The sequence below is a fragment of the Frankia sp. RB5 genome (assembly GCF_059816245.1).
On sequence record NZ_JCBATA010000063.1, the window covers coordinates 1 to 47,745 of the forward strand.

At 72.4% G+C, this 47,745-nt stretch carries 37 protein-coding genes, 2 tRNA genes, 1 rRNA gene and 2 pseudogenes; 33 read left to right on the plus strand and 9 right to left on the minus strand.

Annotation, left to right across the window (positions count from 1 at the left end; translation table 11 throughout):
* Positions 1-5 precede the first annotated feature (5 nt).
* The 7 genes from rrf to AC6EXY_RS26220 all read left to right on the plus strand — a co-directional run bounded on the left by rrf (position 6) and on the right by AC6EXY_RS26220 (position 9,045).
* Positions 6-122, plus strand: a 5S ribosomal RNA gene (rrf, locus tag AC6EXY_RS26190).
* Between the two features lie 153 nt (positions 123-275).
* The gene (gene icmF / locus AC6EXY_RS26195; RefSeq protein WP_499818981.1) at positions 276-3,527 is read left to right on the plus strand and encodes a fused isobutyryl-CoA mutase/GTPase IcmF; all 3,252 of its coding nucleotides are present in this window, start codon (positions 276-278) and stop codon (positions 3,525-3,527) included.
* A 189-nt stretch (positions 3,528-3,716) separates the two neighbouring features.
* Entirely contained in the window at positions 3,717-4,223 is a 507-nt protein-coding gene (locus AC6EXY_RS26200; protein ID WP_101829826.1) for a MarR family winged helix-turn-helix transcriptional regulator, read from the plus strand.
* 8 nt (positions 4,224-4,231) lie between these two features.
* Entirely contained in the window at positions 4,232-5,722 is a 1,491-nt protein-coding gene (gene mftF / locus AC6EXY_RS26205; RefSeq protein WP_101829827.1) for a mycofactocin biosynthesis glycosyltransferase MftF, read from the plus strand.
* A complete protein-coding gene (locus AC6EXY_RS26210; RefSeq protein WP_101829828.1) occupies positions 5,719-6,927 on the plus strand; it encodes a cysteine desulfurase family protein in 1,209 nt (402 codons plus the stop codon). The genes mftF and AC6EXY_RS26210 overlap by 4 nt, the downstream gene beginning before the upstream one ends.
* Complete coding sequence (mnmA, locus tag AC6EXY_RS26215; RefSeq protein ID WP_499818455.1) at positions 6,927-7,982, plus strand: tRNA 2-thiouridine(34) synthase MnmA; 1,056 nt, start codon at positions 6,927-6,929, stop codon at positions 7,980-7,982. Before AC6EXY_RS26210 ends, mnmA begins: the two co-directional genes overlap by 1 nt.
* A gap of 25 nt (positions 7,983-8,007) precedes the next feature.
* Complete coding sequence (locus tag AC6EXY_RS26220; RefSeq protein ID WP_207770113.1) at positions 8,008-9,045, plus strand: methionine synthase; 1,038 nt, start codon at positions 8,008-8,010, stop codon at positions 9,043-9,045.
* Between the two features lie 41 nt (positions 9,046-9,086).
* Here AC6EXY_RS26220 and AC6EXY_RS26225 read toward each other — a convergent pair whose 3' ends face one another.
* Positions 9,087-10,274 carry an RNA-guided endonuclease InsQ/TnpB family protein gene (locus AC6EXY_RS26225; protein WP_101829831.1) on the minus strand — a complete coding sequence of 396 codons (1,188 nt, stop codon included), beginning with the start codon at positions 10,272-10,274 and terminating at the stop codon, positions 9,087-9,089.
* Between the two features lie 96 nt (positions 10,275-10,370).
* On the opposite strand from AC6EXY_RS26225, the gene ligA reads away from it, so the two are divergent.
* A complete protein-coding gene (ligA, locus tag AC6EXY_RS26230) occupies positions 10,371-12,488 on the plus strand; it encodes an NAD-dependent DNA ligase LigA (RefSeq protein WP_499818454.1) in 2,118 nt (705 codons plus the stop codon).
* Positions 12,489-12,555: 67 nt separating this feature from the next.
* On the opposite strand, the gene AC6EXY_RS26235 is transcribed toward ligA, so the two are convergent.
* Positions 12,556-13,263, minus strand: a complete 708-nt coding sequence (locus AC6EXY_RS26235; protein WP_101829873.1) for an ACT domain-containing protein — start codon at positions 13,261-13,263, stop codon at positions 12,556-12,558.
* Between the two features lie 147 nt (positions 13,264-13,410).
* Here AC6EXY_RS26235 and gatC point away from each other — a divergent pair, with 147 nt between their 5' ends.
* The 11 genes and pseudogenes from gatC to leuA all read left to right on the plus strand — a co-directional run bounded on the left by gatC (position 13,411) and on the right by leuA (position 26,756).
* Entirely contained in the window at positions 13,411-13,707 is a 297-nt protein-coding gene (gene gatC, locus AC6EXY_RS26240; protein ID WP_101829833.1) for an Asp-tRNA(Asn)/Glu-tRNA(Gln) amidotransferase subunit GatC, read from the plus strand.
* Between the two features lie 13 nt (positions 13,708-13,720).
* The gene (gene gatA / locus AC6EXY_RS26245; protein WP_101829834.1) at positions 13,721-15,226 is read left to right on the plus strand and encodes an Asp-tRNA(Asn)/Glu-tRNA(Gln) amidotransferase subunit GatA; all 1,506 of its coding nucleotides are present in this window, start codon (positions 13,721-13,723) and stop codon (positions 15,224-15,226) included.
* A gap of 13 nt (positions 15,227-15,239) precedes the next feature.
* Complete coding sequence (locus AC6EXY_RS26250) at positions 15,240-15,449, plus strand: hypothetical protein (protein ID WP_101829835.1); 210 nt, start codon at positions 15,240-15,242, stop codon at positions 15,447-15,449.
* Positions 15,446-16,960 (plus strand): Asp-tRNA(Asn)/Glu-tRNA(Gln) amidotransferase subunit GatB, encoded by a 1,515-nt coding sequence (gatB, locus tag AC6EXY_RS26255; protein ID WP_101829836.1) that lies wholly within the window; start codon positions 15,446-15,448, stop codon positions 16,958-16,960. Before AC6EXY_RS26250 ends, gatB begins: the two co-directional genes overlap by 4 nt.
* 254 nt (positions 16,961-17,214) lie before the next feature.
* Positions 17,215-18,906: a penicillin-binding transpeptidase domain-containing protein gene (locus tag AC6EXY_RS26260; RefSeq protein WP_101829837.1), complete on the plus strand. Its 1,692-nt coding sequence runs from the start codon at positions 17,215-17,217 to the stop codon at positions 18,904-18,906.
* Between the two features lie 166 nt (positions 18,907-19,072).
* Positions 19,073-20,863 (plus strand): annotated as a pseudogene (locus AC6EXY_RS26265) (acetolactate synthase large subunit); the annotation flags it as partial.
* Positions 20,863-21,387 (plus strand): acetolactate synthase small subunit, encoded by a 525-nt coding sequence (gene ilvN, locus AC6EXY_RS26270; RefSeq protein ID WP_101829839.1) that lies wholly within the window; start codon positions 20,863-20,865, stop codon positions 21,385-21,387. The pseudogene AC6EXY_RS26265 and the gene ilvN, both read left to right, overlap by 1 nt.
* 26 nt (positions 21,388-21,413) lie before the next feature.
* On the plus strand, positions 21,414-22,406 hold the full coding sequence (ilvC, locus tag AC6EXY_RS26275; RefSeq protein WP_101829840.1) for a ketol-acid reductoisomerase: 993 nt from the start codon (positions 21,414-21,416) through the stop codon (positions 22,404-22,406).
* A gap of 99 nt (positions 22,407-22,505) precedes the next feature.
* Entirely contained in the window at positions 22,506-24,095 is a 1,590-nt protein-coding gene (gene serA / locus AC6EXY_RS26280) for a phosphoglycerate dehydrogenase (protein WP_101829841.1), read from the plus strand.
* A gap of 36 nt (positions 24,096-24,131) precedes the next feature.
* A complete protein-coding gene (locus AC6EXY_RS26285; RefSeq protein WP_101829842.1) occupies positions 24,132-24,920 on the plus strand; it encodes a septum formation family protein in 789 nt (262 codons plus the stop codon).
* 144 nt (positions 24,921-25,064) lie between these two features.
* Positions 25,065-26,756, plus strand: coding sequence for a 2-isopropylmalate synthase (gene leuA / locus AC6EXY_RS26290; protein ID WP_101829843.1), 1,692 nt, complete (start codon positions 25,065-25,067; stop codon positions 26,754-26,756).
* A gap of 19 nt (positions 26,757-26,775) precedes the next feature.
* On the opposite strand, the gene AC6EXY_RS26295 is transcribed toward leuA, so the two are convergent.
* Both AC6EXY_RS26295 and AC6EXY_RS26300 read right to left on the minus strand, forming a co-directional pair.
* Positions 26,776-27,066: a DUF1059 domain-containing protein gene (locus AC6EXY_RS26295; RefSeq protein ID WP_101829844.1), complete on the minus strand. Its 291-nt coding sequence runs from the start codon at positions 27,064-27,066 to the stop codon at positions 26,776-26,778.
* Entirely contained in the window at positions 27,063-28,385 is a 1,323-nt protein-coding gene (locus AC6EXY_RS26300) for an EAL domain-containing protein (protein WP_499818453.1), read from the minus strand. The genes AC6EXY_RS26295 and AC6EXY_RS26300 overlap by 4 nt, the downstream gene beginning before the upstream one ends.
* A gap of 495 nt (positions 28,386-28,880) precedes the next feature.
* Between AC6EXY_RS26300 and AC6EXY_RS26305 the strand changes: the two genes are divergently transcribed.
* The 5 genes from AC6EXY_RS26305 to cimA all read left to right on the plus strand — a co-directional run bounded on the left by AC6EXY_RS26305 (position 28,881) and on the right by cimA (position 33,957).
* Positions 28,881-29,909, plus strand: a complete 1,029-nt coding sequence (locus tag AC6EXY_RS26305) for a 3-isopropylmalate dehydrogenase (RefSeq protein ID WP_101829846.1) — start codon at positions 28,881-28,883, stop codon at positions 29,907-29,909.
* A gap of 49 nt (positions 29,910-29,958) precedes the next feature.
* Complete coding sequence (gene ilvE / locus AC6EXY_RS26310) at positions 29,959-30,885, plus strand: branched-chain-amino-acid transaminase (RefSeq protein WP_101829847.1); 927 nt, start codon at positions 29,959-29,961, stop codon at positions 30,883-30,885.
* Between the two features lie 153 nt (positions 30,886-31,038).
* Positions 31,039-31,425: a CBS domain-containing protein gene (locus tag AC6EXY_RS26315; protein WP_101829874.1), complete on the plus strand. Its 387-nt coding sequence runs from the start codon at positions 31,039-31,041 to the stop codon at positions 31,423-31,425.
* Positions 31,426-31,432: 7 nt separating this feature from the next.
* The gene (locus AC6EXY_RS26320) at positions 31,433-32,179 is read left to right on the plus strand and encodes a Crp/Fnr family transcriptional regulator (RefSeq protein ID WP_341477167.1); all 747 of its coding nucleotides are present in this window, start codon (positions 31,433-31,435) and stop codon (positions 32,177-32,179) included.
* Between the two features lie 173 nt (positions 32,180-32,352).
* Entirely contained in the window at positions 32,353-33,957 is a 1,605-nt protein-coding gene (cimA, locus tag AC6EXY_RS26325) for a citramalate synthase (protein ID WP_101829848.1), read from the plus strand.
* Positions 33,958-34,005: 48 nt separating this feature from the next.
* On the opposite strand, the gene AC6EXY_RS26330 is transcribed toward cimA, so the two are convergent.
* Positions 34,006-34,269 (minus strand): hypothetical protein, encoded by a 264-nt coding sequence (locus tag AC6EXY_RS26330; protein WP_101829849.1) that lies wholly within the window; start codon positions 34,267-34,269, stop codon positions 34,006-34,008.
* Positions 34,270-34,388: 119 nt separating this feature from the next.
* Between AC6EXY_RS26330 and AC6EXY_RS26335 the strand changes: the two genes are divergently transcribed.
* The 3 genes from AC6EXY_RS26335 to AC6EXY_RS26345 all read left to right on the plus strand — a co-directional run bounded on the left by AC6EXY_RS26335 (position 34,389) and on the right by AC6EXY_RS26345 (position 35,459).
* Positions 34,389-35,165 (plus strand): fumarylacetoacetate hydrolase family protein, encoded by a 777-nt coding sequence (locus AC6EXY_RS26335; protein ID WP_101829876.1) that lies wholly within the window; start codon positions 34,389-34,391, stop codon positions 35,163-35,165.
* A gap of 75 nt (positions 35,166-35,240) precedes the next feature.
* Positions 35,241-35,312 (plus strand) — tRNA-Gln (locus AC6EXY_RS26340).
* A 74-nt stretch (positions 35,313-35,386) separates the two neighbouring features.
* Positions 35,387-35,459, plus strand: a tRNA-Glu gene (locus AC6EXY_RS26345).
* A 118-nt stretch (positions 35,460-35,577) separates the two neighbouring features.
* Here AC6EXY_RS26345 and AC6EXY_RS26350 read toward each other — a convergent pair.
* On the minus strand, positions 35,578-35,814 hold the full coding sequence (locus AC6EXY_RS26350; protein ID WP_101829877.1) for a hypothetical protein: 237 nt from the start codon (positions 35,812-35,814) through the stop codon (positions 35,578-35,580).
* 201 nt (positions 35,815-36,015) lie between these two features.
* Between AC6EXY_RS26350 and AC6EXY_RS26355 the strand changes: the two genes are divergently transcribed.
* Positions 36,016-37,626, plus strand: coding sequence for a sensor histidine kinase (locus AC6EXY_RS26355; protein ID WP_101829850.1), 1,611 nt, complete (start codon positions 36,016-36,018; stop codon positions 37,624-37,626).
* Between the two features lie 245 nt (positions 37,627-37,871).
* On the opposite strand, the gene AC6EXY_RS26360 is transcribed toward AC6EXY_RS26355, so the two are convergent.
* Together AC6EXY_RS26360 and AC6EXY_RS26365 are read right to left on the minus strand one after the other, a co-directional pair.
* Positions 37,872-39,845 carry a serine/threonine-protein kinase gene (locus AC6EXY_RS26360; RefSeq protein WP_101829878.1) on the minus strand — a complete coding sequence of 658 codons (1,974 nt, stop codon included), beginning with the start codon at positions 39,843-39,845 and terminating at the stop codon, positions 37,872-37,874.
* Between the two features lie 439 nt (positions 39,846-40,284).
* Positions 40,285-41,046, minus strand: coding sequence for an IclR family transcriptional regulator (locus AC6EXY_RS26365; RefSeq protein WP_101829851.1), 762 nt, complete (start codon positions 41,044-41,046; stop codon positions 40,285-40,287).
* Positions 41,047-41,120: 74 nt separating this feature from the next.
* Between AC6EXY_RS26365 and leuC the strand changes: the two genes are divergently transcribed.
* The 3 genes from leuC to AC6EXY_RS26380 all read left to right on the plus strand — a co-directional run bounded on the left by leuC (position 41,121) and on the right by AC6EXY_RS26380 (position 43,861).
* On the plus strand, positions 41,121-42,518 hold the full coding sequence (gene leuC, locus AC6EXY_RS26370) for a 3-isopropylmalate dehydratase large subunit (protein WP_101829852.1): 1,398 nt from the start codon (positions 41,121-41,123) through the stop codon (positions 42,516-42,518).
* A gap of 27 nt (positions 42,519-42,545) precedes the next feature.
* Complete coding sequence (gene leuD, locus AC6EXY_RS26375; protein ID WP_101829853.1) at positions 42,546-43,133, plus strand: 3-isopropylmalate dehydratase small subunit; 588 nt, start codon at positions 42,546-42,548, stop codon at positions 43,131-43,133.
* Positions 43,134-43,576: 443 nt separating this feature from the next.
* Positions 43,577-43,861: an HU family DNA-binding protein gene (locus tag AC6EXY_RS26380; RefSeq protein ID WP_101829854.1), complete on the plus strand. Its 285-nt coding sequence runs from the start codon at positions 43,577-43,579 to the stop codon at positions 43,859-43,861.
* 22 nt (positions 43,862-43,883) lie between these two features.
* On the opposite strand, the gene AC6EXY_RS26385 is transcribed toward AC6EXY_RS26380, so the two are convergent.
* The gene (locus AC6EXY_RS26385; RefSeq protein ID WP_101829855.1) at positions 43,884-46,061 is read right to left on the minus strand and encodes an RNA degradosome polyphosphate kinase; all 2,178 of its coding nucleotides are present in this window, start codon (positions 46,059-46,061) and stop codon (positions 43,884-43,886) included.
* Between the two features lie 280 nt (positions 46,062-46,341).
* Here AC6EXY_RS26385 and AC6EXY_RS26390 point away from each other — a divergent pair, with 280 nt between their 5' ends.
* Together AC6EXY_RS26390 and AC6EXY_RS26395 are read left to right on the plus strand one after the other, a co-directional pair.
* Complete coding sequence (locus AC6EXY_RS26390) at positions 46,342-47,265, plus strand: transglutaminase family protein (RefSeq protein WP_499842423.1); 924 nt, start codon at positions 46,342-46,344, stop codon at positions 47,263-47,265.
* 144 nt (positions 47,266-47,409) lie between these two features.
* Positions 47,410-47,745 (plus strand): annotated as a pseudogene (locus AC6EXY_RS26395) (hypothetical protein); the annotation flags it as partial.

Sequence of the window (47,745 nt, forward strand, 5' to 3'; positions counted from 1 at the left end):
GATGTTTCGGTGGTTTTGGCGAAGGGGAAACGCCCGGTCTCATTCCGAACCCGGAAGCTAAGCTCTTCAGCGCCGATGGTACTGCATGGGGGACCGTGTGGGAGAGTAGGACGCCGCCGGACTTACACACGTAGGGTCGCTCCGACATTGTCGGAGCGACCCTACGTGTATGTGCGGACAGGCGCATCCTTGATCAGGTTCCTGGTCCGAGTGGCTGCAGGTAGATGGGCGTCCTACTATCGGACGTGACACATCGGCCGAGGGGAGCCGCTTCGATGTCGTCTGATCTGCACGTCCCAGATCACCCGGTCCGCATCGTCACGGCGGCAGCGCTGTTCGACGGGCATGACGCGGCGATCAACATCATGCGGCGCCTGCTGCAGGCCCAGGGCGCCGAGGTCATCCACCTCGGTCACGATCGGGGCGTCGAGGACGTGGTGACCGCCGCGGTACAGGAGGACGCGCAGGGCGTGGCTCTCTCCTCGTACCAGGGTGGGCACGTGGAGTATTTCACGTACCTGGTGGATCGGCTGCGTGAGCGCGACGCTGGCCACGTGCGGGTCTTCGGTGGCGGTGGCGGAGTGATCGTGCCGGCCGAGATCGACCTGCTGCAGTCCCGCGGAGTCAGCCGGATCTTCTCTCCCCACGACGGCCAGGAGCTGGGGCTCGCCGCGATGGTGAACACCATCATCCGAGACTGCGACGTCGATCTCGCCGGCGATGGTGTGAAGCTGGACGAGGTCGCCAGCGGCGATCAGGGAGCACTCGCCCGCGCCATCACGGTCCTCGCCGCCGGGCGCGACGTCGAGGAGTTCGCCGCCGCGCTGCGTGCGGAGGCCGACCGGCGCCCACCCATGCCCGTGCTGGGCATCACCGGCACCGGCGGTTCGGGCAAGTCATCGCTGACCGACGAGCTGCTGCGGCGCTTCCGCCTCGACCAGGGCACGGACCTGCGCATCGCCGTGCTCGCCGTCGATCCCAGCCGGCGTCGCGGCGGCGGGGCGCTGCTCGGCGACCGCATCCGGATGAACGCCCTCGGCCAGGGCGACGGGTGCGTCACCTATTTCCGGTCGCTGGCGACCCGGCGGGCCGACAGCGAGGTCCCGGCGCACCTGCGGGACATGGTCGCCGCCTGCCACCTGGCCGGCTATGACCTGGTCATCGTCGAGACACCTGGGATCGGGCAGGGCGACGCGGCGATCGTCGACTACTGTGAGGTCTCGCTGTATGTGATGACACCCGAGTACGGCGCCGCCTCCCAGCTGGAGAAGATCGACATGTTGGAGGTCGCGGACGTCGTCGCGGTGAACAAGTTCGAGCGCCGTGGGGCACAGGACGCGCGCCGCGATGTCGCGCGCCAGCTGATGCGCAACCGGGAGGCGTTCGACCAGTCGTGGGAGGAGATGCCGGTCTTCGGCACGTCCGCCGCCCGCTTCCACGACGACGGCGTGACAGCCCTGTACCACCATCTCGTCGGGCTGCTGGCGGCGCGCGGCCTGCGGGTCGGGCCGGGAGAGCTGGCCACGGTCAGCACGCGCGTGTCCCGCGACCTCGCCCCGGTCGTCCCGGCCGCCCGCGCCCGCTACCTGGCCGAGATCGCCGAGACGGTCCGCGGCTACCACGCCGAGACGGAGCGCCAGGCGCTGCTCGCCCGCCGCCGCGAGCACCTCACGACGGCACTTGACGCCCTGCGCGCCACCGGTGGGGAGGCGGGGTCCCTCACCGCGCTGCGAGACGCGGCCGACACGGCGCTCGCGCCGTGGGCGGGCTCCCTGCTGGCCGAGTGGCCCGCCACCGTCGCGCAGCGCCAGGGCGACGAGCTGACCTACCTGGTGCGCGGCCAGGAGGTCCGCACCCCACTGCGGCGCACGACGCTCGCTGGCAGCCAGGTCTCCCGGGTGGCGCTGCCCCGCCTCGACGACGCCGCCGGGCTGCTGCGCTTCCTGCGGCGGGAGAACCTGCCGGGCGTCTTCCCCTACACCGCCGGCTGCTATCCGTTCAAGCGTGCCGGGGAGGCGCCGGCGCGCATGTTCGCCGGCGAGGGCGACCCGTTCCGGACGAACCGCCGTTTCCACCTGCTGTCCGCCGGATCCCCCGCCACCCGGCTGTCCACCGCCTTCGACTCGGTGACGCTCTACGGGCGTGACCCGGCGGCCCGGCCGGACATCTACGGCAAGGTCGGCACGTCCGGAGTGTCGGTCGCCACTCTCGACGACATGAAGGCCCTGTTCGACGGCTTCGACCTGTGCGATCCGGCGACCAGCGTGTCCATGACGATCAACGGCCCGGCGCCGGCGATCCTCGCCATGTTCCTGACCACCGCGATCGACCAGCGGCGCGACGCCTTTCGCAGCGAGCACGGCCGCGAACCGGACGCCGACGAGGCCGCGACCATCGCCGCGCACACCGTCGCCACCGTCCGCGGCACGGTGCAGGCCGACATCCTCAAGGAGGACCAGGGCCAGAACACCTGCATCTTCTCGACGGAGTTCGCGCTGCGCGCGATGGCCGACGTGCAGGAGTGGTTCATCGGGCACGACGTCCGCAACTTCTATTCGGTGTCGATCTCCGGATATCACATTGCCGAGGCCGGTGCGAATCCCATCACCCAGCTCGCCTTCACCCTGGCGAACGGATTCACCTACGTCGAGGCCTACCTGGCCCGCGGCATGCGCATCGACGACTTCGCCCCGAACCTGTCGTTCTTCTTCTCCAACGGGATGGACGCGGAGTACACCGTCATCGGGCGGGTCGCCCGGCGAGTGTGGGCGGTGGCGATGCGGGAGCGCTACGGCGCCGGGCCGCGTTCCCAGATGCTCAAGTACCACGTGCAGACGTCCGGCCGGTCACTGCACGCCCAGGAGATGGCGTTCAACGACATCCGCACGACGTTGCAGGCCCTGTGCGCCGTCTACGACAACTGCAACAGCCTGCACACGAACGCCTACGACGAGGCCGTCACCACCCCGACCGAGGGTTCCGTCCGGCGCGCTCTCGCCATTCAGCGGGTCATCGACCAGGAATGGGGGCTCGCCGCGAACGAGAATCCGCTGCAGGGGTCGTTCGTCGTCGACGAGCTGACCGATCTGGTGGAGGAGGCGGTGCTGGCCGAGTTCGAGCGGATCAGCGACCGGGGCGGGGTGCTGGGCGCGATGGAGACCGGTTACCAGCGCGGTCGGATTCAGGACGAGTCCATGCTCTACGAGCGGCGCAAGCACGACGGCAGCCTGCCGGTCGTCGGTGTCAACACGTTTCTCGCCGCGGACCCGGCGGCCGCCGAGACGGGTGGCCCGCAGGAACTCGCCCGGGCCACCGAGGGCGAGAAGAGCTCGCAGCTCGCCCGCCTCGCCGACTTCCACCGCCGGCACGCCGCCGAGACAGGGCCGGCACTGGCGGACCTGCGCGCGACCGCGGCCGGCACCGGAAACGTCTTCGCGGCGTTGATGAACGCGGTCCGCGTCTGCTCACTCGGACAGATCACCAACGCGTTTTTCGAAGCCGGTGGTCAGTATCGCCGCAACGTGTGAATCCGGCCGGAAAGCGACGGAGGCGACAGATGCATGTGATCGGTCACGCCCCGCAATCTCCGCGTGCGCATGAGTCTTTGCCTGCACGTGGCGTCCTGGGGTGCAATGGACGCTGGCCGTCGTCGGGACGGTCCCCGGCCGGGCGGCCGGGCGGGAGACGTCCCTCGACGTGCAGGAGCGACCGAAGCCGTGGCCACCCCCAAACCGCTGCCCACCGATCCGATAGCGGAGGCCCACCGGCACTGGACGGCCCACGGGTGGGGCGCGGTCGCGGACGGCATGGCGGCGGTGACGTCGTTGATGCGGGCCCAGCAGATCATGCTCGCCCGGGTCGACGAGGTGCTGCGCCCGCTCGACCTGACCTTCGCCCGCTATGAGCTGCTGATGCTTCTGATGTTCTCGCGGCACGGCGCGCTGCCGCTCAACAAGATCGGCAGCCGGCTGCAGGTCCATCCGACCAGCATCACCAGCGCGGTCGACCGGCTGGAGGCCCGCGGTCAGGTCCGCCGCAACCCGCATCCCACCGATCGGCGGGCGATCCTCGCCGAGATCACCGACGAGGGCCGGGCCACGGCGCTGGCGGCCACGAAGGCGCTCAACGACACCGTCTTCGCCGACCCCGGCCTCGGCGACGGTGGAGTGCGCACGCTCATCGCCCTGCTCACCGACCTGCGCCGCGCCGCCGGCGACTTCTGACCCGCCGCATGACCCGCCGCCTGACCCCGCTGCCGGCCTTCTTCCGGCTCTGGCCCGATCCCGGCCTCGCCGTCCTGCGCGCCGCCGAGGGCCAGGGCCAAGGCCAGGTGCTGCTCGGCGGCTCGCCGCTGCGGCTGATGACCCTGTCACCCGCCGGGGCCGGAGCCTTCGCCCGGCTGCGTGCGGGCGGCCCGGTCGGCGACGCGGGCGCGGGGGCCGCCGCACTGGCCCGCCGCCTCGCCGACGCGGGCCTCCTGCACCCCCTGCCACCGGCGTCCGCGGGCGCGGCGACAGGGACAGGGGCAGCAGGGGCAGTAGGGACAGCGGCGCCGGCGCTGACGGCGGTCGTTCCCGCCCGCGACGAGGCCCGCCGGATCGGCGCGCTGGTGACGCTGCTGCGCGCCCGCTGCGCCGAGGTGATCGTCGTCGACGACGGCTCCCGCGACGCCACCGCCGTGGCCGCCGCATCCGCCGGCGCCCGGGTGATCCGCCATCCGCATCCGCGCGGACCGGCCGCGGCCCGCACCACCGGCGCGCGGGCCGCCCGCACCGAACTGATCGTCTTCTGTGACGGCGACGTGCGTCCCACCGGTGACTGGCTCGAGCGTCTCGCCGCCCACCTCGCCGATCCGGCGGTCGCCGCCGCCGCGCCGCGGGTCTCCTCTCCCGTCCCGCCCGGCGGGCGCCCTGGTCTGCGGGCCCGCTACGAGGCGGCGCGCTCCCCGCTCGACCTGGGCGCCCGGGCGGCGCCGGTGCGGCCCGGCGCACGGGTGTCCTACGTGCCGACCGCGGCCCTGGTCATCCGCCGCCGGCTGGTCGCCTTCGACCCGGCGCTGCGCTACGGCGAGGACGTCGACCTGGTCTGGCGGCTCGTCGCCGCCGGGCACACCGTCCGCTACGAGCCGGCGGCCGTGGTCGGGCACGAGCCGCGTGGGTCCTGGTGGGCGTGGGCCCGCCAGCGGCACGGCTACGGGCGCTCGGCGGCGGCGCTGGCCCGGCGCCACCCCGGCGCGCTGCGCCCGGCCCGCGGCGCCGCGGCTACCGTGACCATCGCCGCCCTGCTCGCCGCGCGAACCCGCCCGGCCCGACTGGCTGGGCTGGCTGGGCTCGTGGTGGCCGTCGCGTCCACCGGGCGGACGGTGCAGCGCCTCGCGCGGCGGCTGGAGCGGGTCGAGCGGCCCGCGCTCGTCGCGCTCGCGCTGACCGCGCGGGGCCGTGGCCATGGCCTGCGCGCCGCCGCCGAGACCGCGCGGCGCGTCTGGCTGATCCCGCTGGCCTGCGCCGGCGCCCCCGGCCGGCTGGTGCTCGCCGCCGCGGCGGCACCGCTGGTCGGCGACTGGTGGGCCGAGCGCCCGGACGTGGGCCTGCTGCCCTATGTGCTGCTGCGCGTCGCCGACGACGCCGCCTACTGCGCGGGCGTCTGGACTGGTTGCCTGTCCCACGGCAGCCTCGATCCACTGCTGCCCACCCGGCGCGCGAGGCTACCCTCTACGGTGTGACCTATCTCGACCACGCGGCGACGACGCCGATGCGCCCGGAGGCGCTCGCCGCGCTGACCGCGAGCGGCGCCGTCGCGGGCAATGCCTCGTCGTTGCACGCCAGCGGGCGCCGGGCTCGCCGCGTCGTCGAGGAGTCCCGCGAGGTGCTGGCCGGTCTGCTGGGCGCCCGTCCGTCGGATGTCGTGTTCACCGGCGGCGGCACGGAGAGCGACAACCTCGCCCTGAAGGGGCTGTTCTGGGCGCGCCGGGCGGCCGAGCCGGCGCGGCGCCGGATCCTGGTCAGCGCCGTGGAGCACCGCGCCGTCCTCGACACGGTCGCCTGGCTGAGCGCCGCGCAGGGCGCCGAGGTGGAGCTGCTCGAGGTCGACGCCGCCGGCACCGTGCACCCGGAGACCCTCGAGGCCGCCCTCGCCCGCGACCCCGACTCCGTCGCCGTCGTCTCCGTGATGTGGGCGAACAGCGAGGTCGGTACGGTCCAGCCGGTGGCCGCCCTCGCTGGCGTCGCGCATCGGCACGGCGTGCCCTTCCACACCGACGCGGTGCAGGCCTTCGGTCAGCTCCCGGTCACCGTGAACGCCAGCGGGATCGCCACCGGCGAGGACGCGCCGGACGCGATCACCATCTCCGCGCACAAGGTCGGCGGCCCGGTCGGCGTGGGTGCGCTGGTCGTGCGCCGCGGCCTGGTCCTGCAGCCACTCACGCACGGTGGTGGCCAGGAGCGTGACATCCGGTCCGGCACCCTGAACACCGCCGGGGCGGCCGCGTTCGCCGCGGCGGCCACCGCCGCCTGCGAGCACCTGCCCCGTGAGAGCGCGCGTCTCGCCGCGCTGCGCGACGACCTGGTCCGCCGCGTCCAGCACGAGGTGCCCGGGGCGATCCTCAACGGCGCGCCCCTCGCCGGGCCGCCCGGAGCCCCCCGCCGCCTGCCCGGCAACGCCCACCTGACCTTCCCCGGCTGCGAGGGCGACTCGCTGCTCATGCTGCTCGACGCGCGCGGCATCGAGTGCTCCACCGGTTCGGCCTGCTCGGCGGGGGTGGCGAGGCCCTCGCACGTGCTGCTGGCGATGGGGGCCAGTGACGAGCACGCCCGCTCCTCGCTGCGTTTCTCCCTCGGTCACACCTCACGGGCCGCCGACGTGGACGCGCTCGTCGAGGCAATCGGCCCGGTGGTGGAACGAGCCAGCCGCGCGGGGGTGACGGTCTGATGCGCGTGCTCGCCGCGATGTCCGGCGGGGTCGACTCCGCGGTCGCCGCCGCGCGTGCCGTCGAGGCCGGCCACGACGTCACCGGGGTGCACCTGGCGCTGTCGCGCTCACCGGAGTCGGATCGCACCGGCGCCCGCGGCTGCTGCACGCTGGAGGACGCGCGCGACGCCCGCCGCGCCGCCGACGTGCTCGACATCCCCTTCTACGTGTGGGATCTCGCCGAGCGGTTCGAGGCTGACGTCATCGACGAGTTCGTCGAGTCGTACGCCCAGGGCCGCACGCCGAACCCGTGCGTGCGTTGCAACGAGCGGATCAAGTTCGCCGCCGTCCTCGACCGGGCCCTCGCCCTCGGCTTCGACGCCGTCGTCACCGGCCATCACGCCCGCCTCGACCCGGACGGCACCCTGCGCCGCTCCGTCGACCCGGCCAAGGACCAGTCCTACGTGCTGGGGACGCTGCGCCCCGAGCAGCTCGCCGCCGCCCGCTTCCCCCTCGGCGACTCGACGAAGGCGCAGGTGCGCCGCGAGGCCGCCGAGCGGGGCCTGGCCGTCGCCGACAAGCCGGACAGTCACGACATCTGCTTCATCTCGGGCGGCGACACCGGCGGCTGGCTGCGCGACCGGCTCGGCTCCCGCCCCGGCCCCATCGTCGACGCCGACACCGGCCAGACGCTGGGCGAACACGACGGCGCGTTCGCCTTCACCGTCGGCCAGCGCCGCGGCCTCGGCCTCGAACGCCCGGCACCGGACGGCCGCCCCCGCTACGTCCTCGACATCTCCCCGGTGACCTCGACGGTCACCGTCGGCTCCGCCGAGGCGCTGGACGTCTGGCGGCTGGTCGCTGACCGCGCGGCCTGGCCACACGAAGGGGTGGTCGCCTGCGAGGCGCAGGTGCGCGCGCACGGCGGCGTCGTCCCGGCCCGGGCGCAGGCCCACGGCGACGAGCTGGTCATCACCCTGGGCTCCCCGGTGCGGGGCACCGCGCCCGGCCAGGCCGTCGTCCTCTACGACGGCGACCGCGTCCTCGGCGCAGGGCACATCCTCGCCACTGGATAGGCAGGTGTCACGGGATGATGGCCGGGTGACCTGTGATGACTGCTGGCCCGCGGGTGCGGCGACCGGCGTTGGCTCGCTGCCCGGCACCGACGCGGTGTGGGCCCAGAAGCTGGTGTTCGACGAGCTGCCCGACCTGCCGCACCTGCCGGAGCTGCCCGCCCGCGGGCCGGGCGCGTCGATGCTCGGCCGGGCCGGCGCGATCCTGCTCGACCTGCCCGTCGACCTGCAGCCCGCCGGCTGGCGGCTCGTGCCCCGGCCGGGCCTGGACCTGCGCCGCGCCCGCGACCTGCTCGAACGCGACCTCGACGCGCTCGCCGACACCGCCGCCGGCTACGCCGGCCCGTTCAAGGTGGCCGTCACCGGCCCGTGGACTCTCGCCGCGCAGCTCGAACTGCCCCGCGGCCACAAGGCCCTGTCCGACGTGGGCGCGACCCGCGACATCGCCGAGGCGCTGACGGCCGGCCTGGTCGAGCACCTGCGCGACCTCGCCCGCCGCGTGCCGGGCGCCCGCCTGCTCCTCCAGCTCGACGAGCCGTCACTGCCCGCGGTGCTGGCCGGCCGCGTGCGTACCCCCAGCGGCTTCTCGGTGCTGCCCCCGGTCGAGGAGGGCCTGGCGCAGGCGCGGCTGCACGCGCTCGTGGACGAGGTGCGCTCGGCGTCCGCCGTCGCCGGGATCGGCGCCCACTGCTGCGCCCCGAACGTGCCGCTGACGTCCCTGCGCACCGCCGGGATGGACTTCGTCGGCCTCGACGTAGCCCTGCTGACCAGGGACGATGACGATTCGGTCGGCGAGTTCGTCGAGTCCGGCGGCCGGCTGGTCGCCGGGCTGGTGCCCACCGCCTCCCCGGACGCGGTCGCCTCCCCGGACCTGTCGGACGTCCGCCGTACTGTCGAGCCGGTCAGGGCACTGTGGAGCCGGCTGGGATTGCGGCCCGAACAGCTCGGGGAGGTGGTCGCCGTGTCACCCGCGTGTGGCCTGGCCGGATTCGGCGCGGACGAGGCCAGGGCGATCCTGCGCCACTGCCGTCGCGCCGCCCGCGAACTCGTGGACGCGCCGGCTTGACGTCCTCCCCCGCCTGAAGTGAAGGCGGGGGATTCCAACTCCTACACACCCACCAGAGGGGGTGCGCAATGTTGAGGTTCGCGGTTCATCGGCGCGGTCAACACCGCGCCTCCCCGCGCGGTCACCGCACGTCCTGCGGCGATGTTCACTGCTGCGTTCACGTCGGCGTTGGCCGTGTGCCCGCAGACCGCGCACCAGAAGACCGCTTGGCTCTCGCGGTTCCCGGGCGCCGTATGCCCGCAGGCCGAGCAACGCTGAGACGTGTAGGCGGCCGGGATCTTCTCGACCCGGCCGGGGGCTTTCTGTTCCAGGCGTTGGACGAGCTGTCCCCAGCCATTGGCGAGGATACCCCGGTTCAGCCCGGCTTTCTGCCGCACGTTTCGGCCCGGCGCTTCGACGGTCCCGCGCGCCGACCGGGTCATACCCCGAATGTTCACATCCTCGACGCGGATCAGGTCGTACCGGCGGGCGAGATCGGTGGAGGTCTTCTCCACCCAGTCCTTACGCCGGTCGGCCTCCCGGGCTTTCACCCGGGCGATCTGGCCTGTCAGCCGGGTGCGCCGGTTACTGCCCCGCGTGGCCCGCGCGAGCCGGCGTTGCAGCCGGCGGAGCCGGCTGGCCTCGGCGGGTCGCAGCCCGGGGCAGCGCAGCAGCTCGCCCGTCGACAGGGCCGCGGACACCGCCACACCCCGGTCCACCCCGACGACCCCACCGGTACCGGGTGCGTCGATCGGCGCGGGCACGGCGGCGAACGCCACATGCCAGCGGCCCGCACGGTCACGGGTCACCCGGTAGGACCTGAAGTCAGGGACGCGGCGCGAGACACGGAACTTCACCCAGCCGACTTTCGGTACCCAACAGTGCGACCATCGCCGGTTCAGCTTTTCGACCCGGGCGTTTTTCCCCACAACCTGGAAGCCTTCGGACTGACCTCGTTTCCGATAGGTCGGACGCCGGTGCGAACCGTTGAAGAAGTTCCGCAGAGACTGGTCGAAGTCCCGCAGCGCCTGCTGCTGCACGGTCTGCGACCCGGCCCGCAGCCAATCGAACTCGGCGCGCGCGGCGGTCAACTGCCGACACCGTTCCAGATGGTTCGGGGATTTTCCCCGGAAAGGCGTCCACCACGACTGCTGTTCGACCGCAAGGTTCCACACGAATCGCGCATGCCCGCAGTGCTCGTCAAGCCCGGCGATCTGGCCAGGCGTCGGATCGAGGCGGTAGCGGGATATGCGCTCATTCTACAGAAAGGATCCCCCCGTGCGTTCCAGCGTGGCGCGCCGTTTCCTCCCCGGCCTGAAGGCCGGAGTATCCACGGCGCAAATCTGATGACTGAATCGGCCAGCCCCCCCGGATCGGCCAGCCCAGCCGAGCGGGCGCGGGCTACCGACCTCGCCCGCGAGCTCGAGGAGCACGCCTACCGCTACTACGTGCTCGACGCGCCGACGGTCTCCGACGCCGAGTACGACCAGCTGATGCGCGAACTGACCGCGCTCGAGGAACGCCACCCCGACCTGCGCACCCCCGACTCGCCGACGCAGAAGGTGGCGGGGTCCTTCTCCACACTGTTCACCCCGGTGGAACACCTTGAGCGGCTGCTCTCGCTCGACAACGTCTTCGACGACGACGAGTTCCACGCCTGGTCCGCGCGCGCGGCCCGGGAGAGCGAGGTCGACGCCTGGCTGTGCGAGCTGAAGATCGACGGCCTGGCCGTGGACCTCGTCTACGAGGACGGCCGCCTGGTCCGCGCGGCGACCCGCGGCGACGGCCGGACGGGGGAGGACATCACCCCGAACATCCGCACGCTGTCGAGCGTTCCGACCCGGCTGCGCGGCACCGCGGTGCCCGAGCTGCTGGAGGTCCGCGGCGAGGTGTTCTTCCCGACGGCGAAGTTCGCCGAGCTCAACGCATCCCTGGTCGAGGCCGGCGGCAAGCCGTTCGCCAACCCGCGCAACGCCGCCGCCGGCTCCCTGCGCCAGAAGGACCCGCGGGTCACCGCCGGCCGCCCCCTCGACATGATCGTCCACGGTCTGGGTGCGCACCGCGGCTTCGACGTGGACTCCCAGTCCGGCGCGTACGCCCGCCTCGCCGAGCTCGGCCTGCCCGTGTCCCACCGCTTCGAGGTCGTGGCGACCATCCCCGAGGTGCTCGGCTACATCCACCGCTGGGGCGACGCCCGCCACGACGTCGAGCACGAGATCGACGGCGTCGTCGTCAAGGTCGACTCCTTCCCGCTGCAGCGCCGGCTCGGCTCGACGTCGAAGGCGCCACGCTGGGCGGTCGCGTTCAAGTACCCGCCGGAGGAGGTCACCACGAAGCTGCGCGACATCCGGGTCAACGTCGGGCGCACCGGCCGGGTGACGCCGTTCGGCGAGCTGGAACCCGTGCTGGTCGCCGGCTCCACGGTCGGTCTCGCCACCCTGCACAACATCGACGAGGTCGGCCGCAAGGGCGTGCTCATCGGCGACACGGTCGTGCTGCGCAAGGCCGGCGACGTCATCCCCGAGATCGTCGGCCCGGTCGTGGACCTGCGCGACGGCACCGAGCGGGCGTTCGTCATGCCCACCCACTGCCCCGAGTGCGGCACCGAGCTGGTGCGCCCCGAGGGCGAAGTCGACATCCGCTGCCCGAACACCTACGCCTGCCCGGCGCAGCTGCGCGAGTCGATCTTCCACCTCGCCTCGCGCGACGCACTGGACATCGACGGCCTCGGCTACGAGACGGCCACCGCCCTGCTGGAGGCCGGCCGGGTCCGCGACATCGGCGACGTGTTCCACCTGACGCCCGAGTCGTTCGAGGGCCTGCGCGGCTTCGCCCAGAAGAAGATCGACCAGATCCTGCGCGGCGTCGAGGACGGCCGGCACCGGCCGCTGTGGCGCCTGCTGGTCGGCCTGTCCATCCGCCACGTCGGGCCGACGGCGGCCCGGGCGCTCGCCCGTGAGCTGCGCTCCCTGGACGCGATCGCCGCCGCCCCCGCCGAGACCCTCGCCGCGGTCGACGGCGTCGGGCCGAAGATCGCGAACGCGGTGGTCGACTGGTTCGCCGACGAGCGGCACCGCGACATCGTCGCCCGCATCGCCGCCGGCGGCGCGTCCCTCGCCGACGCCGGCGCCGACGAGGGCCCCCGCCCGCTCGACGGCGTCACCGTGGTGATCACCGGCACGCTGCCTGAGCCGTGGAGCCGCGACCGCGCGACCGAGGCGGTGCAGACCCGCGGCGGCAAGGTCACCGGCTCGGTGAGCAAGAAGACGACCTTTGTCGTGGTCGGCGCGGATCCCGGCGCCGCCAAGTACGACAAGGCCCGCAGTCTCGGTGTCCCGGTCCTCGACGACACCGGCTTCGCCCTCCTGCTCGACCGCGGCGCCGACGCCGCCCGAGAAGCAGCCGCCCCTATCGACGCCGATCCCGCCGTCGCCGATCCCGCCGTCGCCGATCCCGACGCCTGATGCCGCTGCCCGGCGTGCCGCCCGGCGTCTCGGGGTGGTGTCGCCGCGGGGGCGGGCTCGCCGGAGGTCAGGGTCGGCGGCCGGCGAGGCTGGCGGCGATGCCGGCGAGGTGAGCCAGCCGCTCGATCTCGGCGGCGCGGAAGGCGGGACCACCGGGTCGGCCGAGGAGAATCACCAGGTGGTCGTGGCCGACGGGGGCCGCGGCCAGGGCCATCTCGACGGCCTGCCAGCGGGGTGGGAAGCCGTCCTCGTGGGCGCCGATCGGGCGGGCTTGGGCGAGCGGCATCCAGCGTGGGGCGAGGCGGACCCGCTCCGGCACGCCGAGGTCATCCCCGCCGAGGGTCGGGGCGCCGACGGAGGTCTCCCGTACCCGGACGTCGCCGGCGTCGACCTGTTCCAGCAGCACCGCCCAGTCGGCGTTGAACACGCAGGGCGCGAGTTCGGTGAGGATGGCCGCGGCGTCGGCGGGCCGTTCGGCCAGCGCGTCGGCGAGGTCCAGGTCGCCTGTCACCCCTACACCGTCCGCCAGGAAGGGGCGCAGCGATTCGACGATCACGCCGGGGACGGACTGGGCGGCGCTCAGAGCCCGATCGGCGAGTCCGCCGGGCGGTAGCACCACGAGCAGGTCGTCGACGGCGCCGACCGGACCGCGTTCGACGACGGTGACGCTCAGGATGTCGATACCGGCGCTGCCCAGGGCGGTGGCGACCGCTCCGAGGGTCCCCGGGCGGTCCGGGAGGACGACGCGCATCAGGTACGACATGTAGTTGAGCATGCACAGCGAGCGTGTCGCGGGCATAGCCGATCGGTCACGCCGAGATGTCGCGCGCCGGCCCGTACGATGACAGCACGGGGACGCGGCGAGGCGCGCACCGCCAGTGTGCACCGCCAGTGTGCATTGCCAGTGAAGGAGCAGGACGCCATGGGGATCACGCGGGACGAGGTAGCCCATCTCGCCCGGCTGTCGCGGATGTCGGTGACCGACGACGAGCTCGACGCGCTCGCGCCGCAGCTTGAGGCGATCCTGTCGGCGGTCGCCCGGGTCGCGGAGGTCGCGGCGGCGGACATCCCGCCGACCAGCCACGCGGTGCCGCTGACGAACGTGTTCCGCCCGGACGTCGCCCGTCCGTCGCTGCCCGCCGCGGAGGCCCTGGCCGGCGCCCCGGCCGCCGAGGATGGCCGCTTCCGGGTGCCCCGCATCCTTGATCCGGACGAGTGAGGTCTCCGCCCGCATGACCGACCACCCGACATTCCCCGACGTTGTGCGCCTGACGGCCGCGGCCACCGCGGCCGCGATCGCCGCGGGCGAGCTGTCCGCCGTCGAGGCGACGCAGGCGGCGCTCGACCGGATCGCCAAGGTCGACGACACCATCCACGCGTTTCTGCATGTCGATGCCGAGGGCGCGCTCGCTGCGGCCCGGTCCGTCGACGAGCGGCGCGCCGCCGGGGAGGCACTCGGCCCGCTCGCCGGCGTCCCGCTCGCGCTCAAGGACGTGCTGACCGCCCGCGACATGCCGACGACCTGCGGCAGCAGGATTCTCGAGGGCTGGCACGCGCCGTACGACGCCACCGTGGTCAGCCGGCTGCGGGCGGCGGACGTCGTCGTGCTCGGCAAGGTCAACATGGACGAGTTCGCGATGGGGTCGTCCACGGAGAACTCGGCGTACGGGCCGACGCGCAACCCGTGGGACACCACCCGCATCCCCGGTGGCTCGAGCGGCGGGTCCGCGGCGGCGGTCGCCGCGTTCGAGGCGCCGCTGGCGATCGGCACCGACACGGGCGGCTCGATCCGCCAGCCGGCGGCGGTCTGCGGGCTGGTCGGGGTGAAGCCGACCTACGGCGGGGTGAGCCGCTACGGGCTGGTCGCGTTCTCCAGCTCGCTCGACCAGGCTGGTCCGCTGGCCCGGACCGTCACCGACGCGGCGCTGCTGCACGCGGCGATCGCCGGGCATGATCCGCTGGACTCGACCAGCGTCGACGTGCCGGTGCCGCCGGTGGTGGAGGCGGCCGGGCGGCGCGACGTGCGCGGGCTGCGGGTGGGCGTGGTGCGCGAGCTCGCGGGGGAGGGCTACGACCCCGGGGTCGAGGCCGCGTTCGCCGCGGCCGTCGAGGCGCTGACCGAACTCGGCGCCGAGGTGGTCGAGGTGAGCTGCCCGCACTTCCAGTACGCGCTGGCGGCCTACTACCTGATCGCGCCGAGCGAGTGCTCGTCGAACCTCGCCCGGTTCGACGCGATGCGCTTCGGGCTGCGTCTCGGGGACGACGGCCAGGCCGGCGCCGAGGAGGTCATGAGCCGCACCCGCGAGGCGGGCTTCGGCCCCGAGGTGAAGCGGCGCGTGATCCTCGGAACGTACGCGCTGTCGTCCGGTTACTACGACGCCTACTACGGCCAGGCGCAGAAGGTGCGCACGCTGATCAGCCGGGACTTCGCGGCGGCGTTCGAGCGGGTCGATGTGCTGGTCTCGCCGACGACGCCGACGCCCGCGTTCCCGCTCGGCTCCAAGGTCGACGATCCGGTCGCGATGTACCTGTCGGACCTGTGCACGATTCCGTCGAACCTGGCCGGTGGGCCGGCGATGAGCCTGCCCGCGGGTCTGGTGGACGGGCTGCCGGTCGGCATCCAGATCATGGCGCCGCCGTTCGCCGACGACCGGCTGTACCTGGTCGGCGGTGCGCTCGAGGAGGCGCTCGACGCCCGCCGCGGCCATCCGCTGGTCGCCGAGGCACCGGCGCTGTGAGTGTGAGGTCGCTGTGAGACTGCGCAGCGGGCGGCAGGATCGTGTCCTCGTCGTCGTGGTCTGGGCGCTCACCGTGGTGGTGCTCGGCCTCGGGATCGCGACGGTCAGCCCGATCCTGATTGTCTGGGGTGTGATCGGCCTGCCGGCGGCGGTGTTCCTCACCTTCGTACACGTCCGTGATACCCGCTCGGCTCCGCCCCCACATGAGGAGAACCACCGGTGAGCAGCACTGCGGCTCTGGCTCTGCCCTCCTTCGCCGATGCCGTGGCCCGCTACGAGCCCGTGATCGGCCTGGAGACGCATGTCGAGCTCGGCACCGTGTCGAAGATGTTCTGCGGCTGCGCGACGGCGTTCGGCGCCGAGCCGAACGCCCAGGTCTGCCCGGTGTGCCTCGGCCTGCCCGGCTCGCTGCCCGTCGTCAACGAGGCGGCGGTCCGCTACGCCGTGATGATCGGCCTCGCGCTGCACTGCGACATCGCGTCCTGGTGCCGGTTCGCCCGGAAGAACTACTTCTACCCGGACATGCCGAAGAACTTCCAGATCAGCCAGTACGACGAGCCGCTGTGCACGAACGGCTGGCTCGACGTCGAGGTCGACGGCGAGGTCCACCGGGTCGGCATCACCCGGGTGCACATGGAGGAGGACACCGGCAAGTCGCTGCATGTCGGTGGCGCCACCGGTCGCATCCACGGTGCCACCCACTCGCTCGTCGACTACAACCGCGCAGGCATCCCGCTGGTCGAGATCGTCACCGAGCCGGATGTGCGCTCGCCGGAGGTGGCGCGGGCGTACGTCGACGAGCTGCGCGAACTGATCCGCGCCCTCGGTGTCTCCGACGTGCGGATGGAGCAGGGCTCGCTGCGCTGCGACGCGAACGTCTCGCTGCGGCGGCGCCCGGCCGCGGGGGAGCCCGAGGCGCCGTTCGGGACGCGGACGGAGACGAAGAACCTCAACTCGCTGCGCTCCGTCGAGCGTGCGGTGCGCTACGAGATCACCCGCCAGGCGGCGCTGCTCGACGACGGCGAGCGGATCATCCAGGAGACCCGGCACTTCGACGAGGCGTCCGGACGCACGTCGGCCGGTCGCTCGAAGGAGGAGGCGACCGACTACCGGTACTTCCCCGAGCCTGATCTCACGCCGCTCGCGCTGTCGACGGAGTTCGTCGACGAGCTGCGCGCCGGTCTGCCCGAGCTGCCGGCCGCGCGGCGGGCCCGGCTCATCGCCGAGCACGGTTACACGGCGCGCGACCTCACCGACCTGCGCAACGCCGGCGTCCTCGACCTGGTCGAGGAGACGGTGGCCGCCGGCGCCACGCCGCCGGCCGCGCGCAAGTGGTGGCTCAACGAGCTGGCCCGGCAGGCGTCGGACGCCGGAGTGCCGGCCGCCGAGCTGGCGATCTCGCCGGCCGACGTCGCCCGGATCACCGTGCTGGTCGCCGGCGGCGAACTCACCGACGCGCTCGCCCGCAAGGTGATCGACGGAGTGCTGGCCGGCGAGGGCACACCCGACGAGGTCGTCGCCGGGCGCGGACTCGCCGTGGTCGCGGACGACGGCGCGCTCACCGCCGCGGTCGACGCCGCCATCGCCGGCGCCCCCGACATCGCCGAGAAGGTCCGCGGCGGCAAGCTGAACGCCGTCGGCCCGCTGGTCGGCGCCGTGATGAAGGCGATGAAGGGCCAGGCCGACGCCGCCACCGTCCGCGGTCTCCTGCTGGAACGCCTCGGCGCCTCCTGACCGAATCCCGACACTCCCTGAGGCCTGGCAGGCGGATAGGGTGATCTGGGGTCGCCGGGCGATTTGTCGCGCCTGAGCTGGGGGGCTCAGTCGTAGTGGTGTGGCATGGGCCCGAGAGGACCACGTTCTCCTTCCGTATCCGACCCGCGTGTCGAGTTGCCGCCGACGAGCGGCGCGTCGGATGCGCGGTGCCGGGGGCCTTCGTAAGGTGAGCGTCCGATCGGGTTGGCGTCATCGAGGGGAGGGGGGTCGTCGTGCCCCTCACACCGTCCGGATTCACCGCGTCGACGTCCAGGCGTCGCGGTCGCGGCCGGCAACGGATGATCATCGCTGTGGTGGTCGTCGTCGTGCTGGCCGCGGGGAGTGGTGTCGGCTATGTCCTGAAGGACCGGGCTGACCAGCGGGCGGCCGACGGGCGGGTGCGGACCGCGGCGGCGGCGTACCTCGCGGCCTGGCGGACGATGGCGACCGCACCCGGAGCGGCTACTCAGGGTGACAAGGTCGGTCGGGTCGCGGTGGCGGCGGCGAGTGTGCCGGGCGGGAGCACGCCGGGCGGCATCAGTGTGCCGGACCTGTTGACCACGATGGCGCAGGTTCGCGACAAGCTGCTTGTCACCGGAGCGTCGTTCGCCCCGGGATCGATCGAGCGCAAGGGCTCCGCGGCGACCGCGCCCTATGTGGCGAGGCTCAGCCTGTCGGGGTTGCCGACACCGCTGGAGTACGCCGGTGTGCTGCACCTGACGTCGACGGAGCACGGGTGGAAGGTGCGGGCGGAGTCGGCGGCCGTGCATCCGGCGCTGCGGCCGGGGCTACACCTCGACCGCACGGCGTCCACCGGCCACCGCGGCCAGATCCTCTCCGCCGACGGGCGGCCGCTGCGCGACTCCGGCGACCTGGCGAGCAACCTCGTCGGGCGGACCGGGCCGTTGTCGGGCCTGGAGCGGGTGTACGACAGCCAGCTGCGGCCCCAGGGCGGCGCCGTCGTCGTCCAGGACGCGCGGGGCAAGACCGTGCAGACGCTGCACGCCTATCCGATGACCGATGGCAAGGCGGTAAGCACGACCCTTGACCTGCGTGTTCAGCAGGCGGCGGAGGAGGCGCTGGCTACGGCGGCCCGGCCGACGGCGGCGATGGTCGCCATCGACACGCGCACCGGGGGCGTGCTGGCGCTGGCAAACCATCCGCCGAGCGGGGCGAGCCGGGCGGTGCGCGGCAAGTACCCGCCGGGATCCACGTTCAAAATCATCACGGCGACGGCGGCGCTGATGAACGGGAAGTCGCCGAACACGTCGCTGAACTGCACCCAGAACATCAGCGTGGACGGGCGGACGTTCCAGAACGCCGAGGCGGAGCAGTTCGGCCCGATTCCGTTGCGCACCGCGTTCGCCAAGAGCTGCAACACCGCCTTCATCCAGCTGGAGGAGTCGCTGCCGAAGGGTGCGCTGGAGAAGGCCGCCGCGCTGTACGGATTCGACGGCGGTGCGCCGCTGGACATCGCCAGCTTCGGCGGTAGTTTCCCCACTCCGCGCGACGGGGCCGAATCCGCCTCGGCGGCGATCGGGCAGGCGCGCATCGAGGCGTCGCCGCTGCAGATGGCGAGCGTGGCGGCGGCGGTCGCGAGCGGCACCTGGCGTCAGCCGTTCGTCGAGGGCGGGCCGGCGCGCAGCAATGCGATCCCGCCCGCGGTGCTCCCGCCGCTGCGGGACTTCATGCGGGCCGTCGTCACCGAGGGCACGGCCGCGACCGTTCCGATGCCCGGCGAGGTGTACGGCAAGACGGGGACGGCCGAGTACACCGACGGCAACCCACCGCCGACCCACGCCTGGTTCGTCGGCTACCGGGGCGACGTCGCCTTCGCGGTCGTGGTCGAGGACGGCGGCTTCGGCGCCGAGACCGCGGCTCCGATCGCGGCGCGCTTCCTCGGCGCGCTCGACGCCAACCGCTGAGTTGCTTGACGTGGGACGGGCAGTCCTGGCACGGTAGGTCTGTGCACCGTCAGATTCTTGTACGTTCAGAGCGCGCGTAGTCGACGACCTCGACCCCGTGCGCCGCCCCTCAGTGCCCTAGGCACGAGGGGCTTTTTCGTGCCCGCACCCCGTCAAGGAAGACGCCCAGATGACACGAGAGATCACCGGAGCCCAGTCGCTCGTCCACTCCCTCGAAGCGGTCGGAGCCGACGTGGTCTTCGGCATCCCGGGCGGTGCGATCCTGCCCGCCTACGACCCGCTGTTCGACTCGACCCGGGTGCGGCACATCCTCGTCCGCCACGAGCAGGGCGCCGGCCATGCGGCCGAGGGATACGCCCAGGCCACCGGTCGGGTCGGGGTCTGCATGGCGACGTCCGGCCCGGGCGCGACGAACCTGGTGACGCCGATCGCCGACGCCTACATGGACTCGGTGCCGATGGTCGCCATCACCGGGCAGGTCCCCAGCGCCGCGATCGGCACGGACGCCTTTCAGGAGGCGGACATCTGCGGCATCACGCTGCCGATCACCAAGCACAACTTCCTCGTCCACTCCGCCGACGACATCCCGCGCACGATCGCCGAGGCGTTCCACCTCGCGGGCACCGGGCGGCCGGGGCCGGTGCTCGTCGACCTGCCCAAGGACGTGCTGCAGGCGGTCACGGCGGTGCTGCCGCACGAGGTGTGGCCGCCGTCGCTGGACCTGCCGGGCTACCGGCCGGTGACCCGGCCGCACGGCAAGCAGGTGCGGGAGGCGGCGCGGATGATCTCGCAGAGCCGCCGGCCGGTGCTCTATGTCGGCGGCGGCGTGCTCAAGGCGCGGGCGGCGGCGGAGCTGCGGACGCTCGCGGAGATGACGGGCATCCCGGTCGTCACCACGCTGATGGCACGGGGGGCGTTCCCCGACTCGCATCCGCAGCATCTGGGCATGCCGGGGATGCACGGGTCGGTGGCCGCGGTGACGGCGCTGCAGAAGGCGGACCTGCTCATCACCCTCGGCGCCCGCTTCGATGATCGGGTCACCGGGCGGCTGTCGTCGTTCGCGCGGGGCGCCGCCATCATCCACGCGGACATCGATCCGGCCGAGATCGGCAAGAACCGGGCGGCGGACGTGCCGATCGTCGGCGACTGCCGTGAGGTGATCAATGAGCTGATCGCGGTGCTGGCCACCGAGGAGAAGCCGGACCTCGCTGCCTGGTGGCACACGCTGGACGGGTGGCGGCGCACCTATCCGCTGGGCTACGACCAGCCGGCCGACGGGTCGCTCGCGCCCCAGCAGGTCATCGAGCGCATCGGGAAGATCGCCGGACCGGAGGCGATCTTCGCGGCCGGGGTCGGGCAGCATCAGATGTGGGCGGCGCAGTTCATCTCGTACGAGAACCCCTACACCTGGCTGAACTCCGGCGGTGCGGGAACGATGGGTTACGCCGTGCCGGCCGCGATGGGTGCCAAGGTGGGTCGTCCGGACACGACCGTCTGGGCGATCGACGGGGATGGCTGTTTCCAGATGACCAACCAGGAACTCGCCACCTGCGCCCTCGAGGGAATCCCGATCAAGGTGGCGGTCATCAACAACGGGTCGCTGGGCATGGTGCGGCAGTGGCAGACGCTGTTCTACGACAAGCGGTACTCCAACACCGAGCTCGGCACGCATCCGGCGTCGCCGCGCACCGGGGTCAAGCGGGTGCCGGACTTCGTCCGCCTCGCCGAGGCGCTGGGTTGTGTGGGCCTGCGCTGCGAGGCGGCGGGCGAGATCGACGAGACGATCGAGAAGGCCATGGCGATCGACGACGCGCCGGTGGTCATCGACTTCGTCGTGCATCCGGACGCGATGGTCTGGCCGATGGTCGCCGCCGGCGCGAGCAACGACGACATCCGCGTCGCCCGTGACATCGCCCCCGACTTCGACTACTCCGGCGACGCCGAGGTGAACCTCTGATGACCCACCACACCCTGTCCGTCCTGGTGGAGAACAAGCCCGGCGTGCTGGCCCGGGTGTCGGGGCTGTTCTCCCGGCGCGGATTCAACATCGAGTCGCTCGCGGTCGGCCCGACCGAGCATCCGGACGTGTCCCGGATGACGATCGTGGTCGCCGTCGAGGACCTGCCGCTCGAGCAGGTCACCAAGCAGCTGAACAAGCTGGTGAACGTGCTGAAGATCGTCGAGATGGACACGTCCGTCTCGGTGCAGCGCGAGCTGATGCTGGTCAAGGTGCGCGCGGACCTGGCGGTGCGGTCCCAGGTGCTGGAGACCGTCGCGCTGTTCCGTGCCAAGGTTGTCGATGTCGCCCAGGACGCCGTCACGATCGAGGCGACAGGCACCCGCGACAAGCTGGACGCGCTCATCCGGATGCTGGAACCCTTCGGGATTCGGGAGCTGGTGCAGTCCGGCATGGTGGCGCTCGGCCGCGGCTCGCGGTCGATCACCGATCGCAGCCTGCGCGCCGTCGAACGATCCGCCTGAACACATACAAGGAGAAGACCCCCACAATGGTCGAGATCTACTACGACGATGACGCGTCGCTTGACGTGCTGGCCGGCCGCAAGGTCGCTGTCATCGGGTACGGCAGCCAGGGTCACGCGCACGCGCTCAACCTGCGCGACAGCGGCGTGGACGTGCGCGTCGGCCTGCCGGCGGAGAGCCGGAGCCGGCAGAAGGCCGCCGAGGAGGGCCTGCGGGTGCTCACCCCGGCCGAGGCGTCCGCCGAGGCCGACATCATCATGCTGCTCACCCCGGACACGACGCACCGAAAGATCTACGCCGAGTCCATCGCCCCGCACCTGACCGACGGCAAGGCGCTGGCGTTCGGGCACGGCTTCAACATCCGCTACGACCTCATCGAGCCGCCGGCCGGCGTCGACGTGTTCATGGTCGCGCCGAAGGGGCCAGGCCACCTGGTGCGCCGCGTGTTCGAGGAGGGCAAGGGGGTGCCCTGTCTCGTCGCCGTCGAGAACGACGCGACCGGGGGCGCGCTGGCCCTCGCGCTCGCCTACGCCAAGGGCATCGGTGGCACCCGCGCGGGCGCGCTGCGCACCACGTTCACCGAGGAGACCGAGACCGACCTGTTCGGCGAGCAGGCCGTGCTGTGCGGCGGCGCGAGCGCGCTGGTCCAGGCCGGCTTCGAGACGCTGGTCGAGGCGGGCTACACCCCCGAGGTCGCGTACTTCGAGTGCCTGCACGAGCTCAAGCTCATCGTCGACCTCATGTACGAGGGCGGCATCTCGCAGATGCGGTACTCCATCTCCGACACCGCCGAGTACGGCGACGTCACCCGCGGCCCGCGGGTCATCACGCCGGCGGTGAAGGCCGAGATGCGCAAGATCCTGGACGAGATCCAGGACGGCAGGTTCGCTCGCGAGTGGGTCGCCGAGGACGACAACGGCCGTCCGAACTTCACCAAGCTCGTCGAGGAGGGCAAGCAGCACCCGATCGAGCAGGTCGGTGCCAAGCTGCGCCCGATGATGTCCTGGATCGCCCGCTAGGACGCCGTAACACGACGGAAAAGTGGCGGCGGGCCCGCGTAGGCTGGGCCCGCCCGCACATCCCCAGACGTAGGAATCCCCAGAGGTAGGAGAGGTCCTGTGCCCGTCGTACTCGTTGCCGAGGAGCTGTCGCCGGCCGGGCTGGAGGTGCTGTCCGGGGACTTCGAGCTTCGCTACGTCGACGGAGCCGACCGGTCGGCTCTGCTACCCGCGCTCGCCGACGTCGACGCCGTACTCATCCGCTCGGCGACGAAGATCGATGCCGAGGCGCTCGCGGCCGCCGGGCGACTCAAGGTCGTCGCCCGGGCCGGCATCGGGCTGGACAACGTCGACGTCGCCGCCGCCACCCAGCGCGGTGTCATGGTCGTCAACGCGCCCACCTCGAACATCGTCAGCGCGGCGGAGCACGCGATCGCGCTGCTGCTCGCGGTCGCCCGCCGGGTGCCGGCGGCCAACCAGTCGCTGCGCGGCGGCGAGTGGAAGCGCTCGAAGTACACCGGCGTCGAGCTGGTCGAGAAGACGCTCGGCGTCGTCGGCCTCGGCCGCATCGGCATCCTGGTGGCGCAGCGCCTCGCCGCCTTCGGCATGAAGGTGCTCGCCTACGACCCGTACGTGTCGGTGGCCCGCGCCTCGCAGCTCGGCGTCACCCTCGTCGACCTCGACGAGCTGCTGCGCCGCAGCGACGCCATCACCATCCACCTGCCCAAGACGCCGGAGACGCTCGGCCTCATCGGGGCCGAGCAGCTCGCCCGCACCAAGCGCGGCGTCATCATCGTGAACGCGGCCCGCGGCGGGCTCGTCGACGAGGCGGCGCTGGCTGAGGCGGTCGCGTCCGGGCAGGTCGGCGGGGCCGGCATCGACGTGTTCGTCACCGAGCCGACTACCGCGTCGCCGCTGTTCGGGCTCGACAACGTGGTCGTCACGCCGCACCTCGGCGCGTCCACGCAGGAGGCGCAGGACAAGGCGGGCCTCGCCGTCGCCCGGTCGGTGCGCCTCGCGCTGCAGGGCGAGTTCGTGCCGGACGCCGTCAACGTGCAGGCCGGTGGCGTCGTCGCCGAGGAGGTCCGGCCCGGGCTGCCGCTCGCGGAGAAGCTGGGGCAGCTGTTCACCGGGCTCGCCGGCGGGCTCGCGGCGGCCCTCACGGTCGAGGTGCGCGGGGAGATCGCCGCCCACGACGTGTCGGTGCTCCAGCTCGCCGTGCTCAAGGGCGTGTTCACCGACGTCATCGAGGAGCAGGTCACCTACGTCAACGCGCCGCTGCTGGCCAAGGAGCGGGGCGTCGAGGTGGCGCTGGAGACCCTCGAGGACAGCCCCGACTACCGCAACCTGGTGACCGTGCGCGGCGTGCTCGCCGATGGCACTCCGGTGTCGGTCAGCGGCACGCTGGTGGGGTCGCGGCAGGTGGAGAAGATCACCGCGATCGACGGGTTCGAGGTCGACATCCGACCGGAGGACCACCTGGCCTTCTTCCGCTACGAGGACCGGCCGGGCATCGTCGGCGCGGTCGGCGCGCTGCTGGGTGAGGCGAGCATCAACATCGCCAGTGCGCAGGTGAGCCGGCTGGAGGCCGGGGGCGAGGCACTGATGTCGCTGTCCCTCGACGACGCGGTCGCCCCGGACATCCTCGCCGACATCTCCAAGATCATCGGTGCCTCGTATGCTCGGGCGGTCAGCATCCGCACGGAATAGTCCCACGGTCTGCGTGTCGGGTTTACCGTGGCAAGCATGGCGTCGCGGCATCAGGACCCGTTCGAGGGGCTTCGCCTGGATGAGCGATTCGTCCGCGGAGCCCGATTCCTCGAGCCGTCCGCGGCCGAGCGCGGCCGGCCGGTCGTGCCCGCGCCGCGGGGTCTGCCCGGCATGCTGCACCGGCTGGTGGCGCCGCCCTGGCTGCCGCGGCGCTCCCGGCGGATCGCGCGGATGGTCACGTTCGTGGCCATCGTCGTCGGCATGATCACGATCACCGTGGTGGCGCTGCGGCAGACCGCGACCCGCGGCGGGGTCGGCACCGCCGCCCGGCTGGGGGCCTTGGCGGCCTCGCCGGGCGGCTCGCCGACGGCCATGTCGGCGCTCGGCGGTGGCAGCCTGGCCGAGCCGCCCGCGGGCTACGCGGTCACGCCGGCGCTGCTGGCGGCCCTGCGCCGCGGCGACTGCCTGACGTGGAAGCCCTACGACGCGTCCACGGCCAGCGTGCTGACCCCGGTCGCGCCGGTCCGGGTCAGCTGTGATCGTCCGCACATCGACGAGGTCACCCGGCTGGTCGACCTCGACCCGGTGTTCACCCGCTGGCCCGGCGCGTCCACCGTCGCGCAGGCCGCGCAGGACCGCTGTGCGGGCGCCTTGCGGGACTTCGCCGGCGCCATCGACGCGACCCCGCACCACGTCGTGGGCGCCATCTACCCGTCCGAGCCGAGCTGGCAGGCCGGTGCCCGCATCGTCGCTTGTACGGTCCGCACCGACGACCTGCGTCCGCGCTCCGGCCCGTTCCGGATCGTCGGCTCGATCGGTACGTGACGCAAATCAGGTACTGTTGTTCCGCGATGCGTGCGCTTCTCCTCCTTAGCCGCCGCGGCGGGGCCTGATCCAGCTGGCTTCCTCGTCGCGGTGGTCGCCGTGCGCCAGCGTCGGTAGGACGCTCTTTCGAGGGAGCAGGAGTACATGAGCACGCAAGCGCCGTCTGGCATGCCGATCGAGAAGTACCGGGCCTTCACGCCCGTGCCGCTGCCGGACCGCACCTGGCCGGGGCAGACCATCACCCGCGCCCCCCAGTGGTGCAGCGTCGATCTGCGCGACGGCAACCAGGCGCTGATCGACCCGATGACCCCCGCGCGCAAGCTGCAGATGTTCGAGCTGCTGGTCGCGATGGGCTACAAGGAGATCGAGGTCGGCTTCCCGGCGGCGAGCCAGACCGACTTCGACTTCGTCCGGCAGCTGATCGAGGAGGACCGCATCCCGGATGACGTCGTCATCCAGGTGCTGACCCAGGCGCGCGAGGAGCTGATCGAGCGCACCGCCGCTTCGCTGGTCGGGTCCGACCGGGCGCTGATCCACCTGTACAACTCGACGTCGACGCTGCAGCGCCGGGTCGTGTTCGGGCTGGACCGCGCCGGTGTCACCGAGATCGCCGTGCAGGGCGCGCGCTGGTGCGCCCAGTACGCCGAGAAGCTGCTGGACGGCACGGACGTGCGCTGGCAGTACAGCCCCGAGTCGTTCACCGGCACCGAGCTGGACTACGCCGTCGAGGTGTGCGAGGCGGTCATGGACGTCTGGCAGCCGACCGCGCAGCGCCCGGTGGTGCTGAACCTGCCGGCCACGGTGGAGATGTCGACGCCGAACGTCTACGCCGACCAGATCGAGTGGGTCGGGCGGAACCTGACCCGGCGCGACGCCGTCATCCTGTCGCTGCACCCGCACAACGACCGGGGCTGCGCGGTCGCCGCCGCCGAGCTGGGCGTCCTGGCCGGCGCCGACCGGGTGGAGGGCTGCCTGTTCGGCAACGGCGAGCGCACCGGCAACGTCTGTCTGGTCACCCTGGGGCTGAACCTGTTCTCCCAGGGCATCGACCCGATGATCGACTTCTCGGACATCGACGGCGTGCGCCGCGCGGTGGAGTACTGCAACCAGCTGCCCGTGCACCCTCGCCACCCCTACGGTGGCGACCTCGTCTACACCGCCTTCTCCGGCTCGCACCAGGACGCCATCAAGAAGGGCTTCGAGGCGATGGAGCGCACCGGGCAGACGCTCTGGGAAGTGCCTTACCTGCCGATCGACCCGAAGGACGTCGGGCGTACGTACGAGGCCGTGATCCGGGTGAACAGCCAGTCCGGCAAGGGCGGGGTGGCGTACCTGCTGAAGTCGGAGCACGCGCTGGACCTGCCGCGTCGGCTGCAGATCGAGTTCTCCGGCGTCGTACAGCGCCACACCGACTCCGAGGGTGGCGAGGTCACCGCCGATGAGCTGTGGCGGATCTTCCGTGCTGAGTACTTCCTGGACGGCGCGGAGACGGCCGGGCCGCTGGAACTGCTGGGCTCGCGCACGACCGCCGCGTCGGGGGAGCGGGACGAGGTCTCGGTCTCGGTGCGGGTGCACGGCGAGGACTCCGTGCTCATCGGGGTCGGCAACGGGCCGATCGACGCCTTCGTGGCGGCGCTGGCGGCGCGCGGGCTGTCCGTGCGCATCCTGGACTACAACGAGCACGCGCTGGGCTCGGGCGCGGACGCCCGGGCCGCGGCGTACCTGGAGGTCGCGGTCGACGACCGGGTCTTCTGGGGCGTCGGCATCGACCCGAACATCGTCACGGCGTCGCTGCGCGCCGTCGTGAGCGCCGTCAACCGGGCCGCCCGCTCCTGAGCCCGCGGGGCGGGGGGATCTACGGGTCCCCCCGCTCGATGTCGCGGACCTCGCGGCGCACCTGTTCGAGGAGGGATTCCGGCACCTCGGTCATGCCGTGGTCGACGCGGGCGTGCGTGTCGACTGACCGCAGGAGGTCGTCCTCACTGGATGCCGCGATCCGTGTCTCGCACCCATGAATGATCGCACCGCAGTAGAATTCCTTCATGGCGGGACGGCGGATCGTGATCTCCGAGGGCCGTGAATAGCCGGCGGACGCCGGGCTCGGCGCCATCAGGGCCTGCGCGGTCCAATAGCGGTTCCGTCTCATGTCGACATTTCCGCGAGACGCAGCATCAGTCGCTCCATCCTGACCAGGCCGAGGGGCCGACCCATCTCGGTAACGATTATCACGGGGTCGAACCGGCTGGCCCGGGCTCGGGTCATGGCACGCCGCGCGACCTCGGTCACGGGTTCCTCGGGACGGGCGAACAGCGTTGTGGGAACCAGTCGCGGCTCGGTGCCGCCGCCGGGCCCGCCGGACAGGTGCAGGGCCACCGGCCGGCAGCGGTTGGACACCACGATGGTCGCCCGCGCGGCCTGCTCGCCGTCGGTCTGCTCGTCGTCGGTCTGCTCGCCGTCGGGGACCCCGCGGGCCGTGGCCGTGCGCATCGGGCAGCTGGGGCAGTCCGCCGACATCGCGCAGTACCCGGAGTCGCCCACGCTCACGGTCACCTGCTCCATCAGGCTCTCGATGCTCGCCGCCCGGGTGCTGCGCTCGGACAGCTGCCGGATGCGCCGGGCCACCGCCGGGTCGAGCTGCTGCCAGGACGGTGACGGCCGGCCCAGCAGGAAGCCCTGGCCCAGCGGGACACCCAGGGCGACGAGCATCGCCAGCTCGTCGGCGCTCTCGATGCCCTCCGCGATCACCCAGCCGTTGAGCCGGCTCGCGAAACCGCCGACGAGTTCGGTCAATGCGATCTTGACCTGGTCGTCGTCGATGTTCACGACCAGGGAGCGGTCCAGCTTGACGAAGTCCGGCCGGACCCGGGCGAGCTGGCGCAGGCCGGCGTAGCCGGAGCCGACGTCGTCCATGGCGATGAAGGCGCCGCGATTGCGCAGCTCGCTCGCGGTCGCGGTCAGGCCCGCCGCGGTGTCGAGGTCGACCGCCTCGTTCAGCTCGAGCACGAGACGGCGCAGGTCCGCGTCCGCCCAGACCGCGGCGACCGGGGCCGCGTCCAGCAGGTGCGGCAGGACGTTGACCGCGAGGAAGCAGCGGTCGGGCAGGGTGTCGCGGGCGGCGATCGCCGCGGTGAGCACCCTGGCGTCCAGCTCGGCGGCGAGCCCCATCCGGTCGGCGGCGGCGAAGACGCGGTCCGGCGGATGCGTGGGATGGGTGTGGAACCGCGCCAGCGCCTCGTACCCGGCGATCACCCCACGCTGGAGATCGACGATCGGCTGGAAGTACAGCGCGGGCTCGGTGGGATCGTCGAGGATCCGCTCCAGATCCGGGACGGTGGCGTCAGAGGCCGGCGGCGCGGTGTTCCCGGCGCCGGTGTTCCCTGCGCCGGTGTTCCCGGAGTCGGTGTTCACGGAGTCGACGCGACCACGGGCCACCGTCGCCGTGGTGGTCCGCTGCCGAGTAATCATGCGCCGTGCACCCCCTCGCTTCAAGCACGTCGCACCCATCCTGTAAGTGAGGTTCTTACCATCTGGCTCCGATGGGCGGCGCGAGTACCGTCCGGAGTTGTGGGTCCTGCGCCTTTTTGTGCGACCGGCGGGTGACGGTCGGATTGCCGGCGGCTGACTTTCTTTCGCCGGCCTCGCGGGGGCGGCGCGTTTCTATGCGCCCGGACCGGCGGGGACCGGCGATCTGATGCCGATTCTGACAATGCCCCTCACTTCCTGGCGGTTCCCCCGACTTCCCGCCGACGCGGCGGGCGCGAACTCTCCGGACCCGATCTCTGGTCATATATCAAGTCGATGACAACTGCCGTGGTCATGGCGTTGGCATTGATCGAGCGATGATTGCTCAGGGTAATCGTGCGAGGTGGTCGGGGTGGTCGCCGTCCAACGCGGCCGGCGACATGTGGTACCGACAGCGCCCGCGAGCAGCGGCGTCGGATCTCCGACTACAGTCGGCGCATGAGGCTTGCGGTGATCGGTGGTGACGGGATCGGCCCCGAGGTGGTCGCGGAGGGACTACGCGTGCTGCGGGCCGTGCACCCCAAGGTCGAGACGACCGAGTACGACCTGGGTGCCCGGCGCTGGCACCGCACGGGCGAGACGCTGCCCGACACGGTCCTCGACGAGCTGCGCGGCCACGACGCGATCCTGCTCGGCGCGGTCGGCGATCCCGGGGTGCCCAGCGGCGTCCTGGAGCGCGGGCTGCTGCTGCGGCTGCGCTTCGAGCTCGACCACCACGTGAACCTGCGGCCGGTGCGGCTGTACCCGGGGGTCCGCTCGCCTCTCGCCGGTGACCCGTCGATCGACATGATCGTGGTGCGCGAGGGCACCGAGGGCCCGTACGCGGGCGCCGGCGGCGTGCTGCGCCGCGGCACTCCGCACGAGGTCGCCACCGAGGAGAGCCTCAACACCCGGTTCGGCGTTGAGCGGGTCGTGCGCGACGCCTTCCGCCGGGCCGCGCGCCGGCCGCGTCGGCACCTGACGCTGGTGCACAAGAACAACGTGCTGACGAAGGCGGGCGACCTGTGGTCGCGCACCGTCGCCGAGGTGGCGCCGGAGTTTCCCGACGTCACCGTCGACTACCAGCACGTGGACGCGGCGTCGATGTTCTTCGTGACGGACCCGGGCCGGTTCGACGTGGTCGTCACGGACAACATGTTCGGCGACATCATCACCGACATCGGCGCCGCGATCACCGGCGGCATCGGGCTCGCCGCGAGCGGGAACCTCGACCCGTCGGGCAGCCACCCGAGCATGTTCGAGCCGGTGCACGGCAGCGCGCCCGACATCGCGGGGCGGCAGCTGGCCGACCCGACCGCCACGGTGGCCTCCGTCGCCATGCTGCTGGACCACCTCGGCCACCAGGAGGAGGCCGAGCGGGTCGAGGCGGCGGTCGCGGCGTCGCTGGCGGAACGCGCCGGCTCGGGATCGGGCGCCATGTCAACCCGGGAGCGTGGGGAGGACCTCGCCGCCCGCGCCGCCGGCTGAATATGCTCGTTCCTCTCTGAGTTCGTCGCATCCTGGCCTGGAGTCCGCTGTGCCCATCACCCCCACCTCGAAGATCTGGATGAACGGCGAGTTCGTCGACTGGGACGACGCCCGCGTCCACGTCCTGAACCCGACCCTGCACTACGGCTGGGGGGTGTTCGAGGGCATCCGCGCCTACGAGACCGCCGGCGGGCCGGCCGTGTTCCGACTTACCGACCACATCGCGCGGCTCTACCGCAGCGCGAAGATCTATGTGATGGAGCCGCAGTTCACCCAGGAGCAGGTGGTCGCGGCGACCAAGGAGACGATCGCCGTCAACGACATCGCCTCCTGCTACATCCGCCCGCTGGTCTACCTCGGTTACGGCGAGATGGGGCTCAACCCGCTCCCGTCCCCGGTCGAGGTGATGATCGCGGTGTGGCCGTGGGGCGCCTACCTCGGTGAGGAGGCGGAGGCCAACGGCGTGCGCGCGATGATCTCCTCCTGGAAGCGCAACGACCCGAACATCACCCCGCCGGCGGCCAAAGCGTCCGGCCAGTACCTGAACTCGTCGCTGGCGAAGGTCGCGGCGGTCAAGGCCGGGTACGACGAGGCAATCCTCACCAGCCCCAACGGCCACATCGCGGACGGGACCGGCGAGAACGTCTTCATCGTGTCCGGCCGCAAGGTCATCACGCCGCTGCTCTCCGACGGCCCGCTCGGCGGCATCACCCGGGCGTCGATCATGCAGATCGCGGCGGACCAGGGGTACGAGGTCGTCGAGCAGCACATCGTGCGGACCGACCTGTACCTGGCCGACGAGGCGTTCTTCACCGGCACGGCGGCGGAGATCGTGCCGATCGTGTCGGTGGACGACCGGCAGATCGGCTCCGGCAAGCCCGGGCCGGTCACCCGCGAGCTGCTGGAGATCTTCCACCGCGCCACCCGCGGTGAGCTGGAGCGCTACCGGTCCTGGAACGAGCTCGTCGGCGGGTAGCCGCGCACCGTCAGTGGCCAGGTCGGGCAGCGGCGTGGTCGGGGTCACATTCCGGCCACGCCACTTGCGGTTGTGCCCTGGTCAAGCAAGGTCCGCGCGCCTACCGTCGCTTGTGGAAGCGTTTCACGAATGCACAAGCGGCGGGAGGACGTCGTGCGGGTCTCGGAGGGGATGAGCTCCCTTGTTCTCATGATCGGTCCTGGTCACACCCTGCGGCAGGCCGCCCGGCTGATGGCCGCCCGCAAGGTGGGCGCCGCCGTCGTGCACGACGCGGACAGTCAGGGGTACGGAATCCTCACCGAGCGGGACATCCTCCGTTCGGTGGCCGCGGGGCAGGATCCGGATGTCGAGGTCGCGGGTGAGCACCTCACCCGCGATGTCGTCTTCGCGGATCCGGCCTGGTCGCTCGACGAGGCAGCGGCCGCGATGTTGCGCGGGGAGTTCCGGCACCTGGTCGTCACCTCGGGTGGCGGCGTCGCCGGCATCCTGAGCATGCGGGACGTCGTTCGTTGCTGGAGTGACCAGCATGTGACGGTATGATGCGCGCGTGTCGTACGCCGAGCAGGTTCCCGATGCGCCCCAGCGCGCGGTCGACGGTCGGCGCTACGGTCACGGCATGCACGACAATGAGGCGGTCGCCCTCCTTCGCGCGACCACGTTGTTGAAGGAGCTGGACGAGGAGGACCTGCTGCGGCTCGCCTCCCGGGCGGTGACGCGGCGGTTCCGTCGCGGGCAGGTCGTCTTCACCGAAGGCGAACCGGCCGACACACTGCTCGTGGTCGCGAGCGGCCGACTCAAGGTCCTCACCAAGGCGGACGACGGCCGTGACCACGTCCTGAACATCGCCGGCCCCCGCGAGACGCTGGGCGACCTGAACATCGTCGAGGCTGGCACCCGCTCCGCCAGCGTCGAGGCCCTGGAACCCAGCACCGCCCTGGTACTCGACCGCACCGCGGTGTGGGAGCTGGTACGGGAGCGGCCGGCCGTGGCCGAGCAGCTCATCCGCGCCCTGGTCGCCCACGTGCGGCGGCTCACCGGGGCCAACGCCGACCTGGTGTTCCTCGACCTGCCGCGGCGGGTGGCGAAGCTGCTGTTGCTGCGGATGCGCGAGGTCGGCCGTCCGGTGATCGAGCTCGGTCTCACCCAGACCGAGATCGCCTCGCTGCTCGGCGGTTCCCGCCAGTCGGTGAACCAGGCGTTGCGGGAGTTCGAGCGGCGCACCTGGATCCTCTCCGAGGGCCAGACCATCACGATCCTGCAGGTCGACCGGCTGCGGCGCTTCGCGGGCGACTGAAGGCCGGGCGACTGAGAGATATCGCGCACGTCACTCCTGGCGCATGTCGGCAGTGTTACACCGTAGGCTTGTCTTTCGGCGGCGAACCCGTCTCCGCCGCGCGTTCCGGTCGCTGACCCATGGGACCGGGCGCGTGGCGGCCCAGGTCCCGCGCTCATCGGAGAGGCGCCCCCGTGCGGCCATACGATCCCGATTCCCTGCATATCTACGACACGACGCTGCGTGACGGTACCCAGCAGGAGGGGCTGTCGCTCTCCGTGGGCGACAAGCTCGCCGTGGCGCGTCACCTCGACGACCTCGGCGTCGGTTTCATCGAGGGCGGCTGGCCGGGGTCCAACCCGAAGGACGCGGAGTTCTTCGCGCGTGCCGGCACCGAACTCTCCCTGTCGACCGCGCGGCTCACGGCGTTCGGCGCCACCCGGCGGGCCGGTCGCGTCGCCGCGGACGACCCGCAGGTCGCAGCGCTGCGCGAGGCGGGGACCTCCGTCGTCTGCCTGGTCGCGAAGTCCGATCTGCGGCACGTCGAGCGGGCGCTGCGCACCGACGCGGCCGAGAACCTCGCGATGATCCGTGACACCGTCGCCCATCTGCACGCCGAGGGCAAGCGGGTCTTCCTCGACGCCGAGCACTTCTTCGACGGCCACCGGGCCCACCCGGACTACGCGCTCGAGGTCGTCCGGGTGGCGGCTGAGGCCGGCGCCGAGGTCGTGGTGCTCTGCGACACCAACGGCGGGATGCTGCCCACCCGCATCAACACGGTGGTCGCGGACGTCCTCGCCGCCACCGGTGCCCGCCTTGGCATCCACTGCCATGACGACACCCACTGCGCCGTCGCCAACACCCTGGCAGCCGTCGAGGCCGGCGTGACCCACGTCCAGGGCACCGCCAATGGCTACGGCGAGCGCTGCGGCAACGCGAACCTGTTCAGCGTCATCGCCGGTCTGGAGACCAAGCTCGACCGCGCCGCGCTGCCCCCGGGCCGGCTGCGGGAGCTGGCCCGCGTCTCCCACGCGATCGACGAGGTGACCAACTCCGTTCCCGACCCGCACCGGCCCTACGTCGGCGCCAGCGCCTTCGCGCACAAGGCGGGGCTGCACGCCAGCGCCGTCAAGGTCGACCCGGACATGTACCAGCACATCGATCCGGCCGCCGTCGGTAACGACATGCGGATGCTCGTCTCCGAGCTCGCCGGGCGGGCGACCATCGAGCTCAAGGGCCGCGAGCTCGGGCTGGACCTGTCGGGCGAGCGCGAGGCGCTCGGGCGGGTGCTGGAGCTGGTCAAGGAGCGGGAGGCGGCCGGGTTCGCCTACGAGGCGGCGGAGGCGTCGTTCGAGCTGCTCCTGCGCGACGAGGTCACCGGCCGCGAGCGCTATTACACCCTCGAGTCCTGGCGGGTCATCGTCGAGCAGCGCCCCGGCGGCCAGGTGGTCAGCGAGGCGACGGTGAAGCTGACCTCGCGCGGGGTGCGGCACGTGGCGACCGCCGAGGGCAACGGGCCCGTCCACGCGCTGGACACGGCGCTGCGCGACGCGCTGGAGAAGGCCTACCCGGGGCTCGCCGACCTGGAGCTCGTCGACTACAAGGTGCGGATACTCGACGGCAAGCAGGGCACCGGCGCGGTCACCCGGGTCCTCGTCGGCACCGGCGACGGCCGCGCCCGCTGGGACACGATCGGTGTGGACGAGAACATCATCGCCGCGTCCTGGTCGGCCCTGGAAGACGCCGTCAACTACGGCCTGCGGCGGCAGGGCGAGCGCCCGGACCCCGGCGCGTCCTGAGCCGCCGGCGCGGCGAGCGGGCGCCCCGCTCGCCGCGGACCCGATCGGCTAGTCCTCCGGGATCTCCTCCCACCACTGGCACCACCAGTCGCCGCCGACGAGGATCCGCAGCTTCGGGTGCCAGCAGTAGGTGAGGTCCTTGTCCGTGTCGAGGTAGTACAGGCAGTTGTCGCAGCGTTCGTCGCCGTTCGGCTTGGCCCGCAGGATCGCGTCCTCGGCGAGGTGGCCGAGCTTCACGCTCAGCTCCTCGTCGATGGGTTTCGGCTCGGGCGCCCCGACGTCGTACACCGGTGTGGTGTCGGTCTCGCTCAAGGTTCTCCTTCCACTGCCGGACTGTCCGGCGTTCGCCGGAAGCCTCCGGTGCCCGATTCTCGGCCACGATGCCCGTTCTGGCGAACCCGATCACCGTGGCGGCCGGATACGGTCGGGGAGTGCGCATCGCGAGGTTCACCGATGGTTCTGAGCCCGGTTTCGGGGTCGTCGAGGGTTCGGTCGAGGAGGGCACCGCCGAGATCGCCGGCATCGCCCCCCATCCGTTCGGCCCGTTCAGCTTCACCGGCGTGCGCCGGCCGCTCGGCGAGGTGCGGCTGCTGGCGCCGGTGCTGCCCAGCAAGGTGCTGTGCGTCGGCAAGAACTACGCCGACCACGCCCGCGAGATGGGCGGCGAGGCCCCGGCGCGGCCCGTGCTGTTCCTCAAGCCGTCGACGAGTGTCGCCGGCCCGGGGGATCCCATCACGCTCCCGCCGGACAGCGAGCGGGTGGACTACGAGGGCGAGCTCGCCATCGTCATCGGCCGGCTGTGCCGGGACGTCCCGCCGGAGCGGGCGTTCGAGGTCGTGCTCGGCTACACCTGCGCCAACGACGTGACCGCCCGGGACCAGCAGTCGGCGGACGGGCAGTGGACGCGGGCCAAGGGCCACGACACGTTCTGCCCGATCGGTCCGTGGATCGAGACCGACCTCGACCCGGCGGACGTGGCGCTGCGGACCACCCTCGACGGCGAGCTGCGGCAGAACTCGCGGACGAAGCTGCTGGTGCACGACGTGCCGGCGCTCATCGCGTACATGTCGGCGGCGATGACGCTGCTGCCCGGCGACGTGCTGCTGACGGGGACGCCAGGGGGCGTGGGGCCGATGCGGGCGGACCAGACCGTCGCGGTCACCGTCGAGGGCGTGGGCACGCTCACCAACCCGGTGAGGGCCCGCTGAGGGAAATCGCACCCCCCGGGTCGCTGCGCGCCGCGGATGATGAGGTACAGTAGGCAACGCCCGAACAGGGGCCCATGGGGTATGGGGTAATTGGCAGCCCAACGGATTCTGGCTCCGTTAGTCTAGGTTCGAGTCCTGGTACCCCAGCTGCACCACTCTGTCAGACTTGTCTGGCGTGGTGTACAGTAGGAAACGCATCACAGTACGACATCGAAAGTCTTGGCCCCGTCGTCTAGCGGCCCAGGACGCCGCCCTCTCAAGGCGGTAGCGCCGGTTCGAATCCGGTCGGGGCTACAGCGGGTTTATCTTGATTCTTCTGTAGAAGGCCAGAGGTATGCCCGTGCATCAAGCGTCGCCATGGCCCGCGGATCTTCATCCGCGGGCCGTCGCCATGTCCGCGTCCGGACGCGGCCTACCGCACCACTGTGAGGCGGGGCATCGCCGCCGGGTGGCGGGCCATCGTGCACGCGCGGCAGGCGCAGGTCGCCGGGCCACCCCAGCCGTGCACCTCCTCCACCGCCCCCTCGACGCCAGCCTCGTCGGCGGCGGGCGCCGGCTCCGCGACGACCAGACGCAGCGAGCCGCCGCGGCTCGCGGTCGGCGGAAGGATCGCGGGTGCGGTCGAGGCTGTCATGGCCACTGGGGGCACGGTGTCCTCCTCCATGGGCGGCCGTCGGGGGGCCACCTCGCGGACCACAGCCTGGTCGGAACACCAAGGTTCGCGCCATGCTCCGTTGAGCCCGGTGCAGGGTGGTGCGGATGGCCTAGTCAAACCTGGGCACTGTCGCCATGTGACACCACCCTTGACAACCATGGTGCTCACGGGCTCCACCGGTAGAAACTTGTCCGGATGTCCACCGTCAGTCCATCGACCCCCGAACGGGCCCGGCGTCGGCACGGCAGCCCCCGCGTGGGCCGCGTCGCCAGGCGCGCCAGTCGGCTACGTGCGGCGGCGTCGATCTCCCCGGCGCCGGCCTCGCAGTCCGAGCGGGGTGACGGTGCCGAGCCGGGTAGCTACCGGCGCCTGAGTTCGCTGCTGCCGCGCGGGCGTGGGCTGCCGATCGAGGACTGGACGGCCCGGCACACCCTCATGTGCCTGGTGCTCGCGATGCACCTGCCGATCATCGTCGGGTACGCGGTGTTCCGGGACCTGAGCCCGGCACACGGCCTGCTGGCGGCGAGCCCCCCCGCGCTGCTGTTCGCCGCGGCCGTGGTGCCCGGCCGGCGTCGGGTGCGGGCGCTGGCGGCGAGCCTCGGCCTGCTGTGCTGCTCGGTCGTGCTGGTGCACATCTCCAACGGCCTCACGCCGATGTACTTCCACTTCTTCGTCGTCGTCGCGCTTATCGCGCTGTACGAGGAGTGGACCGTCTACCTGCTGGCGATCGCGTTCGTGTTCGTGGCGAACCTGTCGATGGGCCGGATCGTCTCCGCCCGCGCGCCGGTGATGGACAACGCGTGGCTGCTGGCCGGGCTGCACGCCGGCTTCATCTTCGCCCTCGCCTGCGCCCAGATGGTCTTCTGGCACTACAACGAGCAGTCCCGCCGCCGGGTCGAGCACTACCGCCAGCAGCTCTACGAGGGCCAGCAGAGCCTGATGGCGCGCCTCGAGGAGACCGACCGGATCCGCAGCGACCTCGTCGCGACCGTCTCCCACGAGTTCCGCACGCCGCTGACCGGCATCCGGGGCAACCTGCTCACCATCAAGCGGCGGCGCGACCGGCTCTCCGACGCCCAGCTCGACGATCTGCTCGACGCGGCGGTGAACTACTCCGACCGGCTCTCCCGGCTGCTGGAGAACATGCTGACGGCCGCCACGGCCACCGGCACGGATGAGACGACGATCGCCGACCTGCCCGAGGTCGTCCGCCACGTCCTCGCCACCCTGCCGTACACGAGCTCACCGAGCAGTGTGACGGTGGACCTCCCGCCCGAGCTGCCCGTCCGGATGGCGCGCCAGGCGCTCATCCAGGTCGTCGCGAACCTCGTCGACAACGCCCTGCTGCACTCCTGGCCGGGCGCGCCGGTGCGGCTGATCGCCGGCCGGGTCGGCGACGAGGTGGTGCTGCGGGTGCGCAACCCCGGCCCGGACCTCGACCCCGCCACGATCCGCCAGCTGTTCGAGCCCTTCACCCAGCGCGATGGAACAGCCACCCGCTCGACGGACGGGGCCGGGATGGGCCTCTACGTCGTGCGCCGGCTGGTCGAGGTGCACGGCGGGCGGCTGCGGATGTCCTCCGACAACGGCGAGATCATCGTCGAGGTCGACCTGTGGGCGGCCAGCGCGGTGGCGCCCACGGCGCTCGCCCCGCAGGCCGAGCAGGAGCTGCCGGTGCCCATGGCGCTGCCGCGCAGCCTCCGGCTCGACGAGGAGTCCCGCCCGGCCCGGCTGACCGGTGGCCCGCTGGGCCGCCAACTGCGCCGCGACGACGTCCGCTCGCTGCCCATGGACAACTTCGGCTGAGGACGACCTCGGCTGAGCCGTCCCCAGCTGAGCCAGCCCGCAAGCTGAGCCAGCCCGCAAGCTGAGCCAGCCCGCAAGCTGAGCCAGCCCGCAAGCTGAGCCAGCCCGCAAGCTGAGCCAGCCCGCAAGCTGAGCCAGCCCGCAAGCTGAGCCAGCCCGCAGCACGCACGAGGAAGCCCCCGGCCCCAGCGGATGCTGGGAGCGCGGGGGCTTCCTGGTGTGGTGTCCGGGCCGGCCCTGCCGGGTTACTTGCTCGTCGGGGCGGGGGTGGTGGGAGCGGCCGTCGGCGAGGCCTGGGGCGCCTTGCACGAGAGGTTCAGCGTCACCGTGGTCGAGTTGCTCGGGTGTCGGCCGGTGCTCGGCGAGTAGGAGGTCACCTTGCTCGTGTAGCCGGCGGGGCAGGAGCCGTTGACCCAGGGGAAGCCGGCGGCGCTCAGCGTCGACTTGGCGCCGGACTCGGTCATGCCCGTGACGTTCGGGACCTCGCGGCAGTCGTTGCCCTGGATCTGCAGGCTGATGGTCGTGGTCTTCGCGACCTTCCCGCTCTTCGGCGACTGACGCACGACCGAGTCGACGGCGCCGGTGTCGTAGCAGTCGAAGGCCTTGTTGAGGCTGGTGAAGCCGGCCGACTGCAGCTTGTTCTGCGCCGCGTTGAAGGACATGCCCTCGGTGTTCGGCACCGTCGCGGTGCCGTCGTCGGTCGGCGACGGCGACGGGCTGCTGCCCGCGGTCGGGCTGCTGGCGGGGGTGGTCGCCGCGGCGCCCGCGCTCGGCGCGGTGCTGGTGGTCGGGAGGGCCCGTCCAGCGGGATGCTGGCCGGGCTGGGCGGCCGGCGCCCCCGGGACGCCGACGGCCACGCCCGGGGCACCGCCGAGCACGGCCGCGGACACGACCGCGCTCGGGTCGGCGGAGCTCTGGATGCCGCTGTCAGCGGACAGGGAGTTGTCCGCGGCGCCCCCCGAGGCGAGCGCCCAACCGCCGGCACCGGCGACGAGCGCGACGACGAGTCCCGCGCCGGCCGCGATCCGGGTGCGGCGCCGGCGGTCGGCACCGGCCCGGGAGCCGGCTCCCGGCGCGGCCCCGGACGGCCCGGGCTGCCTGCTCGCGGGGATCGCAGACATCACCGTGTTGGTGTCGGCGGCCGTGCCGCCGGAACGGGCCGGGACGCGTACCGCGGGACTCATCCCGGTCGGGGCGTCACCGTTCCAGTCGGCGGCGGCGCCGCGCGCGCCGGTCATCGGCGCGATCCGGGTGGCCGTCGCCGGTATGCTGCCGGCGATCTGGGTGTGCTCCAGGTCGTTCCAGCCGCCAGCCGCCGCGGTGGGCGAGCTGACGGCGACGCCGCGGGCGGCCGGGCGCGCCACCCGCTGGGTGCTGGCGGCCGCCTCGGCGGGGCGGGAGCGCAGACCCACCCCGAGCGCCTCCTCGAGGTCGTCGGCGGCCTCGGCGGCACTGGCGGGCCGCTCGCGCGGGGACTTCGCCAGCATCCGGGCGAGCGCGTCCCACACGGGACCCGGCACCCCCTGGATCGGCAGCGGCTCGTCCTCGCGGTGGGCGCGCAGCAGTTCCATCGGGTTCGCCGCGTCGAACGGCGGCGAGCCGGCGAGGATCTCGTAGAGCACGACGCCGGCCGAGTAGACGTCGGCGGCAGGCGTGGGCGGCGCTCCCGAGCCCAGCTCGGGGGCCATGTAGAGCGGGGTGCCGACCGGGCCGGTGGGATGCGCCTGGGACGACGAGTTGATCACCCGGGCGATGCCGAAGTCCGTGAGCCGGACGATGGGCCCCGCCGGGTCGGAGGTGTCGATGAGGATGTTCTCCGGCTTGACGTCCCGGTGGACGATCCCGGCGGCGTGCACGCTGTCGAGGGCCCACAGCGTCCCGACGGTGAGCCGCACGGCCTCCTCGGCCGGTCGCGGCCCGAACTCCCGCAGGTGCGCCCGCAGGTCGGGACCGTCGACGAGGTCCATCACGATCGCGAGCGTGTCCGGCTCGTTGACGAGGTCGCGCACCGCGACCAGGCCGGGGCTGTCGAGATCGACGAGCAGGTCCCACTCCCGCAGGAAGCGGTCGACGATCGCCGGATCGTCCGCCAGCTCCCGGCGTAGCACCTTGATGGCGACCGGTGCGCCGTCGGAGACCCGCGCCCCCTGCCAGACCTGGCCGGTCGTTCCCTGCCCGAGCATCTCGTGCAGCACGTACCGCGAACCCAGTTTGCGCACCGCGCCCTGCCCCTTCTTGCGCCGCCCGTGGCGGTCGTGACCTACGACGGCACCGTCGCGGGCGACGACGGCCGCCGGTCCGCGCGGAACCCGGAGAGAGCCCCGGTCGGCCGCGCCCACTGCATCGACACCCACTGCATCGACGACACATATCGCTTGCTCGCTGGATGGCAATGACCCCGTCGGGCCATCCGGCCTCGCTCTCCGATCATCCGAGACGGACGACTCGAACAGGCTACGACGTCGACGCGTCCACGCGGGCGGCGGGGGACGAAACCCCACGGGGCGGTTCGGTGTCCGCCCAACGGGCGTAGTCCTTGTGCCCATTGACCGTGGGGCCCGAATGGGGCATCCGAAATGTCGAAGAACCTGGGGTATCACCGCGAAGGGCCTATCCGGGGTCACTCTTGCGGAGCGGCGGATTCGCGGACGCTGACCGTCATCCGCCGATCTCCAGTGGCCCGGGGTTGACACGTGCGTTGGAAACACGTGCGTTGGAAAGCGGCGGAGCGCTCAGCTGGGTCGCCGCGGCGAGGACCGCCGCGCCGTGGCGCTGGCCCGGTGAGCGGGTCAGCCGCTCCAGCGGCCCGGACAGGGACACCGCCGCGATCACCGCGCCGGCCTCGCCGCGCACCGGTGCCGACACCGACGCGAGGCCCGTCTCCCGCTCGCCGACGCTCTCCGCCCATCCCCGCGCGCGCACCAGGTCGAGCGTCGCGGCATCGAACGGAGCCGCGGCGAGCAGGTCTGGTTCCGGCCCCGGCGCGAACGCGAGCAGCACCTGCGCTCCGGAACCGGCCGTCATTGGCAGCACCGCGCCGACCGGGACCGTGTCGCGCAGCCCGCTCGCCCGCTCGGACGCGGCGACACACAGGCGCAGCGCGCCGCGCCGGACGTAGAGCTGGGTGCTCTCGCCGGTCCGGTCGCGCAGGGCGGTGAGCACCCGGTCGGCCCGGTCGGCGAGCTCCCACGGCAGCGGAGCTCCGACGCCGGCGGCCAGGCGCGGGCCGGCGACGAAGCGGCCGGCGTCGTCCCGCCCGACGAGGCGGTGCACCTCGAGGGCGCTGGCCAGGCGGTGCGCGGTCGCCCGGGTCAGGCCGGTGCGGGTGACCAGCTCGGCCAGCGACGCCGGGCCCCGCTCCACGGCCGCGAGGACGAGGGCGGCCTTGTCAAGGACGCCGACTCCGCTAAGCTGTTCCATAAGTTGATACTGACATCCCACCAACTGAGATGACAAGCATCCGGGCTGGCGGGGAGGAGAGGAGTGGGGCAGCCATGGGGCGCACACTCGCGGAGAAGGTCTGGGACGCCCATGTGGTGCGCCGCGCCGACGGCGAGCCGGACCTGCTGTACATCGACCTGCACCTCGTGCACGAGGTCACCTCGCCGCAGGCGTTCGAGGCGCTGCGCCTCGCCGGGCGGCCGGTGCGCCGGCCGGATCTGACCCTGGCCACCGAGGACCACAACGTGCCCACCACCGACACGCTGGCGCCCATCGCCGATCCGGTCTCGGCGGCGCAGGTGGAGGCGCTGCGCAAGAACTGCGCCGAGTTCGGGGTGCGGCTGTACCCGATGAACGACCCGGGGCAGGGCATCGTCCACGTCGTGGGGCCGCAGCTCGGGCTCTCCCAGCCCGGGATGACGATCGTCTGCGGCGACAGCCACACCTCCACCCACGGCGCCTTCGGGGCGCTCGCGTTCGGCATCGGCACCAGCCAGGTCGAGCACGTGCTGGCGACCCAGACGCTGCCGCAGCGCCGGCCGAAGACGATGGCGATCACCGTCGAGGGCGAGCTGCCGCCGGGCGTCACGGCGAAGGACCTGATCCTGGCGATCATCGCGCGGATCGGCACCGGCGGCGGCGCCGGGCACGTCATCGAGTACCGCGGCGCGGCGATCCGGGGCCTGTCCATGGAGGGCCGGATGACCGTGTGCAACATGTCGATCGAGGCCGGCGCGCGGGCCGGGATGATCGCCCCGGACGACACGACGTTCGAGTACCTCGCCGGGCGCGACCGGGTGGCCAGCGGGCCGGCCTGGGACGAGGCGGTGGCCTACTGGCGCACGCTCGCCTCCGACCCCGACGCCGAGTTCGACCGTGAGGTCGTGATCGACGCGGCGAGCCTGACCCCGTACGTCACCTGGGGAACCAACCCGGGACAGGCCGCGCCGCTCGGGTCGCGGGTGCCCGCCCCGGCCGACTACGACGACCCGGCGGCGCGCGCCTCGGCGCAGCGCGCGCTGGCCTACATGGGCCTGACGGCCGGCACCCCGCTGGCCGAGGTCGCGGTGGACACCGTGTTCATCGGGTCCTGCACCAACGGCCGGCTCTCCGACCTGCGCGCCGCGGCCGACGTGCTGCGTGGCCGGCAGGTCGCGGGCGGGGTGCGCGTCCTGGTGGTGCCCGGGTCGATGCAGGTCAAGGCGCAGGCTGAGGCCGAGGGGCTGGACCAGGTGTTCGAGGCGGCCGGGGCGCAGTGGCGCAGCGCCGGCTGCTCGATGTGCCTCGGGATGAACCCCGACACCCTGCGTCCCGGCGAGCGCAGCGCGTCGACGTCCAACCGGAACTTCGAGGGCCGCCAGGGCCCGGGCGGGCGCACCCACCTCGTCTCGCCGGCGGTCGCCGCCGCCACCGCCGTCACCGGCCGGCTCACCGCGCCGGCGGACCTCTAGCAGCCTCGTCAGAAGGGAGCCTTCGCGATGGAGGCGTTCACGATCCACACCGGTCGGGCCGTGCCGCTGCGCCGCAGCGACGTGGACACCGACCAGATCATCCCGAGCGAGTGGCTCAAGCGCATCGAGCGGACCGGCTTCGGCGCCGGCCTGTTCGCCGAGTGGCGGGCCGACCCCGGTTTCGTGCTCAACGACCCGACCCACGCCGGCGCGTCGATCCTGCTCGCCGGGCCCGACTTCGGTACTGGCTCGTCGCGGGAGCACGCCGTCTGGGCACTGCAGGACTATGGCTTCCGTGCGGTGATCTCGTCGCGGTTCGCGGACATCTTCCGCGGCAACGCGCTCGGCAACGGGCTGCTGCCCGTCACGCTGCCGGCCGAGACGGTCGAGGCGCTGCAGGCGGCCGTCGAGGCGGACCCCACCGTGGAGATCACGGTGGATCTCGACGCGCGCCAGGTGCGCGGGGCGGGCGTCGAGGCGTCGTTCGAGCTCGACGACTTCACCCGCTGGCGGCTCATGGAAGGCCTCGACGACGTCGGCCTGACCCTGCGGCACGAGGAGCGGATCACCGTCTTCGAGGGGACGCGGCCGGCCTGGCTGCCCACCTCGGTCTGACACCACCGCGTATCCCCTGTAGGAATGTCAGCCCTGATGTGACGCAATTCACATCGGGGCTGACGTGCGTCTCTGTCCGGGTCGCGGCGTGACCATGGGCGTCCCGGAGGCCTGGTTCGGCCACTGCGCGCGGCGTTTGGTCGGCTACGGAGCAGAGTTGTGTCTGTCGCGATGGAGGCGGCCGGCTATCAAACCGTGACATTGCGCCCAAAAATTCGGATATCTCCAGCTACTCATCGTGACGAATCTGCCGGACGGTTCGCGGGGGCCGCACAGCACGCATCCCGCCGCCCACTGGCGCGAACCCGCTGACGTGCGGGTTTGTGTGACGCGACACGGTCGCGGGAATTGCCCTCGACAGTGGAGATGCCTACGGTGCAGCGCAGTGTGATGCCCGATCTGCTCCCCACCCCGCGCACCGCGGGGGGCGTCCGGAGGTTGTCGTGAACAAGTCCCAGTTGGTTGACCGCATCGCCCAGCAGATCGAGGGCGGACGGTCGAATGCCACCAAAGCGGTCGACGCCGTGTTCGACGCTATTCAGGAGGCCGTCGCGAGCGGCGAGAAGGTGACGATCACCGGTTTCGGCGTGTTCGAGCGGGTGGAGCGCGCCGCGCGGACCGGGCGCAACCCGGCAACCGGCGAGCCGGTGCACGTCGCCGCCTCCGTCGTGCCGAAGTTCCGGCCCGGCTCGGAGTTCAAGTCGAGTGTGTCGTCGAGCAGCGACTGATCCGCGGTGCGGGCGCCGGACCTCACCGGTGCCCGCGCCGCACTGCCTCGGCCATGAGGTCGTGCTGGTAGTCCGACAGGCGAACGTCCTGCGCCCCGGTGGTGCGCCGCTCCCAGTGGCCGTTCGAGCGCAGCTCCCACGCCGAGACCTGGTCGGAGAAGGCGTGGTCCAGCATCCGGCGCAGGGTGGCCCGGTCGTTCGGGTGCCCCACCCGGACGAGGGCCTCGATCCGGCGGTCGAGGTTGCGGTGCATCATGTCGGCGCTGCCGATCCAGAACTCGTCCGTGGAGGCGAACTCGAGCACCCGGCTGTGCTCGAGGAACCGGCCGAGGATCGACCGGACGTGCACCGTCTCGGACAGCCCGGGCACCTCCGGACGCAGCGCGCAGATGCCGCGCACCAGGCAGTGCACCGGCACCCCGGCCTGGGAGGCGCGGTAGAGCGCGTCGATGACCTGCTCGTCGACCAGGCTGTTCGCCTTGAGCCGGATACCGCAGGGGCGGCCCTCCGCCGCGGCCCGCGCCTCGGCGGCGATGCGCTGCAGGATCCCGTCCCGCATGTGCTGGGGGGCGACGAGCAGCGAGCGGTACTCCGTCTGCCGGCTGTACCCGGTGAGCACGTTGAACAGGTCCGTCAGATCCGCGCCGACCTCCGGGTCGGCGGTCAGCACGCCGATGTCCTCGTAGAGCCGGGCCGTCTTGGGGTTGTAGTTGCCGGTGCCGACGTGGCAGTACCGGCGCAGGCCGCCGCGCTCCTGGCGCACCACCAGGCAGGTCTTGCAGTGCGTCTTGAGCCCGATCAGGCCGTAGACGACGTGGCAGCCGGCCCGCTCCAGCTCGCGCGCCCAGCGGATGTTCGCGCTCTCGTCGAACCGCGCCTTGATCTCGACGAGCACGACCACCTGCTTGCCGGCCTCGGCCGCGGCGACGAGCGCGTCCACGATCGGGGAGTCGCCGGAGGTGCGGTAGAGGGTCTGCTTGATGGCGAGCACCTGCGGGTCGGCGGCCGCCTGCTCGATGAAGCGCTGCACCGAGGTCGTGAACGAGTCGTACGGATGGCGGACGAGCACGTCCCCCTCCCGCAACACGCCGAAGAAGTCCGGCGTCTCGCCCTCCTCGGTCGTCAGGCGCGGATGGGTGACGGGGACCCGGGGCGGATCCTTGAGCTCCGGGCGGTCGAGGTCGTAGAGCCCCCACAGTGCGGACAGGTCCAGCATCCCGGCGACCCGGTGCACCTCGCGCTCGGTCACCTCGAGCTCGCGCATGAGCAGGGTGAGCAGGTCGTCGTCGATGTCGTCGTCCACCTCGAGGCGGACGGCCGGGCCGAAGCGTCGCCGCGCCAGCTCCCGCTCCAGCGCCTGCAGCAGGTCCTCGGCCTCGTCCTCCTCGACCTCCAGGTCGGCGTTGCGGGTGACCCGGAACAGGTGCGAGTTGATCACCTCCATGCCCGGGAAGAGCTGGTCGAGGTGTGCGGCGATGACCTCCTCGAGCGGCACGAAGCAGGCGCCGCCCGACTCCTCTGCGTCGGTCTCCAGGGGGACCCGGACCAGCCGCGGCACGTTCTGCGGGACCTTCACCCGGGCGAAGTGGTCGACCTCGCCGCCCGGCTCGCGCACCTGCACCGCGAGGTTGAGCGACAGCCCGCTGATGTAGGGGAACGGGTGCGCCGGGTCGACGGCGAGCGGGGTGAGGACCGGGAAGATCTGCTCGTGGAAGTAGTCGCGCAGCCGCTCCCGCTGGGCGTCGCCGAGCTGCGACCAGAACCGGATGCTGATGCCGGCGTGAGCCAGTGAGGGCACCACCTCGGCGGTGAAGCAGCGGGAGTGCCGCTCGCTGAGGTCGGCCGTGGTCCGGCTGATCAGGGCGAGCTGCTCGCGCGCGCTCAGGCCGTCCGCCGAGCGCACGGCGAGCCCGGTGGCCTCGCGGCGCATCAGGCCGGCCACCCGGACCATGTAGAACTCGTCGAGGTTGCTGGCGAAGATGGCGAGGAACTTCGCCCGCTCCAGCAGGGGGGTGGAGACATCCTCGGCGAGCGCGAGCACGCGGGCGTTGAAGTCGAGCCAGGAGGCCTCGCGGTTGATGAACCGGTCGGCCGGCAGATCCGACGGCGCTGGCGTCCGCGGCGCCTCCAGCGGTTCGAGCAGGCCGCTGCGGGGCTTGCGCTGCGGCTGTTCGGGTCGGGTCGCCACCAGCTCGCTCATGCACTAGATGGTGCCAGTCCCAGGCCGACCCGGCATGGCTGCGTCCTGTCTGGACATTCCCGCCGCCGGGGACGGTGACGGTGCCGGCCGGCGCTTGCTGTGACGACAGGATTGCCGCCCGCGGACGGCGGCGGGGGTGGGGGCCTGGGTGTTAACGGTGGGGAAACAGACGGCGGCGACGATCGGCATCGTGACGGAAACATCGCCCGCCGGATCGCCGCCCGCGCCGGCCGCGAGCGCGGTGGCCGTCGCGTCGACCCACGCCCGACATGTGTCCGAAATCACAGACGTGGGCGACGGTGTTCCTGATCTGCTCACGCTCCCGGCGGGGGCCCGGGTGTCGTACCGGATCACCCAGCGGTTCCGCTACGTCTACGACGGCCCGGCGAGCGATCTGGTGCACCGGCTCGTCGTGGTGCCGCCGCGCCGCCACGGCGACCAGACGGTCCGCGCCGACCGGCTGACCGTCTCGGCGCCCGGCGCGCGCGTCGGCTGGGGTCGCGGCGCCGACGGCACCCGGGTCGCGACGGTGCGCCTCGCGGAGGTGCCCAGCCAGCTCGACCTCGACGTCGACGTCCGTCTCGACCGAGTCCGCGGGGGTGCCCGGCCCTGGCTGCGGGCCACCGCGCTGACCGGGCGGCGGCTGCTGGCCCCCACCGTGCTGACCGCCCCGGACGCGGCGCTGAGCGCCGCCGCCCGGGCGCTCGCCACCGGCGATCCGATGCTCACGGCCCGCCGCTTCTGCGGCTGGGTGCACAGCCACGTCCGCTACGAGCCCGGCAGCACGGACGTCACGACCACCGCGGCCCAGGTGCTCGCCGGCGGCGCGGGGGTGTGCCAGGACCAGGCGCACGTGATGCTGGCGCTGTGCCGGGCGGCCGGGATGCCCGCCCGCTACGTGTCGGGGCACCTGGTCGGCGACGGGCCGTCCCACGCCTGGGTTGAGGTGATCATGCTCGCGGGTGCCGGCGACCGGGAGCCCGGCGTCGTCGCGGTCGCCTTCGACCCGTGTCACGACCGGCTCGCCGACCTGCGCTACGTCACGGTCGCGGTCGGGCGGGACTACGCGGACGTCGCGCCCACCTCGGGCGTGTACCGCGGGCTGGGACGAGGCACCCTGCACGCCGAGCAGCGGGTGGCGGTGGTCGGCGTGGACGCACTAGGAGACCGCGCGGCACGCGAGGCATCTGCCCACTCTTTGTGATAGAGCGATCACGCGCTACGTTGACGACGGCGGCGACGTCCGCTGTTGACAATTTCGGGTTATATGTTCGGCCGTTTCCATCGCAATGTGAGGGTCCCTCTGTCCCGGGCGGCCGACGCACGGGGGAGGAGGGCGGGGCGGGTGATGCCTGTCGACGCCGCCGCCGTCGTCGCCGGTCTGGCCGCGGCGCTGAGCTGTGCGAGGGCCGGGCGTCGTCTCGGCCGGGCGCGAGGCCGATGGCTCGGCTGGCTGGCGCTGGCGCTGTCGTCCTGGACGCTGGGGCAGACGGCCTGGGTGCTGCACCGCTGGGATGGGGCCGAGGCCGGCCGCCGGGTGATCTCCGAGGTACCCGTGGTCGCTGCCGCCCCGGAAGCCCAGGAACGCCGCGCCGGGCAGCTGCCGGGTCAGCGCCGCGCGCGACGGACCGTCGCCGACCACGACGAGCCGGGTGCCGGGCAGGTCGGCGATCCCGCCGAGCAG

What these genes read in the sequence shown, in the direction of transcription:
- icmF (WP_499818981.1), top strand. Translation starts at nt 276, where the DNA reads ATGTCGTCTGATCTGCACGTCCCAGATCACCCGGTCCGCATCGTCACG.
- mftF (WP_101829827.1), top strand. Translation starts at nt 4,232, where the DNA reads ATGACCCGCCGCCTGACCCCGCTGCCGGCCTTCTTCCGGCTCTGGCCC.
- mnmA (WP_499818455.1), top strand. Translation starts at nt 6,927, where the DNA reads ATGCGCGTGCTCGCCGCGATGTCCGGCGGGGTCGACTCCGCGGTCGCC.
- ligA (WP_499818454.1), top strand. Translation starts at nt 10,371, where the DNA reads ATGACTGAATCGGCCAGCCCCCCCGGATCGGCCAGCCCAGCCGAGCGG.
- AC6EXY_RS26235 (WP_101829873.1), bottom strand. Translation starts at nt 13,263, where the DNA reads ATGCTCAACTACATGTCGTACCTGATGCGCGTCGTCCTCCCGGACCGC.
- gatC (WP_101829833.1), top strand. Translation starts at nt 13,411, where the DNA reads ATGGGGATCACGCGGGACGAGGTAGCCCATCTCGCCCGGCTGTCGCGG.
- gatA (WP_101829834.1), top strand. Translation starts at nt 13,721, where the DNA reads ATGACCGACCACCCGACATTCCCCGACGTTGTGCGCCTGACGGCCGCG.
- ilvN (WP_101829839.1), top strand. Translation starts at nt 20,863, where the DNA reads ATGACCCACCACACCCTGTCCGTCCTGGTGGAGAACAAGCCCGGCGTG.
- ilvC (WP_101829840.1), top strand. Translation starts at nt 21,414, where the DNA reads ATGGTCGAGATCTACTACGACGATGACGCGTCGCTTGACGTGCTGGCC.
- AC6EXY_RS26285 (WP_101829842.1), top strand. Translation starts at nt 24,132, where the DNA reads ATGGCGTCGCGGCATCAGGACCCGTTCGAGGGGCTTCGCCTGGATGAG.
- leuA (WP_101829843.1), top strand. Translation starts at nt 25,065, where the DNA reads ATGAGCACGCAAGCGCCGTCTGGCATGCCGATCGAGAAGTACCGGGCC.
- AC6EXY_RS26295 (WP_101829844.1), bottom strand. Translation starts at nt 27,066, where the DNA reads ATGAGACGGAACCGCTATTGGACCGCGCAGGCCCTGATGGCGCCGAGC.
- AC6EXY_RS26300 (WP_499818453.1), bottom strand. Translation starts at nt 28,385, where the DNA reads ATGATTACTCGGCAGCGGACCACCACGGCGACGGTGGCCCGTGGTCGC.
- AC6EXY_RS26305 (WP_101829846.1), top strand. Translation starts at nt 28,881, where the DNA reads ATGAGGCTTGCGGTGATCGGTGGTGACGGGATCGGCCCCGAGGTGGTC.
- AC6EXY_RS26355 (WP_101829850.1), top strand. Translation starts at nt 36,016, where the DNA reads ATGTCCACCGTCAGTCCATCGACCCCCGAACGGGCCCGGCGTCGGCAC.
- AC6EXY_RS26365 (WP_101829851.1), bottom strand. Translation starts at nt 41,046, where the DNA reads ATGGAACAGCTTAGCGGAGTCGGCGTCCTTGACAAGGCCGCCCTCGTC.
- leuC (WP_101829852.1), top strand. Translation starts at nt 41,121, where the DNA reads ATGGGGCGCACACTCGCGGAGAAGGTCTGGGACGCCCATGTGGTGCGC.
- leuD (WP_101829853.1), top strand. Translation starts at nt 42,546, where the DNA reads ATGGAGGCGTTCACGATCCACACCGGTCGGGCCGTGCCGCTGCGCCGC.
- AC6EXY_RS26385 (WP_101829855.1), bottom strand. Translation starts at nt 46,061, where the DNA reads ATGAGCGAGCTGGTGGCGACCCGACCCGAACAGCCGCAGCGCAAGCCC.